Annotated in this window: 56 protein-coding genes, 1 tRNA gene and 1 other annotated feature (2 of these 58 running past the window's edge); of the genes, 37 read left to right on the top strand and 20 right to left on the bottom strand. The window is 44.4% G+C overall.

The window, feature by feature from the left end; genetic code table 11:
- Positions 1 to 70 carry the 3' portion of a hypothetical protein gene (locus ECA1_RS01825; RefSeq protein ID WP_060791574.1) on the top strand. Its footprint begins 518 nt before the window's first position, so only the last 70 of its 588 coding nucleotides appear in the window; its start codon lies off the left edge, out of view; its stop codon occupies positions 68 to 70.
- 63 nt (positions 71 to 133) lie between these two features.
- On the opposite strand, the gene ECA1_RS01820 is transcribed toward ECA1_RS01825, so the two are convergent.
- Positions 134 to 2,026: a M13 family metallopeptidase gene (locus ECA1_RS01820; RefSeq protein WP_060791573.1), complete on the bottom strand. Its 1,893-nt coding sequence runs from the start codon at positions 2,024 to 2,026 to the stop codon at positions 134 to 136.
- Between the two features lie 140 nt (positions 2,027 to 2,166).
- On the opposite strand from ECA1_RS01820, the gene ECA1_RS01815 reads away from it, so the two are divergent.
- On the top strand, positions 2,167 to 2,706 hold the full coding sequence (locus ECA1_RS01815; protein WP_005233534.1) for a C39 family peptidase: 540 nt from the start codon (positions 2,167 to 2,169) through the stop codon (positions 2,704 to 2,706).
- Between the two features lie 71 nt (positions 2,707 to 2,777).
- Positions 2,778 to 3,743: a ribose-phosphate diphosphokinase gene (locus ECA1_RS01810; RefSeq protein WP_060791572.1), complete on the top strand. Its 966-nt coding sequence runs from the start codon at positions 2,778 to 2,780 to the stop codon at positions 3,741 to 3,743.
- 78 nt (positions 3,744 to 3,821) lie between these two features.
- On the opposite strand, the gene ECA1_RS01805 is transcribed toward ECA1_RS01810, so the two are convergent.
- Both ECA1_RS01805 and ECA1_RS01800 read right to left on the bottom strand, forming a co-directional pair.
- Positions 3,822 to 4,841 carry a LacI family DNA-binding transcriptional regulator gene (locus ECA1_RS01805; RefSeq protein ID WP_060791571.1) on the bottom strand — a complete coding sequence of 340 codons (1,020 nt, stop codon included), beginning with the start codon at positions 4,839 to 4,841 and terminating at the stop codon, positions 3,822 to 3,824.
- Positions 4,842 to 4,948: 107 nt separating this feature from the next.
- Positions 4,949 to 7,213 (bottom strand): glycoside hydrolase family 65 protein, encoded by a 2,265-nt coding sequence (locus tag ECA1_RS01800; RefSeq protein ID WP_060791570.1) that lies wholly within the window; start codon positions 7,211 to 7,213, stop codon positions 4,949 to 4,951.
- 250 nt (positions 7,214 to 7,463) lie between these two features.
- On the opposite strand from ECA1_RS01800, the gene ECA1_RS01795 reads away from it, so the two are divergent.
- Positions 7,464 to 9,638, top strand: a complete 2,175-nt coding sequence (locus tag ECA1_RS01795; protein ID WP_060791569.1) for a PTS transporter subunit IIBC — start codon at positions 7,464 to 7,466, stop codon at positions 9,636 to 9,638.
- Between the two features lie 93 nt (positions 9,639 to 9,731).
- Positions 9,732 to 10,562: an endonuclease/exonuclease/phosphatase family protein gene (locus ECA1_RS01790; protein ID WP_060791568.1), complete on the top strand. Its 831-nt coding sequence runs from the start codon at positions 9,732 to 9,734 to the stop codon at positions 10,560 to 10,562.
- Between the two features lie 56 nt (positions 10,563 to 10,618).
- On the opposite strand, the gene ECA1_RS01785 is transcribed toward ECA1_RS01790, so the two are convergent.
- The 7 genes from ECA1_RS01785 to ECA1_RS01755 form a co-directional block, all read right to left on the bottom strand.
- Positions 10,619 to 11,059: a hypothetical protein gene (locus tag ECA1_RS01785; protein WP_005233546.1), complete on the bottom strand. Its 441-nt coding sequence runs from the start codon at positions 11,057 to 11,059 to the stop codon at positions 10,619 to 10,621.
- Positions 11,052 to 11,825: a MurR/RpiR family transcriptional regulator gene (locus ECA1_RS01780; RefSeq protein ID WP_010749064.1), complete on the bottom strand. Its 774-nt coding sequence runs from the start codon at positions 11,823 to 11,825 to the stop codon at positions 11,052 to 11,054. The genes ECA1_RS01785 and ECA1_RS01780 overlap by 8 nt, the downstream gene beginning before the upstream one ends.
- Positions 11,826 to 11,888: 63 nt before the next feature.
- A complete protein-coding gene (locus tag ECA1_RS01775) occupies positions 11,889 to 13,220 on the bottom strand; it encodes a 6-phospho-alpha-glucosidase (protein WP_060791567.1) in 1,332 nt (443 codons plus the stop codon).
- Positions 13,221 to 13,233: 13 nt separating this feature from the next.
- Positions 13,234 to 14,826, bottom strand: coding sequence for an alpha-glucoside-specific PTS transporter subunit IIBC (locus tag ECA1_RS01770; protein ID WP_060791566.1), 1,593 nt, complete (start codon positions 14,824 to 14,826; stop codon positions 13,234 to 13,236).
- Between the two features lie 187 nt (positions 14,827 to 15,013).
- Positions 15,014 to 15,685 carry a type 1 glutamine amidotransferase gene (locus tag ECA1_RS01765; protein WP_005227859.1) on the bottom strand — a complete coding sequence of 224 codons (672 nt, stop codon included), beginning with the start codon at positions 15,683 to 15,685 and terminating at the stop codon, positions 15,014 to 15,016.
- Positions 15,678 to 17,027, bottom strand: coding sequence for a Mur ligase family protein (locus ECA1_RS01760; protein ID WP_060791565.1), 1,350 nt, complete (start codon positions 17,025 to 17,027; stop codon positions 15,678 to 15,680). Before ECA1_RS01760 ends, ECA1_RS01765 begins: the two co-directional genes overlap by 8 nt.
- Before the next feature lie 198 nt (positions 17,028 to 17,225).
- Positions 17,226 to 18,683, bottom strand: a complete 1,458-nt coding sequence (locus tag ECA1_RS01755) for a TrkH family potassium uptake protein (RefSeq protein WP_228074059.1) — start codon at positions 18,681 to 18,683, stop codon at positions 17,226 to 17,228.
- A 312-nt stretch (positions 18,684 to 18,995) separates the two neighbouring features.
- Here ECA1_RS01755 and ECA1_RS01750 point away from each other — a divergent pair, with 312 nt between their 5' ends.
- Positions 18,996 to 19,790 (top strand): HAD family hydrolase, encoded by a 795-nt coding sequence (locus tag ECA1_RS01750; RefSeq protein WP_325167341.1) that lies wholly within the window; start codon positions 18,996 to 18,998, stop codon positions 19,788 to 19,790.
- A gap of 150 nt (positions 19,791 to 19,940) precedes the next feature.
- Here ECA1_RS01750 and ECA1_RS01745 read toward each other — a convergent pair whose 3' ends face one another.
- Both ECA1_RS01745 and msrA read right to left on the bottom strand, forming a co-directional pair.
- Entirely contained in the window at positions 19,941 to 21,005 is a 1,065-nt protein-coding gene (locus ECA1_RS01745) for an iron-containing alcohol dehydrogenase family protein (protein ID WP_060791564.1), read from the bottom strand.
- A 162-nt stretch (positions 21,006 to 21,167) separates the two neighbouring features.
- Positions 21,168 to 21,686, bottom strand: coding sequence for a peptide-methionine (S)-S-oxide reductase MsrA (msrA, locus tag ECA1_RS01740; protein WP_060791563.1), 519 nt, complete (start codon positions 21,684 to 21,686; stop codon positions 21,168 to 21,170).
- A 92-nt stretch (positions 21,687 to 21,778) separates the two neighbouring features.
- Between msrA and ECA1_RS01735 the strand changes: the two genes are divergently transcribed.
- From ECA1_RS01735 to upp, 9 genes are all read left to right on the top strand, one after another.
- Entirely contained in the window at positions 21,779 to 22,300 is a 522-nt protein-coding gene (locus ECA1_RS01735; RefSeq protein WP_060791562.1) for an AAA family ATPase, read from the top strand.
- 2 nt (positions 22,301 to 22,302) lie between these two features.
- Complete coding sequence (locus ECA1_RS01730; protein ID WP_231435895.1) at positions 22,303 to 22,692, top strand: GNAT family N-acetyltransferase; 390 nt, start codon at positions 22,303 to 22,305, stop codon at positions 22,690 to 22,692.
- A 99-nt stretch (positions 22,693 to 22,791) separates the two neighbouring features.
- Complete coding sequence (locus ECA1_RS01725; RefSeq protein ID WP_060791561.1) at positions 22,792 to 23,373, top strand: GNAT family N-acetyltransferase; 582 nt, start codon at positions 22,792 to 22,794, stop codon at positions 23,371 to 23,373.
- A gap of 136 nt (positions 23,374 to 23,509) precedes the next feature.
- Positions 23,510 to 24,094, top strand: coding sequence for a thymidine kinase (locus tag ECA1_RS01720; RefSeq protein ID WP_005227882.1), 585 nt, complete (start codon positions 23,510 to 23,512; stop codon positions 24,092 to 24,094).
- A 3-nt stretch (positions 24,095 to 24,097) separates the two neighbouring features.
- Complete coding sequence (gene prfA, locus ECA1_RS01715) at positions 24,098 to 25,171, top strand: peptide chain release factor 1 (protein ID WP_005227884.1); 1,074 nt, start codon at positions 24,098 to 24,100, stop codon at positions 25,169 to 25,171.
- Positions 25,164 to 26,021, top strand: coding sequence for a peptide chain release factor N(5)-glutamine methyltransferase (gene prmC / locus ECA1_RS01710; protein ID WP_060791560.1), 858 nt, complete (start codon positions 25,164 to 25,166; stop codon positions 26,019 to 26,021). Before prfA ends, prmC begins: the two co-directional genes overlap by 8 nt.
- Positions 26,022 to 26,197: 176 nt before the next feature.
- Complete coding sequence (locus ECA1_RS01705; protein ID WP_060791559.1) at positions 26,198 to 27,226, top strand: L-threonylcarbamoyladenylate synthase; 1,029 nt, start codon at positions 26,198 to 26,200, stop codon at positions 27,224 to 27,226.
- Positions 27,227 to 27,307: 81 nt separating this feature from the next.
- Positions 27,308 to 28,552: a serine hydroxymethyltransferase gene (glyA, locus tag ECA1_RS01700; RefSeq protein ID WP_005227890.1), complete on the top strand. Its 1,245-nt coding sequence runs from the start codon at positions 27,308 to 27,310 to the stop codon at positions 28,550 to 28,552.
- Between the two features lie 248 nt (positions 28,553 to 28,800).
- Positions 28,801 to 29,430: a uracil phosphoribosyltransferase gene (gene upp / locus ECA1_RS01695; protein WP_005227894.1), complete on the top strand. Its 630-nt coding sequence runs from the start codon at positions 28,801 to 28,803 to the stop codon at positions 29,428 to 29,430.
- A gap of 175 nt (positions 29,431 to 29,605) precedes the next feature.
- Here upp and ECA1_RS01690 read toward each other — a convergent pair whose 3' ends face one another.
- On the bottom strand, positions 29,606 to 29,842 hold the full coding sequence (locus ECA1_RS01690) for a hypothetical protein (protein ID WP_005227896.1): 237 nt from the start codon (positions 29,840 to 29,842) through the stop codon (positions 29,606 to 29,608).
- 126 nt (positions 29,843 to 29,968) lie between these two features.
- On the opposite strand from ECA1_RS01690, the gene ECA1_RS01685 reads away from it, so the two are divergent.
- From ECA1_RS01685 to ECA1_RS01655, 7 genes are all read left to right on the top strand, one after another.
- A tRNA-Thr gene (locus ECA1_RS01685) sits at positions 29,969 to 30,041 on the top strand.
- A 326-nt stretch (positions 30,042 to 30,367) separates the two neighbouring features.
- Positions 30,368 to 31,552, top strand: a complete 1,185-nt coding sequence (locus tag ECA1_RS01680; RefSeq protein ID WP_010749084.1) for an FtsW/RodA/SpoVE family cell cycle protein — start codon at positions 30,368 to 30,370, stop codon at positions 31,550 to 31,552.
- A 9-nt stretch (positions 31,553 to 31,561) separates the two neighbouring features.
- Positions 31,562 to 31,939, top strand: coding sequence for an arsenate reductase family protein (locus ECA1_RS01675; RefSeq protein ID WP_010749085.1), 378 nt, complete (start codon positions 31,562 to 31,564; stop codon positions 31,937 to 31,939).
- Positions 31,921 to 32,259 carry a glycine cleavage system H family protein gene (locus tag ECA1_RS01670; RefSeq protein WP_010749086.1) on the top strand — a complete coding sequence of 113 codons (339 nt, stop codon included), beginning with the start codon at positions 31,921 to 31,923 and terminating at the stop codon, positions 32,257 to 32,259. The genes ECA1_RS01675 and ECA1_RS01670 overlap by 19 nt, the downstream gene beginning before the upstream one ends.
- A gap of 77 nt (positions 32,260 to 32,336) precedes the next feature.
- Positions 32,337 to 32,586: a binding site (T-box leader), on the top strand.
- A gap of 71 nt (positions 32,587 to 32,657) precedes the next feature.
- The gene (locus tag ECA1_RS01665; protein WP_005227918.1) at positions 32,658 to 33,692 is read left to right on the top strand and encodes a methionine ABC transporter ATP-binding protein; all 1,035 of its coding nucleotides are present in this window, start codon (positions 32,658 to 32,660) and stop codon (positions 33,690 to 33,692) included.
- A complete protein-coding gene (locus ECA1_RS01660) occupies positions 33,685 to 34,371 on the top strand; it encodes a methionine ABC transporter permease (protein WP_060791558.1) in 687 nt (228 codons plus the stop codon). Before ECA1_RS01665 ends, ECA1_RS01660 begins: the two co-directional genes overlap by 8 nt.
- A gap of 44 nt (positions 34,372 to 34,415) precedes the next feature.
- Entirely contained in the window at positions 34,416 to 35,270 is an 855-nt protein-coding gene (locus ECA1_RS01655; RefSeq protein WP_010749087.1) for a MetQ/NlpA family ABC transporter substrate-binding protein, read from the top strand.
- Positions 35,271 to 35,308: 38 nt separating this feature from the next.
- On the opposite strand, the gene ECA1_RS01650 is transcribed toward ECA1_RS01655, so the two are convergent.
- The 3 genes from ECA1_RS01650 to ECA1_RS01640 all read right to left on the bottom strand — a co-directional run bounded on the left by ECA1_RS01650 (position 35,309) and on the right by ECA1_RS01640 (position 37,855).
- Positions 35,309 to 36,361, bottom strand: coding sequence for a helix-turn-helix domain-containing protein (locus ECA1_RS01650; RefSeq protein ID WP_060791557.1), 1,053 nt, complete (start codon positions 36,359 to 36,361; stop codon positions 35,309 to 35,311).
- A 243-nt stretch (positions 36,362 to 36,604) separates the two neighbouring features.
- Positions 36,605 to 36,922: a DUF960 domain-containing protein gene (locus ECA1_RS01645; RefSeq protein WP_005233624.1), complete on the bottom strand. Its 318-nt coding sequence runs from the start codon at positions 36,920 to 36,922 to the stop codon at positions 36,605 to 36,607.
- Between the two features lie 318 nt (positions 36,923 to 37,240).
- Positions 37,241 to 37,855, bottom strand: coding sequence for a 50S ribosomal protein L25/general stress protein Ctc (locus tag ECA1_RS01640; RefSeq protein ID WP_005227923.1), 615 nt, complete (start codon positions 37,853 to 37,855; stop codon positions 37,241 to 37,243).
- Positions 37,856 to 38,155: 300 nt separating this feature from the next.
- Between ECA1_RS01640 and ECA1_RS01635 the strand changes: the two genes are divergently transcribed.
- The 3 genes from ECA1_RS01635 to udk all read left to right on the top strand — a co-directional run bounded on the left by ECA1_RS01635 (position 38,156) and on the right by udk (position 40,277).
- Positions 38,156 to 38,872: a 16S rRNA pseudouridine(516) synthase gene (locus tag ECA1_RS01635; RefSeq protein WP_060791556.1), complete on the top strand. Its 717-nt coding sequence runs from the start codon at positions 38,156 to 38,158 to the stop codon at positions 38,870 to 38,872.
- Between the two features lie 14 nt (positions 38,873 to 38,886).
- The gene (locus ECA1_RS01630; RefSeq protein ID WP_016612934.1) at positions 38,887 to 39,570 is read left to right on the top strand and encodes a YjjG family noncanonical pyrimidine nucleotidase; all 684 of its coding nucleotides are present in this window, start codon (positions 38,887 to 38,889) and stop codon (positions 39,568 to 39,570) included.
- Positions 39,571 to 39,653: 83 nt separating this feature from the next.
- Complete coding sequence (gene udk, locus ECA1_RS01625) at positions 39,654 to 40,277, top strand: uridine kinase (protein WP_005227927.1); 624 nt, start codon at positions 39,654 to 39,656, stop codon at positions 40,275 to 40,277.
- 352 nt (positions 40,278 to 40,629) lie between these two features.
- Here the strand turns inward: udk and ECA1_RS01615 are convergent, their stop codons facing one another.
- The 3 genes from ECA1_RS01615 to ECA1_RS01605 are packed head-to-tail and all read right to left on the bottom strand — an operon-like array spanning position 40,630 to position 43,111.
- Positions 40,630 to 41,103 carry a GNAT family N-acetyltransferase gene (locus ECA1_RS01615; protein ID WP_060791554.1) on the bottom strand — a complete coding sequence of 158 codons (474 nt, stop codon included), beginning with the start codon at positions 41,101 to 41,103 and terminating at the stop codon, positions 40,630 to 40,632.
- A 13-nt stretch (positions 41,104 to 41,116) separates the two neighbouring features.
- The gene (locus ECA1_RS01610) at positions 41,117 to 42,433 is read right to left on the bottom strand and encodes a sensor histidine kinase (RefSeq protein ID WP_060791553.1); all 1,317 of its coding nucleotides are present in this window, start codon (positions 42,431 to 42,433) and stop codon (positions 41,117 to 41,119) included.
- Between the two features lie 3 nt (positions 42,434 to 42,436).
- Positions 42,437 to 43,111: a response regulator transcription factor gene (locus ECA1_RS01605; RefSeq protein ID WP_005227933.1), complete on the bottom strand. Its 675-nt coding sequence runs from the start codon at positions 43,109 to 43,111 to the stop codon at positions 42,437 to 42,439.
- 132 nt (positions 43,112 to 43,243) lie between these two features.
- Between ECA1_RS01605 and ECA1_RS01600 the strand changes: the two genes are divergently transcribed.
- The 6 genes from ECA1_RS01600 (at position 43,244) to ECA1_RS01575 (ending at position 49,456) form a co-directional block, all read left to right on the top strand.
- A complete protein-coding gene (locus tag ECA1_RS01600; RefSeq protein ID WP_060791552.1) occupies positions 43,244 to 43,966 on the top strand; it encodes a polyphosphate polymerase domain-containing protein in 723 nt (240 codons plus the stop codon).
- Entirely contained in the window at positions 43,956 to 44,633 is a 678-nt protein-coding gene (locus ECA1_RS01595; RefSeq protein WP_060791551.1) for a DUF4956 domain-containing protein, read from the top strand. Before ECA1_RS01600 ends, ECA1_RS01595 begins: the two co-directional genes overlap by 11 nt.
- Positions 44,634 to 44,648: 15 nt before the next feature.
- Positions 44,649 to 46,505: a carbohydrate-binding domain-containing protein gene (locus ECA1_RS01590; protein WP_060791550.1), complete on the top strand. Its 1,857-nt coding sequence runs from the start codon at positions 44,649 to 44,651 to the stop codon at positions 46,503 to 46,505.
- A gap of 170 nt (positions 46,506 to 46,675) precedes the next feature.
- Positions 46,676 to 48,160 carry an ABC transporter permease gene (locus ECA1_RS01585; RefSeq protein WP_060791549.1) on the top strand — a complete coding sequence of 495 codons (1,485 nt, stop codon included), beginning with the start codon at positions 46,676 to 46,678 and terminating at the stop codon, positions 48,158 to 48,160.
- A 10-nt stretch (positions 48,161 to 48,170) separates the two neighbouring features.
- The gene (locus tag ECA1_RS01580; RefSeq protein ID WP_060791548.1) at positions 48,171 to 48,836 is read left to right on the top strand and encodes an ABC transporter ATP-binding protein; all 666 of its coding nucleotides are present in this window, start codon (positions 48,171 to 48,173) and stop codon (positions 48,834 to 48,836) included.
- A gap of 167 nt (positions 48,837 to 49,003) precedes the next feature.
- A complete protein-coding gene (locus ECA1_RS01575; RefSeq protein ID WP_015510428.1) occupies positions 49,004 to 49,456 on the top strand; it encodes a YaiI/YqxD family protein in 453 nt (150 codons plus the stop codon).
- A 52-nt stretch (positions 49,457 to 49,508) separates the two neighbouring features.
- Here ECA1_RS01575 and ECA1_RS01570 read toward each other — a convergent pair whose 3' ends face one another.
- A complete protein-coding gene (locus ECA1_RS01570; RefSeq protein ID WP_016609896.1) occupies positions 49,509 to 51,251 on the bottom strand; it encodes an ABC1 kinase family protein in 1,743 nt (580 codons plus the stop codon).
- Between the two features lie 182 nt (positions 51,252 to 51,433).
- On the opposite strand from ECA1_RS01570, the gene ECA1_RS01565 reads away from it, so the two are divergent.
- From ECA1_RS01565 to ECA1_RS01540, 6 genes are all read left to right on the top strand, one after another.
- The gene (locus ECA1_RS01565) at positions 51,434 to 52,522 is read left to right on the top strand and encodes a D-alanine--D-alanine ligase (protein ID WP_015510426.1); all 1,089 of its coding nucleotides are present in this window, start codon (positions 51,434 to 51,436) and stop codon (positions 52,520 to 52,522) included.
- A gap of 86 nt (positions 52,523 to 52,608) precedes the next feature.
- A complete protein-coding gene (locus tag ECA1_RS01560; protein WP_060791547.1) occupies positions 52,609 to 53,958 on the top strand; it encodes a UDP-N-acetylmuramoyl-tripeptide--D-alanyl-D-alanine ligase in 1,350 nt (449 codons plus the stop codon).
- 290 nt (positions 53,959 to 54,248) lie between these two features.
- On the top strand, positions 54,249 to 55,772 hold the full coding sequence (gene cshA, locus ECA1_RS01555) for a degradosome RNA helicase CshA (protein ID WP_005227956.1): 1,524 nt from the start codon (positions 54,249 to 54,251) through the stop codon (positions 55,770 to 55,772).
- 203 nt (positions 55,773 to 55,975) lie between these two features.
- Complete coding sequence (gene acpS / locus ECA1_RS01550; RefSeq protein ID WP_015510424.1) at positions 55,976 to 56,341, top strand: holo-ACP synthase; 366 nt, start codon at positions 55,976 to 55,978, stop codon at positions 56,339 to 56,341.
- A gap of 122 nt (positions 56,342 to 56,463) precedes the next feature.
- Positions 56,464 to 57,585: an alanine racemase gene (gene alr / locus ECA1_RS01545; protein ID WP_060791546.1), complete on the top strand. Its 1,122-nt coding sequence runs from the start codon at positions 56,464 to 56,466 to the stop codon at positions 57,583 to 57,585.
- A 9-nt stretch (positions 57,586 to 57,594) separates the two neighbouring features.
- A protein-coding gene (locus tag ECA1_RS01540; protein ID WP_005227961.1) for a type II toxin-antitoxin system PemK/MazF family toxin crosses the window boundary here: on the top strand, positions 57,595 to 57,671 show its 5' portion. Its footprint extends 295 nt past the window's final position; only the first 77 of its 372 coding nucleotides appear in the window; its start codon is at positions 57,595 to 57,597; its stop codon lies beyond the right edge, outside the window.

Genomic DNA, 57,671 nt, shown 5'->3' with positions numbered 1-57,671 from the left:
AGGCATAGGTATCATTCGTGTTCTTCTGGGGGTTCTTTCGTTAGTTGTCTCGTTCATCTATCACTTCTAAAAAATCCATAGCAAAAAGACAAACCCTAGCTTGATATGGTTTGTCTTTTTCTTACGCTATTGTTTACCAGATCTGCACACGATCTTCTGGTGCACGATACATAGGGTCACCAGGTTTGATATCAAAGGCTGTATAGAATTCATCGATATTTTGGACTTGGATATTGGCACGTAGTTTCGCTGGTCCGTGGACATCGATCGACAGTAAGAGCTGTTGGTATTGTTCTTTGGCTTTTGTACGCCAGATCTTTGCCCAATTGGTGAAGAAGTCTGCTAAAGAAACATCGCTTTCTTTTTGCGCTGCTTCTAGCGCACAGCTTAGTCCGCCTGCATCGGCGATGTTTTCAGAAACAGTCAACGTTCCATTTACGGTACCGCCGGCAAAGGGCAGGCCATCAAACTCGTCGATCATCGCTTGAGCTAAGCGTTCAAAGTGGGCCAAATCTTCTTCTGTCCACCAATTGTTTAAATTACCATATTCATCAAATTTTGCCCCGTTGTTGTCAAAGGCGTGGGAGATCTCATGAGCAATGACCGCGCCGATCCCCCCATAATTTGCGCTGGTGGATTGCTCCAAACTATAAAAGGGCGCTTGTAAGATTGCCGCTGGGAAAACGATCACGTTTTTAAATGGGTGATAGTAGGCATTCACGGTAGCGGCGGACATTTCCCATTCCTCGCGATCCACGGGCTGCTGCCATTTTTTGAAGGCATCTTCTCGGAACAAACGATTGAAATGCAGGGCATTTGCCAGCAGACTTTTCTCTTCATCGGTATGCAATTGGTCATAAATGGCAGGAACTTGATCAGGGTACCCGACATGGATGCCTAAACGATTCAATTTGATGATCGCTTTTTGGCGAGTTTCTTCACTTAACCACGTGTTGTTGCGCAAACGATCTTGGTAGACAGCAATCATTGTTTCCACCATGTGTTTGACGTCTTTTTTCGCCGTTTCCCCAAAGTACTTGCGTCCATAATAATCACCGATCACTTGACTAAAATGACCCATCGTTAAGTAATAAGCCGCTTTTTGTTGGGGAGCCGCTTCATCGATCCCTGATAAGTAGCGACTGTAGGTTCCGCCTAACTGACGCAATTCTTCACTCAGATAGCTAGTATAGCGCAAGCTTTGGTTGACGATCATCCAGCCTTTCAAGAGTTCAAAATGGCTATCAGAAACAATAATGTCAAAGGCTTCAAAGTAAGCGGGTTCCGTTACGATCAGCTCTTCTGGTGTACCTGGTAAAAGGGCTGTCAAGAGTTGTCTAAAATCGATCTTGCTGGCTTGCTTTGCAAATTCTTCCAAGGAGCGAGGATTGTAATTTTTGCTATAATCCGCACTTTCTTCCGCACTGCGCACATGAGGGGCGATCAATTTATCAAAAGCGATCGCTTGCTCTACCAACGATTCCGCTTCTGCTTGGTCTTTTCCATAAGCAACTAAAACGTTGACGGCCATCTCAAAGTAGACTTGCAGCATTTCGCTTGCTTGGGGATTTTCTGTGTAATAGGTTTTATCCGGCAAAATAGTAGCAGGCGGATAGACAGACAAAGTATTCATTTGCGCATTTTTCATGTCTGCATCGACATCTAGTTGGAAAGGCAAGGCAATGCCATCTAAAACGAAACTTGCCAGTTGCTGATTCAATTCCTCATAAGAACGCAACGCTTCGATTTTTGCTAATAGTGCATTTGCTTCAGTAGCGCCAGCTGCCTCTCGTTGGGCAAAATCGCTGGCTAAGCGGTAAAAAGCCACAGCATCCTTCATGCGGCCTTTTGGCGTAGCATGGGGATCGTGTGCCATATTTTCAAATTCTGCGATCATTAAGGAATCGATTCCGTCAACGAGATCTTGGAATCCACCCGTAGCGGGTTTATCAGCTGGAATAACAGCGGTCTCCAGCCACTCGCCATTTACATAGTCATAAAAATCATCTTTTAACAAGGTTGTCATGTCTTTCGCTCCTCTCGCTTTCTACTATTATGAAACAAAATCTGTAAGGACGCAAAGAAAAGTTTTCTAGACGAAAAAGGGTTTTGATCCAAGTAGGAGGAGAATCTAAGGTATAATAAGAAAAAAGGCAGGTGAACGAGATGGAACAAGTAGAGTGGAAAGGGATCGCCGAAGAGCGGTTTCGTCCGTATAAGCAGTGGGTCACTCCTTCAGGGTATTTATGCGGCACCTATGCGGCAGCCGTCTTTTTGGCCTACTATCAAGATTACATCGATGAAACGATCATCCCGAAAGCGTTTCGTAGAAAAAAACAGCGAGATCTGACAGTAGTGACGGAAATGCTGCGGGTGCTGATTCAGCCTCATGGGTTGCCGACGATCGCTTGGCAAGTCAGTCATGGATTGACTCGGTTTTTCGATCAATTCCAATTGCCTTACCGCGGACGTGCGACTGTTGTTGGCGGCTGGCATCGAGCGTGCAAACGAATCGATGAAGGCAAACCGGTGATCATCGGTATTTTGAAGCCTTTAGGCAGCACGTATGGCAATCATTGGGTCGTGGCTTACGCCTACGCTGAAACCGCCAGCGGAGAACGCTATTTTAAAGTTCATGACAACTGGGGCAACTACAAAAAAGTGATTCCCGCCAGTTGGGTAAACGGTACCGTCACACTTCCTTGAACGAGACGGTTAAAAAAACAGTCACTTTGTGCTAGAATAGAAGAAAACAACCACATTCATTGGAGGCAATCATGGGCGAAAGTTATAAAGATAGTTCGTTGAAAATTTTTAGTTTAAATGGAAATTTACCATTAGCAGAAAACATTGCGAAAGTTTTCGGTACAGAACTAGGGAAGTCAAAAGTGACACAGTTTAGTGATGGAGAGATTGCCATCAATATTGAAGAAAGTGTGCGGGGCGACCATATTTATATCATTCAATCAACGAATGAACCCGTCAATGATCACTATTTAGAGCTGCTGATCATGATCGATGCCATGAAACGGGCTAGTGCGAAGACCATCAATGTCGTTTTGCCTTATTACGCATATGCACGGCAAGACCGAACGGCCAATCCGCATGAGCCGATCACTGCAAAATTGATTGCCAATATGCTGGTGGAAGCAGGGGCTTCTCGAATCTTGACGCTTGATTTGCATGCCGTCCAAGTTCAAGGATTTTTCGACATCCCAGTAGATAATCTCTTTACGATCCCATTGTTTGCCCATTACTATCGCGAACAAAAAATGACGGGTGACGACTATGTCGTGGTTTCACCAAAAAACAGCGGTGTCCAACGGACCCGTAGTTTGGCAGAATACTTAGATACAGCGATCGCGATCGTCGATCAAGATGAAGCCGATGGCGGCTATGTGATTGGTGATGTCGTTGGGAAAAAATGTATTTTGGTTGATGACATTTTAAATACCGGCCATACATTGGCAAAAGCGGCAGACTTGTTGAAGGAAGCTGGTGCCAGCGAAGTGTATGCTTGTGTCTCTCACGCCTTGCTTTCACCGCCTGCTAAAGAAATTTTGGATCAATCAGCGATTGAAAGTATTTGTGTCACCGATTCTTGCTGGACCAGCGAAGAACGCCATCCAGAAAAACTGCACTACATTTCTTGTGCCGAATTGATGGGGGAAGCCGTTCTCCGCATTCACGAAAATACACCAATGAGTCCATTGTTCCGCCTGGAAAGCAAAGAGTATAAATAAAAATATGAAAAGCACCCGCTATCCTTAGGGACAGCGGGTGCTTTTGCATGTAAGGGGAAGTGGACAAGACCCAGCGGATCAGTTCAACTGGTTGCGGTTTAAGACCGTTTCTCGTTTGATCAGCTTATGTGGTACAACCAGCTGTACGCCGTTTGAATCTTCATGATTCAATTGCGCCATCAGCCGTTCGGTAGCGATTTTTCCTAAGGACAACACGTTGATATCGATACTAGTCAAATACGGATGGGTCAAAGTAGCAAAGATCGAATTGTTGAAACTGATGATGGATAAATCGTCGGGGACTTTGTAGCCATACATCGTCGCTAATTGAATGATCCGTACAGCAAACAGATCATCGATCACGACGATGGCCGTTGCTTGGGATTCTTTGATCGTCTCTTCGAACGTGACGTAATCTTCCGCTTTTTCAAAGGTCAATGCTGGATAAAAGGGGAGATTTGCCAGCATCATGGCTTTTTGGTAGCCGAAGAAACGCTCGAAATACAGGTTTTCATGGGTCGTATTGGTAGCAAATAATATCTTCGTATGCCCTTGGGCGATCAGATGCTCGGTTGCTTGCTTGCCTAACAACTGGTTGTCATTATCGACAAAAACGATTTTGTCTTCATTGCTGTATGGTTGACCAATCAAGGTAAAAGGAACTTCTTTTTCGACCAGATAGTCGATGATTGGGTCTTTTTCATCGGAATAGACCAAGATAAAGCCATCTACTTGTTTTTGCAGGTGCATCCGTTCCACGTTTTTTAGCAACGTAGTAAAATCACGGGCGGAGGCGACGGCAACTGTCATTTGATGATGACGGGCCTCTTCGTTGATGGCCTCGATCGTTTCTAAATAAAAGGGGTTTCCTAGTCGTTCTTTCGAATCAAGGGGCGGCAAGATCACGCCGATGGCACTAGATATCTGTTTGCCGAGATTTCGAGCCGCAAGATTGGGGACATAGCCCATTTCTGCCATTACTTTGCGCACTTTCTTCTTGGTATCTTCAGAAATGCTGGGATGATCGTTTACGACACGAGAAACCGTGGATGTAGCGACGCCAGCCTTTTTGGCGACATCTTTGACCGTAATGCTCACTGATTTCCCTCCTTTTTTAGCTTATAGTATCACAAAGTGTCGGCACAAGGGTAGAGCCAATCAAAAGAAAGAAGAAATGCAGACATTTCTTCTTTCAGAAGGCTTGTTTAGTTGATCGCTGTACTGATTTCGTCTTCTAAAACATAGTCTTTGCCATACAACTTGATTGGCAATGCCTCACCGCTGATTTTCTTCAAAGTCACCGTTGACTCATTGACGGAAACAAAGAGCAGACGTCCACGATAGTTGATGTGGAAGGCGTAGCGGCTCCACGTTTTAGGTAAGAATGGCGCAAACCCTAAGTGATCGTGATCAGTTTTCATTTGAGCAAAACCTTGAACGATCGCTAACCAGCTGCCGGTCATAGAAGTGATGTGCAAGCCATCATCGGTATCATTGTTGTAATTGTCCAAATCAAGACGAGCAGTCCGCTCATACATTTCCAACGCTTTTTCTTCCATGCCTAATTCCGCTGCCAAAATCGCATGGATACTTGGAGAAAGGGAAGATTCATGCACTGTCATCGGCTCATAGAAATCAAAGTTCCGTTGTTTTTCTTCTTTGCTGAATTGATCGCCGAAGAAGTAGATACCTTGCAAAACATCGGCTTGCTTGATAAAGCAAGAGCGCAAGATATGATCCCACGACCAATTTTGGTTTAACGGCAAATGTTTTGAATCAAGATCGGAAACGGGCATCAAGTCTTTGTCTAAGAAGGTATCATGCTGGACGAACACACCAAGATCTTGGTCTTCTGGGAAGTACATATTGTCGATGATGTCTTGCCATTTGGCTTGTTCTTCGTCAGAGATCGTGACCGTCGCTTCGTCTTTGAAGGCTTCATAGCTGGCTAAGGTATAAGCTAAGACCCAAGTAGCCATTTTATTGGTGTACCAGTTGTTATTGATATTGTTTTCGTATTCGTTTGGTCCTGTAACGCCATGGATCATGTATTTTTGCTGGCGTTTTGAATAGTGGACACGATCTGCCCAGAAACGTGAGATCGCGCTTAACACTTCTAATCCTTCTTTTTTCAGGTAACTTGTATCGCCAGTATAATTCGTATAGTTGTAGATGGCATAAGCGATGGCACCATTTCGGTGGATTTCCTCGAAAGTGATCTCCCACTCATTGTGGCATTCGATCCCAGTGAAGGTCACCATTGGGTAAAGGGCACCTGCTAAGCCTTGTTTTTGCGCATTGATATGGGCTTGCGGCAATTGGTTGTGACGGTATTTCAACAAGTTACGGGTCACTTCTGGTTTTGCTAATGCCAAATACAATGGAACTGCATAGGCTTCGGTATCCCAGTAAGTCGCACCGCCATATTTTTCACCAGTAAAGCCTTTCGGTCCAATGTTCAAGCGCTCGTCTTCGCCATAATAGGTTGAAAACAATTGGAACAGGTTGAAACGAATCCCTTGTTGCGCCGCAGCATCGCCTTCAATGATCACATCGGCTAAATCCCAGCGGGCTTTCCAAGCAGCGACTTGTTCTGCACGTAACGCATCATAATCTGCTTTGTATAAAGTGCCTAATTCGGTGACTTTTGCTGGATGATCATGAGCGGGAACATCACGACTCGTAACGATCAAGACTTCTTTGATCAATGAGAAGGTGTCACCGGCTGCCCCAGAAAAGGCAAAGGTATCAGCGACGCAAAGTTCGCTTTTCACGGAATCAATCGGTGTTTGGCTATGACGCATAGCAGAAGTGACAGTAAAGCGTTCAATGTCAAAATTATTTTCTACGGTCCGAGTCGTCAAGTAATGGAAGGTTTCGGTTTGGCCATGAGCCAATTCTTCCCAGAAACGTTCGTCGTAGTTGCTGTCTTCGTTATGGACGTTGTTATCTAGTTTAGAAACGATTTTGATCTCAGCGTCGCCTTCAATGATCTCAGCATCCATCTTAATGAGGGCAAGTTCACGTTTTACGATGCTCAAGAAGCGTTCAAAAGAGAATTTAACCGTTGCACCTGCCAAAGTGACAGTAAAGTTGCGGCGTAAAATCCCGGTTTCCATGTCTAGTTCTAAACGGAAATCACTTGGGCTGATTTTTGCTAAGTCGACTAATTGGTCATTGACAAATAGGTCCATTGCAATAAAGTTGACCGCATTGATCACTTTGCCAAAATAATCAGGATAGCCGTTTTTCCACCAGCCAACACGGGTTTTGTCTGGGTACCAGACACCTGCGATATAAGTACCTAAGTGATGGTCGCCGCTGTATTGTTCTTCGAAGTTGCCGCGCATTCCCATGTAGCCATTACCGATGCTTGTTAGCGACTCTTGCAGTCGACGATTTTCTTTATCTAAGGTAGATGTCGCGATTTTCCATGGATCGATCTCGAACAATCGTTGGATTTTTTTCATGAAAGTCCCTCCAGAATCTTTTTGATATCTCTATCATAAGCGCAAACGATTGCATCGTCAAGTGAAAGTTGTTGCGTATAAAGAATTTCCTATTAGGAAACATCGAGAAAGAGAGATTCAGTTATATAAAGGTGAAAAGCGAATAGAATCCCTTTTGATATTTCTGGGTTTACAAAATCTTTTTTCTCCGTTAGAATGAAATCATTAAGAAACCGATTGCGTAAATCGATTCAGGGAAGGAAGAAGGAAGATGAAAAAATTATTGAGCTTCGAATTTTGGCAAAAATTCGGAAAAGCGCTAATGGTGGTTGTCGCTGTTATGCCAGCCGCTGGTTTGATGATCAGTATTGGGAAAACGATCCCAATGATCAATGCCGACTGGGCATTTTTGATCACTACAGGAGGCGTCATTGAAAACATTGGTTGGGCAATTATTGGTAACCTGCATTTATTATTTGCATTAGCTATTGGTGGTAGTTGGGCTAAAGAGCGAGCTGGTGGGGCATTTGCTGCTGGGATCGCCTTTATTTTGATCAATCGGATCACTGGTTCGATCTTTGGCGTGACGAGCGCGATGTTAACCGAAGAAGGCGCCTTTACCCATACGTTGTTTGGGACGAAGATCATGATCGACGGCTTCTTTACTAGTGTATTAGAAGCACCTGCTTTGAACATGGGTGTCTTTGTTGGGATCATCGCTGGTTTTGTGGGAGCAACAGCTTACAACAAATACTATAATTTCCGCAAATTACCGGATGCGCTTTCCTTCTTTAACGGCAAACGCTTCGTACCTTTCGTAGTGATCGCCCGTTCAGTAGTCGTCGCATTAGTGTTATCGATCGTTTGGCCTTACATTCAGGCAGGCATCAACAACTTCGGTTTATGGATCGCACAATCACAAGAAAGTGCGCCCGTTTTAGCACCGTTCTTATTTGGAACCTTGGAGCGGCTGCTCTTACCATTCGGGCTGCATCACATGTTGACGATCCCGATCAATTACACCGAATTAGGTGGAACTTACACGATTCTTTCTGGCGCACAAGCCGGCACCCAAGTCTTTGGACAAGACCCACTATGGCTTGCTTGGGCAACAGATCTAGTGAATATGCGCAATGCTGGCGATACGTCACAATATCAATTTTTATTGGAAAACTTTGTTCCTGCCCGCTTTAAAGTTGGACAAATGATTGGTTCATCTGGGATCTTGATGGGCTTGTCTTATGCCATGTATCGCAATGTCGATGCGGACAAACGGCACAAATATACCTCTATGTATTTATCAGCTGCTATCGCTGTCTTCTTGACAGGGGTAACGGAACCGTTGGAGTTCATGTTTATGTTTGCTGCCGTACCGCTTTACATCGTTTATGCAGTCGTACAAGGGGCTGCGTTTGCGATGGCGGATATCGTCAACTTACGGGTCCACTCTTTTGGGAATATCGAGTTGTTGACCCGTACTCCAATGGCGATCAATGCCGGCTTAGGACAAGATTTGATCAACTTTGTGTTAGTGACCATCGTCTTTGGTGTTGGGATGTATTTCTTGGCCAACTTCTTGATCAAAAAATTCAACTTTGCAACACCAGGTAGAAACGGCAACTACGAAACAGAAGGAGCCAGCGATGCGCCAGCAACAGCTTCGGCGGATGGCAATTTGAACCCAGATTCGCAAGTCGTGAAAATCATTCATTTATTAGGCGGACGTGAAAATATCGCCGACGTTGATGCATGTATGACCCGTTTACGGGTCTCTGTGAAAAATCGAGAAGCGGTCGGCGATGAAAAAGCATGGAAAGCCGCAGGGGCTTTAGGCTTGATCGTAAAAGACAACGGTGTGCAAGCAGTTTATGGACCGAAAGCAGATGTCTTAAAATCAGACATTCAAGATATCTTAGATTCTGGTGTCACGATTCCCGAACCGACGGCTAGTCAAGCACCAGTAGAAACCACTACCCACCAAAGCCAAGGCGTGACAGCTGAACTAGCTGCCGTTGCCACTGGAGAAGTGATGCCGATCACCTCTGTCAAAGACCAAGTATTTGCGGAAAAAATGATGGGTGACGGTTATGGCGTGCGTCCAGAGCAGACGACAGTTGTCGCACCAATCAGCGGGAAAGTCACCAACATCTTCCCAACGAAACATGCGATTGGCTTGCTTTCTGATGAAGGCATCGAAATATTGGTTCACATGGGCTTAGATACTGTTGACTTAAACGGTGCCCCCTTTACGGTAGCTGTCACTGAAGGACAACAAGTGGCGGTGGGTGACAAGTTAGCGGAGATGGATCTCGCTGCAGTAAGTGCTGCTGGCAAAGACACCACCATCGTTGTAGTGTTGACCAACAGCGATCAAATCGATTCCTTTGAATTGACCCAAATCGGCAAGCAACAAGCAGCCGCAGTTGTTGGAATCGTAAAACTATAATAAAATGACAAGCGGGTCGACTCTTTTGTTGACCCGCTCTCTTTTATTTTTTAAAGGAATCGTACAAGCAAACCGAGAGAAGGAGCCTTATTCATGAAGGTATTAACATTGAACACCCATAGCTGGTTAGAAGAAAATCAGCTAGAAAAATGCAAGATGATCGCACAAGAGATTGCAACAGGCGACTATGACATCATCGCCTTGCAAGAAGTCAACCAAACGATCGCTGCTCAAACCATCGTTCCTGATGGGCTATATTGCCCCACAGATACGCTGGTGGAAATCAAGGAGGACAATTTTGCTTTACGCCTAGTGGAAGAACTGCAACTGTTAGACTGTGATTACTACTGGTCATGGACCTACAGTCACGTAGGCTATGACATTTACCACGAAGGCAATGCCTTATTGTCCAAACAGCCCATCATTGCCAAAGAATACCTTGCTTCACAAGCCACGGATGTCTGGGATCATACCACACGCAAAAACCTGAGCGGCGTGACTGAAGCCGATGGACAGATCGTACAAGTCGTTAGCTGTCATTTTTCTTGGTGGCAAGACGGTAAATTTGCCTACGAGTGGCAACAGACAGAAGCATTTTTAGCAGAACGGGCAGATACCTTATTGATCCTAGGAGATTTCAACAACGATGCGGCCAGCTCTGGTCATCAACTCGTCCTTGACAGCTCCTTACAGTTGCAAGACAGCTTTTTAACGGCTACCGAAACGATCGGTGAAGCCTCTGTCGTTAAAGCCATTGATGGTTGGCAAGACAATCGAGAAGCATTGCGGATCGATTATGTTTTTGCATCCAAAGACTTGCAAGCAACGGAATATGAAGTCGTTTTTGACGGAACGCGTACTCCGATCGTCAGCGATCACTTTGGAATCAAAGTGGTTTTTGCTTCAAAAACAGATCCAAACTAGCAGAAGCGACAGCAAAAAAGCAGTGCCAATCGGCACTGCTTTTCTTTTTGGGGAAGTTAAATCGCTGATCGAACAAGGAGGAAAAAGAATAAACTCAATAAAAGAATGAATGCTAATGCCCCGTAGGTAAAACTCTTTTCGCCCCAAGTTGCGTTTTCCTCCTGACTCGAAAGACTTCTTCTTGTAAAAAAGACGAGTCCTGCACCGATTACATTCGCTGTCAGCAACTGCTGGAAGAAGATCAGGAATAAATACTGACCCAAAAGGCCTTTTTTACTCATGGAAAACCGTTGAATAAAGTACAGGCAAGCCCCTTGCAGCAAAAGGAGACTACTTAACAAGACCCCTAAAGCGGCTAACGGTTGCGAGTTGAGGTACTGGGCAAAGGTCATCCCATGGTTGAAGGCAGTCAAGGAAAGATAAAGATAGTAAGCACCGGCGATCAAAAGCCAATAACTCAGTAAAATCAATGGAAACGCCCATTTTCGTTTAGTCATGGTTGCCCTCCTGTAAAGTGAATAGTCCGTAGGAACGGATCAAATAATCAATCAAGCAGCTTAGTCCGATCAAAGACTGGCTAGGGATTTTCTTGCGACCGATTTGAAAAAAATCGCAATAATAGGTCAGGTGAAACGTTGAATGGCGAGCAAAATAATTATCTCCTGGCGCACTCAATGTCAAAACGGGAATCTGACGAATCGCAAACGTCGTCAGATTCTCTTTGACGTTTTCTGTTTCGCCGCTCAGTGAGGCGATGATCACACAGTCTTCGGCAGTGATCATCGGCATGACCATATCAAATTCCGTTTTGTTCGGCAATACGATCACTCGTTTTTCCATAGAAAGCATCATTTTGGAAAACTCCTCCAGTGCTTTCTTTTGGGAAAACCCAGTTGGGTAGCAGTAGATGGTTTTGCTGCGGTCAAACAAGCGGTTGAGGGCAGCTAAGTCTACCGTTTTTACATAGTTGAGGGTGGCGAAAATATCCTCTTGTTGCTTTTCAAAAATCGTTTTTTGTTGCGAAATCGTTGTTGCCTGTTCTTGCTGATGCCGTAGAAAATATTTGAACTCGGAATAGCCAGAAAAACCAAGTTTTTTCGTCAACCGTAAAATAGAAGACTTGGAGACGTGAACCTGCTCGGATAGCTCGACGATCCCCATAGATAGAACGGTGTCGCCGTTGGAAAGAATGTAGTTTAGAATGCCACGATCAAGTTCACTTAACTCTGATTGGTGCTGTTGAATCAAATACTGTAATTTCACAAAAACCCCTCCTTATTGATTAAGTATAGCTGAAAAGCCAGGAGGGGAGGCGAAGAACGCTGGCTAGTGTAATTCTGGCCAAAAGGCTTGATTTGCTTCAATCAATTCATCGAGTAATTCTTTGGCTACACGGGCATTTGGAACCACTTTTGAAAGAATCAGTGCTTGCCATAATTTCTGGTAAGAACCCTCTGCCCAAGCTTCCACGACTAATTTTTCCACGGCGACTTGTTGTTCCATCAATCCTTTTTGGAAGCGAGGGATCTTGCCTTGTGTGATTGGTTCTGCCCCGTTACTGCCGACGATACAAGGCACTTCCACCATTGCCTGTTCATCAAAGTTGACGATCGCTCCTTCGTTAGGCACGATCAACAGCATCCGTTCTTGCGTGTTATAAGCAATCGCTCGTGCAAGGTCAACGATGTAGCTGGCGTGTTCATCCACTTCAAGCGTGGTGTCAGTCGCTGTCTGGTTTTCTACGATGCGTTGGCATTCACCAAAGACGTGTTTTTCGCGGCCAGCCATGACTTCATTTGCCCGTGTAAAAGATGGGTTGGTGTGCGCCACTTCATCTTGAGGGAAAAAGTAATACTTCAAGTAGGTATTTGGCAAAGTGGATGGATCAACTTCGTATACTTCTTTTGCTTTGGCAAAGGTGTGCATCCAGCTGGCATCAGCATGTTGGCTCGCTTCGATTTCTTCTGGCAATGAATAGCCGTATTTTGCCACATGCGCCTGGATCTGTGGCAGCAAATCATTGCCAGCTTTGTCTCGTATATCTGTCCACCAGCCAAAGTGATTCAAGCCATAATAGCGAACCACCAACTCTTTGCGAGAAGCTAAACCGATCGCTTGCGCCATCCGTTCTTCGATTCCCACTGGCATATCACAAATATTAATGATCTTGGCATCAGGGCGCAATTTACGAGTCGCTTCTGCGACGATCGCTGCAGGATTGGAATAATTCAACATCCACGCATCAGGGGAATATTTTTCCATATAATCGACTAACTCCAATACACCGCCGATAGAACGCATCCCATAAGCGATCCCGCCAGGACCACAAGTTTCTTGGCCGACCACACCATATTTCAAAGGGATTTTTTCATCCTTTTCGCGCATCGCATACAAGCCAACTCGGATATGCGCCATCACAAAATCGACATCCTGAAATGCGGTTTCGGGATCAGTGGTTGCTAAAAAGCTGATTTCGGGTGCACGTTCTTTCAATAAAATCTCACAAGCTTGTGCAACTTTTTCTTGTCGTTCTTCCAAATTGTCGTAAAATTTGATTTGGCGAATCGGGAAACGATCCAAGTGTTCCAAAAGCATCAAGACGATTCCTGGGGTAAAGGTACTGCCGCCTCCGGCGATCACGACTGAAAATTTTTTCATTTTTGTTTCCTCCTTAGTCTGATACAGCTAATAATTTTTCGAATTGTTCTCTCACTTGTGGCACATCCAGGCCAACGATCACTTGGAAGGCGTTGCCGTTGCGAACGACACCATGGGCACCAGCGCCTTTAAAGATGTCATCTGGCAGCACTTGGTCTTGATCTTTGACGGTGATTCTTAGGCGAGTGGCACAATTAGTGACTTTATCAATGTTGTCGCGACCGCCAAACCCTTCTAAGTAGACTGCGGCTTGTTCGGTGTAGCGATTGGCACCAGCAATCACTGGCGTTCCAGTGTTGGCTTGTTTTTCTTTGTAATCTTTTTTTGTGTATAGTTTGATTTCGCTATTGTTTTCTTCCCGTCCTGGTGTGGCTAACTTAAATTTGAGGATCAAGAAGCGGAAAACAAGAAAATAAAGGGCAGTAAAGGCTAACCCGATCACCAGCTGCGTGAAGATCATACTGCGATGATTTTGAAATAGCGGAATCCAGACCTTCGCCAACAGATCGATCAAGCCGCCCCCCATATCTCCAACGACCCCGAAGGCAAACATCGTTGCCGCCATGGTCGCTGCTAAAACAGCGTGCACCGCAAAGAGGGGTGGTGAGATAAAGAGGAAGGTGAATTCCAATGGCTCAGTGATACCAGCTAAAACGGCAGTTAAAGTGGCAGGGATCAAAATCGCTAAGACCTTCTTTTTGTTCTCAGGCTTGGCTGTGAAATAAAAAGCAGCAGCGATCCCTGGTGCAGCAAAGATCTTAGAATTGCCATGTAAAGCAAAGCCCCCTTCAGGGAAAAGCTCTTTCAATGGTCTGGTGGATTGGGCAAATTCTTGTAAATGTGCCATCCAGTATTTGGAGATTCCTTCTTCGACGACAGCGGGACCAAAAACAAAGGGGGTATACACGAAATGATGGAGACCTGTGGGAATCAATATTCGCTCTAAGAAAGTATAGAGCCAGACCCCAAAGACCCCAGCACTTGCTAGAAACCCTTGCATGGACCCAATGCCAGCTTGGACTTTCGGCCAAATCAATGCGATCAAGAAAGCAACTGGCAGCATTAAAAAGAAACCGAGGATCACGACAAAGGAAGAGCCTTGGAAGATTCCGAGAAAATCAGGCAGCTTCGTATCGAAAAACTTGTTGTGAAGATAGACGACGATCGCCGAAATAAAAATTGCTCCGATAATACCAGTATCTAATGTTTTGATGCCAGCGATCATTTTCAAGCCACTCTCACCGCCGGGATCAGCTGCAAAGTTGACACCGAAGAAGTTACCGAAGTACTCGATCATGCCAGAAATAAAATAATTACAAGTAATATAGACGACAAAGGCTTCCATTGCCGCTCGCGCATTGGCTTTTTTTGCGAGACCGATCGGTAATCCAATGACAAATAATAATTCCATTTGGTTGAAGACCGTCCACGCTCCGTTTTCAATGATCGTCCAAATGTTGTACCACGTAGAGCCTTCAGTGGCGATGCTCCCCACAAGCATCGGATTTTTAAAGATAATACACAGCGCGACCATGATCCCTGAAAATGAAAACAAGAGGACCGGGGTAAACATCGCACCGCCAAACCGCTGAACTTTTTCCATCATAATTTCTTAACATCTCCTTTCAATTTTTACTACAACCTCAGTATAGAAAAGAAAGATAGCGGTTACAATAAAGCGAGGAAGCATAGGAACGTAGAAGCAAACAAAGAGAAGAAGTTGCAACTGCGGGGAATTTTCCCATAAAAAAACAAACCTGCGAAAAACAGGTTTGTTTGCTACGTACGTGTATTTAAATTTCGACGTTGCCATAACGATTGGCAAGGGCGGTGCGGATCAAGCGCTCTGCCAGATGCTCATTTCTTGCGAGGAGCGGTCCGTGGAAGTAAGAGCCGAACACATTGCGGTAAACTACGCCTTCCGTTTGGTCTTCGCCATTGTTTCCTTGTCCTTGGATGACTTTCCCCAATGGTTTTTCCCCTTTACCTAAGAAAGTACGGCCATTATGGTTTTCAAAGCCATAATAGGTCTCATCGAATTCTTCATTGTGGATCACGATGTCACCGATGAACCGGTTGTTTTCTTGGCTTAAGGTGTAATGATCCAAGGCACCGATCCCATTGATTTTTTCGCCGTTGGCACCGATGTAGTAATGACCCAGTAATTGATAGCCGCCGCAGATCGCCAGCATGACGCCATCATTTTCGATATAGCTGGTCAGGGCTTCTTTTTTTGATTGGATATCTTGTGAAACGATCACTTGTTCAAAATCTTGCCCGCCACCGAAGAAGACGAGATCATATTTTTCAGGATCGAAGGGCTCGTGAATGCTGACGACTTCTGCGTTGAAGGTCACGCCTAGTTTTTCGGCCACGTAGCGCAGCATCAAGAGATTGCCGTTGTCGCCATAAGTATTCAAAAGATTTCCATACAAGTGGGCAACATTCAGTTGATACTTAGTCACGACTCATTCCTCCTTTGATATAGCCTTTTTCCGCAAGCTTTTTGCGTAGCTGCAAGACTGCAGTGTAAGTCGCTAAAATATAGACTTTTTCTGTTGGTAAGTCTGAGATTTGCTTGATGACGTCATCAAGTTCAGGGGTTTCAATGATTTTTTCTTCAGGGATCCCCGCAACTTTTAGCCGCAACGCCATATCTTTGTGACGATCACCACCAGCGATCACTTGAGGAATCCCCATATCGGCAAACGCTTCATGGTCGCCATCCCAAATCCAGCTGACGTCGATCCCATCTGCGTAGTTGGCATTCAACAAGCTGACTAGCGAGAAAGGATAGGGCGACAGGCCGATCATATCGATGACTTGGTTCAAACCAACAGGGTTTTTAACTAAGACTAACGTACATTCTTTGTCCCCGATGCGGATCACTTCTTGGCGACCAAAGACTTTTTCGTCATAGGCCAAACCAGATTTGATTTTTGCAGGTGCTACGCCATAATATTCCGCAACCGCAGTTGCCGCCAGCGCATTGTAGACATTGTACATCCCGCCGACTTCGATGCGATAGTCATTGCCATCGATCACAAAATCAGCAGAGGTGTTGTCCATTGCGGTCATTTCCGTCAGTTTATAATCCAATTCTGGTCGATGGAAGCCGCAATTTGGGCAGTAGTATTTTCCAAGATTGGCATAGGTGATCATTTTATAATGTAAAATGTGATGACACTCAGGACACAACACGCCATCCGTATTGTAATGGGCCATCTGCTCTTCATCTGGCAAATGATCAAATCCATAGTATTTCCGCGGATTGACAGTTGCTACCGAATTGAACAGTGGCGAATCCCCATTGCAGAGGATCGTAGCTTCTGGTGAGTTTGCGGCACCTTCAACGATCATTTTATAGGTCGTATAGATCTCGCCATAACGGTCCATTTGATCGCGGAAAATATTGGTGAAAACGAACAATTCCGGTTTGATGTACTTCGTTACTTTGCTGAGACTGGCTTCATCGATTTCTAAAACCGCAAATTTTTTGCCTTTTTTAGGGCGTGCCGATAGAAAGGTTGAAACGATTCCTTGGACCATATTGGCGCCGGTGGGGTTCGTCAATACTTCATCAAATTCTTGGCGCAAAATATTGACAGTCAAGGCAGTCGTCAATGTTTTGCCGTTGGTGCCTGTGATCACGACGACTTGGTAATCTTTCGCCAAATGATCTAATATATGTGGATCAACTTTTAATGCTAATTTACCAGGCAGGCTTGAGCCGCCTTTGAAAAAGTTCTTTAATACCCATTGAGAGGTCTTACCGACTGAAACAGCCAGATGACTTCGTATTCCCATAATGTAACCCTCCATTAGAGCGAATGCTTTCATTGTGCAAATTCAATTTATCATACCATATACCAAGAAAAAGGTTAAATTGCTTTTGCGATTCTTTAAATTTCTGCAAAGACCATTCTGATAAATAGCTCTTTTACTTGCGATGATCAAAGGCTTGAAAAGCAAAACAGCAAACCTGGCAGAAGGTTTGCTGTTGCTTTAACCGATAATGATTTTTTCCGTTGGGTACTCGTAGCCTAAGTCACGTGTTTCTTTTGGTACGAATAACATCAAGGTGTACAGCATACCGACACGGCCGATAAACATCAAAAGAGCAATCACGAGTTTGCCGATGGTTGATAAATCGCCCGTGATTCCTAAAGAAAGCCCTGTGGTTCCAAAGGCCGAGGAAACTTCAACAATGATGGCGATCAAAGGGATATCCTCGATGGCGGTCAAGAATAAGACACAAAAGAAGCACATGCCCATCGAAAGCATGAAGACTACCACTGATTTGCGGACGTCATCTTGATCGATCCGGCGACCGAAGATATTGATATTGTCCTCACTTTTCAAGAAGGCATAGAGGTACAGCCCAATGATGGCAATGGTCGTCGTCCGAATCCCGCCACCAACAGAGCTGGGACTACAACCAATAAACATCAGCAAGGAGAAAACGATCAACGTCGTGGTTTGAAAGTTGCCTAAGTCATGGATCTGTAGGCCAGCATTCCGCGTTGTCATGGAATAAAACATGCTGTTCATCCACATACCGCTAAAGCTGTAATCTTTGAACAAATAATCTTTCTCAAGGAAAAAGATCGCTAATGTACCGCCGACAAAGAGGATCACAAAAGCCAAAACAGCAATTTTTGTGAATAAAGAAAAGCGAAACGGCAAGCGGCGGCGTTGTTTTTTCATTTTAAAAAGGACCCATTCCCGAAAGTCCATAATTACTGGAAATCCGATCCCCCCGATAAAAATCAAAATCATGATACACGTCAGGAAGAAATAATCATGGGAAAACGGCAAGATGGAATTGCCCGTCACGTCAAACCCTGAGTTGGTCACAGCAGAAATCGCTTGATAAAACCCATAAAAGATCGCGTCTCGCCAATTGTCATAATAGCCGTAAAGATGAAAATAAACAGCGAAGATCGTACCTGCTACCAACTGACAAACTAAAATGATGGTAAACGTCGTTCGGATCATCCGAACGATCCCGCTAAGCTTAGGCTGATTCATATCCGTCATGATCAACTGGCGCTGCTTTAAACTGATTTTGCGCCGTGAGACGATCGCAAAAAAGGTCGAGATCATCATGATCCCTAAACCGCCGACTTGAAAGAGGACTTCCAACAAGATGACCCCGTGGTCGTTAAACACATCATTGATCGGAAAAGTAGTCAGCCCAGTGACACTGACCGTGCTGACCGCCATAAAGAACAGATCGATAAACGCGACATGAGAGCCGGGTTCTCGAAAGAAGGGGAGTGAAAAAAGGCCCAAAGAGACCACTGTCATCACGATATAATAAAAAACAATCACTTGGATTGAAGACACATTCTGGGAAATAAACGTCTTGCTCCTGCGCTGCGTCAAGCGGGCAAAGCGGGTAAAGTTCATTACAAAAAACCCCTCACTAAATAAACTATCCCCAGTATACCAAAGAACCAAGTAGATTTGAAAGAAAGCAGGATAGAATTCATGAGCAGCAGAAATTGTGCAAGGAAAAGCTTTTGGAAAGTGTCGTTGGGTTAGAGGACACGATCAGGCTGTGGTTCTTGCGGCAGCTTGATTGCTTAAGAAACTTAAAAACTCGAAGCAAATCAGTAAGGATTTCACGATTTCAGAAGAAAACGCTGGCAATTTATGAGAAGATAAAAGAAGTAAAAGATAGCAGCGACGATTCGCACGGAACAATAGCGAGAAAGCGGACAAAAAAGCGCATCAAATTTTTTGAAAATCGAGACGGAAATGGGGAGTATCATGAAAGACGTAAAAATTATTTTTTTCGATGTTGATGGCACACTAATCGATATGAGCAAAAAGCAAATCTCTGAAAGAATGTTAGCCACATTAAAAGCCTTGAAGAAGCAAGGGATCCTGTTGTGCATTGCAACTGGCAGAAGTCCCATCGCGTTGCCGCAATTTGAAGGCGTGACCTTCGATGCGTTTTTGACCTTTAACGGATCGTATTGTTTTAATCAAGCCGAGGGGATCCACCAAAACCCCATTCCTAAAAAAGATGTTCAGCAAATCATTGAAAATGCCACGGCCCTCAAGCGTCCAGTAGCGATCGCAACGAAGGATCGAACGGTTGCTAATGGCAAAGATGCTGATTTAGTTGAGTATTTTTCCTTTGCCCACCAAGAAGTGATCGTGGCAAAAGATTTTGATGAGGTGATCCAGCAGCAAGACATTTTCCAAGTGATGCTTGGCTCAGGGAAAGAAGACTACGCCAAAGTGATGGCAAATACCACGGAGGCGAAAATCACTGCCTGGTGGGATCGCGCAGTCGATATTATTCCAGCCAGCAGTGGGAAAGGAAGCGGCATTGCCAAAATGCTGGCTTACTATGGCTTGGATAAGTCTGAAGCCATTGCCTTTGGCGATGGCAACAATGACATTGAGATGCTGGAGGCAGTCGGCTGGGGTCTCGCAATGGCCAATGCTTCGGATGAGTTAAAAGCAATCGCCGATGAATTGATCGGTCACGTAGCCGAGGAAGGCATTTATCATTACTGCTTAGAAAACGGGTTGCTGGGTGAAGTCGTGCAGTGATGGGCAATGCGCCAGTTGCTGTCGACCGCTAAGAATATGCGCAGCCAGGATCGCTACTGCGTGTCTGTTTGATCAAATAAAAAAACTGTTTCCGAAATGTATTAGGGAAACAGTTTTTTTGATATAAAGTTGTTTAGCAATGTGTACGGTTTACAGCGCCTCCACCGCTTCAATCGCCTGATAGACTTTTTCGGGTGTGATCGCAGGATCGATCAAAATAAAGGTTTCTTCTTCTTTGACAGCATAGGTCAGAACCGAGGCGAAGTAATCCCGATCAAGGCGTGTCACGTGGAGATCCTTCAGCTTCATCGGCAAGTGCAAAGCTTCGTAAAATGGCCGTAATTCTTCAATCACATCAAAATCATTGGTATAGGCAAGCTGGACCCAAATGCAGTAGGCGACTTTGTTGCCGTGCAAGACGCTATGGGTCTCACTCAAATAAGACAAGCCGTCATGCAGCGCATGCGCACCAGACGTGCGGCCAAATTCGACTGCAAAACCACCAACCTCGCCTGCCAAAGCAATGATCGCATCGGTGATGCGGGCAAAGGCGGGGGTCAGCTGCCCGACTTCTAGGTCTTTGACAGCTTGGATCGCATCGGCAATCAACAAGTTTTTGATCAAAAGAGCGCTTTGGAAACCTAGCCGTACTAAGGCAGTCTTGTCGTCTTCTGCCATGTTGCGGACGATGGCTTCCATTTCATAATATTTAGCTAACGTATCAGCGATCCCAGCGATAAAGTAATCAACGGGTGTGGCTAGTAAAAAACGGGTGTCGACGATCGTCATGTAGGCACCTTTTTTGGCATAGTCGATTTTACAAATCGTATGATCGGGGTAATAGGCGACGATCACCGGGGTAAAGGGTGCACAGTTAGAAACCAATGTAGGGATCACGATCAATTCTGCGCCAAGGGTTTGGGCGGTGATTTTTGCTGTATCAGCGACTTTGCCGCCGCCGATTGCCACTACGGCATCCGCTTGCTGGATCGCTTCAGCTAAGGCTTGCGCATTTTCAAAACTCGATGATCCATCGTAGCGGTAGATCGGGTAGTCAAATGAATGGGGGTAATAGGCTGAAAACACATCGAATGACTGCTCCCCAGTGATCACGGCAACTTCTTGGAACTCACTTAAATACTCTGGCAAATCAGCTAAGACCCCATCGCCAGTAATATACCGATTAGGACCTGGACGGACTTCATTGGCTAACATCAAACAAACACTCCTTTATAATCGTCAGAATTTTCTAATCAGTGTATCGCGAAAATGCCCTGACTGTCAATTTCCTTTTGGCAAAAGAAACAGAAAACAGCCGATCTGCCTTGAGAGCAAATCGGCTGTTAATGATGAATCGGGAGGCATGCTCCAAAAATGTTAGGCCCAGTTTTGGCGAATAAAGCCAGCTCGACCGGAGCCTTCGCTATAAGCATTGTAATGGGCTGCATTTTTCTTGTAAAAATCTTGATGGTAGTCTTCTGCAGGATAAAAAGGTTCTGCTGGTTCGATCTTCGTTACGATCGGAAGGTCAAAGCGGCCGCTAGCTTGCAACTGCGCCTTTGATTTTTCCGCAATCGCTTTTTGTTCTTCACTATTGTAAAAAATTACTGGACGATAGGAATCACCACGGTCAGCAAACTGACCAAACGCATCCGTGGGGTCTGTCTGCTGCCAATAGATGGCAACCAATTCTTCATAAGAGATGACCTCAGGATCAAAGGTGATCTCAACTGCTTCGGTGTGACCGGTGGTTCCTGTCGTTACTTGTTGGTAGGTTGGGTTAGGCACATGGCCGCCAGTAAAGCCAGAAACCACTTTGAGGATGCCTGGCTGCGAGTCAAAAGGTTTCACCATGCACCAAAAACAACCGCCAGCAAAAATTGCCGTATCTTTCATAGGTATTCCTCCTTTGCTTCTATGGTATGCTTCTAGTAGAGAAAAACAAGAGATATGCTTAAAAAACAGGGCAATGAAGAAAGGAAGTTTGCATGGAAAGTATTTTGATTTTACTTCGAGGTAATTCTGGCAGCGGCAAAACCACTATTGCCAGAGCTGTTCAACACGTTTTTGGGGAAGAGGCAGTGCTGATTTCACAAGATGTTTTTCGGCGAGAAATTTTTTGTGTCAAAGATACCCCTAATAATTTAGCCAGCGGTTTGATGAAAGAAGCTGTCCTATATGCGAAGGGGAAAGTGCCGATGATACTTGTTGAGGGGATTTATTCTCGTGAAAAATACCAAGACTTTCTCGACTTTCTAATGAAACTCTTTCCCCAAAAAAAGCTAGTTTATTATTTTGATCTTTCTTTCGAGGAAACGGTCAAAAGACATCAGACCCGAATGCAGAGAGACCATTTTTCCGAGGAGAACATGCGTGAATGGTGGCTTGAGCGTGACTTGCTTTTCCCGCAGGAGTCCTTAAAGGAAAGGCTGATTAAAGAAGGGCAAACGATAGCAGAAACGGTCAATCAGATCATGGCTGACTATGAAGAAATAAGAAGGCGGGATTGACTGTGGCGCTAGTCATTGAACAAGGAAACGAGCAAGAATTGGCTGCTTTAGAATCAGCGTTAACAGCGTATACAAAGCACCAAAAACCATTTACGCAAACAGAAACCTATCAGAGCTTCAGTTGTGTAATCAAAAAAGAGGGGATGGTTATTGCTGGTGGCATTGGCTATGCCTCGATGTATCACATCGGTTATCTTGACATCCTGTGGGTCAAAGCATCCGAGCGGGGGAAAGGGTATGGTAAGCAGATTCTTACTGCTTTTGAACAGCAGTTGAAAGCATTAGCTGTGAAAATTGTCAGACGGCAACCTTTGATTTTCAAGCGCCTGATTTTTATCAGCGATTGGGCTATGATGAAATTGGGAGAATCGCCCATACGCAAAATCAGCTAACAGAAATTTTTCTAGTAAAGAAATTACATGATTGATTCCAAATTGATTCTCAAATAAACCTTTGAACAAGGAAAAACCAATGAAAGAGAGGCACAACCAATGTTAGATAAATCAATTCTATATGCAGAAATCTGGATGAAGCGAGCACACAAAAGCACACCGATCCAGCCCATTCAATCCGATAACTATTCGCTACGCAGCTACCAAGCAGGAGACGAAAGGCACTGGGCACGGATTGAAACATCCGTCGGAGAGTTTGACAATGAGGCAGAGGCATTGGCGTATTTTGAAAAGGAATTTATGCCCGAGCAAGCACAGCTAGGCCAACGAATGTTTTTTGCCCTTGATCAATCAGGTACACCGGTCGGTACGGCTACCGCTTGGAAAAAAGCCAAGCAAGACGGCACACCGGTTCCACTAGTCCATTGGGTAGCAGTAATGCCGCAAGCTCAACGTCAAGGAATCGCTCGCGGCTTGGTCACGCAAGTCGTTTCTGTCTTGGAGGCAGCCAACGAGCCGATGTATCTTCATACGCAAACCTGGAGCCATGTAGCAATCACGCTGTATCAGCAGCTCGGATTTGTGATCATTGCAACGGATATCAATGGGAATGAAAATCCAGAATATCCGCTGGCTTGTCGAGTATTGGCAGAAGTTGCTCAAAAAGCCAGAAACGAGTAAGAGATGGCGGCGGCAAAAAATCCGTTAATTTTTCGTAAAACTCTTGCGTAAAAGGCGGCAGGTGTCGAATTTAAGTCTGTAAAAATTCTCCTTTTTCAAGTATAATACCAAAGGAGTATGAGGAAGGATGGGCGAGATGGCACAGCTTTTTTTTAAATATGGCGCAATGAATAGTGGGAAAACGATCGAGATACTGAAAGTTGCTCACAACTATGAAGAACAAGACAAACCAGTCGTGATCATGACAAGTGGATTGGACACCAGAAGCGGCGTGGGAAATGTTTCGAGTCGCATCGGCTTAGAACGAGACGCGATCCCGATTTTTGATGAAACGGATCTGTTCCATTTGATCAAAGACCTCGGTTACAAACCTTATTGTATTTTGATCGACGAAGCACAGTTCCTAAAGAAGCATCACGTGTTGGCTTTCACCAAAATCGTGGACGAGCTAGGTATCCCTGTGATGGCCTTTGGTTTGAAAAATGATTTCCGCAATGAATTATTTGAAGGCTCAAAATACTTGCTGCTTTACGCAGATAAAATCGAAGAGATGAAAACCATCTGCTGGTTCTGTCATAAAAAAGCAACCATGAACTTGCACTATATCGACGGAAAACCCGTTTACGAGGGCGATCAAGTACAAATCGGCGGCAATGAAGCGTATTATCCAGTTTGCCGCAAGCATTACTTTCACCCGGGAATGAAAAAAGAAGGAGAATAATCAATGTACGATCAGTTACAAGCAATCGAAGACCGTTACGAAGAATTAGGCGAATTACTAAGTGATCCAGCCGTGATCTCTGACACCAAACGCTTCATGCAGCTTTCAAAAGAAGAAGCCAATACACGGGAAACGGTGGAAGTCTACCGCCGTTACAAAGAAGTCGTTGAAGGAATCAAGGACACTGAAGAAATGCTTGGGGAAAACCTAGATGCAGAAATGGCTGAGATGGCCAAAGAAGAACTCTCTGACTTGAAAAAAGAAAAAGACGTTTTAGAAGAACGCATCAAAATCTTGTTATTGCCAAAAGACCCGAATGATGACAAAAACATCATCATGGAGATCCGTGGTGCAGCAGGCGGCGATGAAGCAGCCTTATTTGCTGGCGATCTTTTCAATATGTATCAAAAATATGCGGAAAACCAAGGCTGGAAAGTCGAAGTCATGGATGCCAACGTCACTGGGATCGGCGGCTACAAAGAAGTCATCATGATGATCACTGGCGACAACGTCTTTTCAAAATTGAAATATGAGAGTGGCGCCCACCGAGTGCAAAGGGTACCGTCTACCGAATCACAAGGCCGAATCCATACGTCTACGGCAACGGTCGTGGTTATGCCTGAAGCTGAAGAAGTCGAAATCGATATCGCAGACAAAGATATTCGGACCGATATTTACCATGCCTCTGGTGCTGGTGGTCAGCACGTCAACAAAACAGCTTCTGCTGTTCGTCTGACTCACTTGCCAACAGGGATCGCTGTTGCGATGCAAGATGAGCGTTCACAGCTGAAAAACCGTGAGAAAGCGATGAAAGTCTTGCGAGCACGGGTCTATGACCAAATGCAGCAAGAAGCACAAAGCGAATACGACGCAAACCGTAAATCAGCAGTGGGTACCGGCGATCGTTCTGAACGGATTCGCACCTATAACTTCCCGCAAAACCGCGTAACAGATCACCGTATCGGGTTGACTATTCAAAAATTGGATCAAATTTTAGCTGGAAAACTCGATGAAATTGTTGATGCACTGATCGTTTACGATCAAACATCAAAATTAGATGAGATGCAAAATGGCTAAAACCTATCGAGAAGTCCTTTCACGGGCTTCTTCTTTTTTAGAAACGAAAGGGCTGGACGGGTATGCGATCCAATACCTGTTTTTACAGCGAAAAAACTGGCAGCAACTCGATTGGCTGCTGCAGATGGACCAACCCATCTTAAGGGAAGATGAGGCACAGATCGCAGCAGATCTTGAACAGCTGTTGCAGCATGAACCACCGCAATATTTATTAGGGTATGAAGAATTTTATGGGCATCGCTTAAAAGTGACCCCTGCAACCTTGATCCCGCGTCCAGAAACCGAAGAGCTGGTGGAAAAGTGTTTGGCAAAATTACCAGCAGATCAGCCGCTGCGAGTCGTAGATATCGGCACAGGTACTGGAGCGATCGCCATTGCCTTAAAATTGGCACGTCCGCAGTGGGCCGTAAGTGCCGTGGATCTTTCAGCAGAGGCATTAGCCGTTGCTAAAGAAAATGCGGCAGCCTTAGGCGCGGAGATTCGCTTTTTCCAAGGAGATACCTTAGAACCCGTGGCAGATCAGCAATGGGATCTGATCGTTTCCAACCCGCCGTATATCAGCGCTGAAGAGTGGCCGCTGATGGATATCAGCGTAAGAGAAAAAGAGCCTAAAATGGCGCTTTTTGCACAAGAACAAGGATTGGCGATCTATAAGCAATTGGCACAGCAAGCACCGAATTGTTTGGCGCCTAACGGGCAAATGGCGCTAGAAATCGGCTTTCAGCAAGGATTAGCTGTTCAACAGCTTTTTGCAGCCGCTTTTCCCAACAAAGAAGTCACTGTAGTAAAAGATCTTGCGGGTCAAGACCGGATGGTGTTCGTCAGTCATCCACAAGATGTGGATAAATAAATTTTTTTTGCTACAGAAAAATTGCAAAAACCTTATGAAATGAACGACTTCTAAATAAACCGAGTTATAAACAGGGTTATCCACACTTGACAAACGACTTATCCACAAAATGTGGAAAAGAAACGAGAAAATGTTGATAAGTGTGGAAACTTCTCAAAAAAGGATGTGGATAAATTGTGGAAACAAAAATTTTTGATCAAACACAGTTGAACGAAGCAGCAGCTATTTTAGCTGAGGGGGGATTGGTGGCGTTCCCGACGGAAACCGTCTATGGACTAGGGGCTAGCGCGCTTTTGCCCACGGCTGTTGCGCAAGTATATCAAGTCAAAGGGCGACCTAGTGACAACCCTTTGATCGTTCATATTGCCGAGCCAGAGCAGTTGGAACCGTTTGTGGATAACAAGCATCCTTTTGCTGATAAATTGATGGAAACTTTCTGGCCTGGGCCCTTAACCTTGATCTTTTCGATCAAAAAAGACAGTTTACCTAGCATTGTTACTGGCGGCTTATCCACAGCGGCTTTTCGGATGCCAAACAACACCAAGACGTTAGCGTTGATCAAACAAGCCCAACAGCCATTGGTTGGCCCTAGCGCTAATACTTCTGGTAAACCAAGCCCAACATCAGCTGCGCATGTTCAGCATGATCTGGCAGGCAAAATCGCTGGCATCTTGGATGATGGGGTGACGCAGATCGGTGTCGAATCAACGGTCTTAGATTTGAGTGACCCAACGGCGCCGCCGATCATCTTACGTCCTGGTGCGATCTCTAAAGAACAGCTTGAAGCAGTTTTACAAACAAAAGTCCTCGTCGATCAGCACTTAGTAACAGAAAGTGAAGCACCCAAAGCGCCGGGCATGAAATACAAGCACTATGCACCGAATACCAACGTCATGATGGTCAATGACCAAGATTGGCCGGCAGCCATGGCTTGGTCAAAAGAACAGCAGTTTAAGGTAGGGGTTTTAGCTGGACCAACGATCGCCGAGCAAGTCCGCTTTGAAGCTGCAGCCATCTATTTATTTTTTGATGACAGTGTGGAAGCCGCGACAAAAGGGCTGTTTGCTGGTTTACGGGCGTTAGATGAATCGATTGCTGAGTTAGATGTCTTATTTGCACCCACGTTTCCAGAAAGCGGCTTAGGGGTTGCTTATATGAATCGGTTGAAAAAAGCTGCAAATCAAAGTTTCTTTCAAGAAAATTAGCAAAAAACCAGAATTCATTATAGGTAGCTTATGAAGAAATGTGATACAATGCTACCATTAAGGTAAAGGGGTGTTGTAAGCATGGATTATCAAACGTTTGATCCCGAATTGTGGCAAGCGATCGAAAAAGAAACGAATCGTCAACAAAACAATTTGGAATTGATTGCGTCTGAAAATATCGTTTCAGAAGGTGTAATGGCTGCGCAAGGTAGTATTTTGACAAATAAATACGCTGAGGGTTATCCAGGTCGTCGTTACTATGGCGGTTGTGAATTTGTTGATGTGGTAGAAAACTTAGCAATTGAACGGGCGAAAAGTATTTTCGGTGCGGCATATGCCAATGTTCAACCGCATTCTGGTTCTCAAGCCAACACAGCAGCTTATTTAGCGTTGATCGAAACAGGCGATACAGTATTAGGGATGGATCTTTCCGCAGGCGGTCATTTGACTCATGGCTCACCAGTGAATTTCAGCGGCAAGACCTATAATTTTGTTAGTTATGGTGTTGATCCTGCAACAGAAGTCATCGACTACAATGTCGTTCGTATTTTGGCGCGTAAGCATCAACCGAAACTGATCGTTGCTGGTGCCAGTGCTTACTCACGTACAATCGATTTTGCGAAGTTCCGTGAAATCGCTGATGAAGTTGGCGCAAAATTGATGGTGGATATGGCGCATATCGCTGGTTTAGTAGCGGCTGGTCTTCATCCAAACCCAGTTCCTTATGCGGACATCACGACTTCTACGACCCATAAAACATTACGCGGCCCTCGAGGCGGCTTGATTTTAACAAATGATGAAGACTTAGCGAAAAAAATCAATAGTGCCGTTTTCCCTGGTATCCAAGGTGGCCCATTAGAGCACGTGATCGCAGCGAAAGCTGTTGCTTTTAAAGAAGCACAAGATGAGTCGTTCAAAGAGTACTCTGAGCAAGTCATCCGCAATGCACAAGCAATGGCGAAAGTCTTCAACCAAGCACCACAAGCCCGCTTGGTCTCTGGTGCAACAGACAATCACCTATTATTGATCGATGTGCGCGGCTTTGATTTGAACGGCAAAGAAGCAGAAGCTTTGCTGGATCAAGTCAATATCACCGTCAATAAAAACTCGATTCCTTTCGAATCATTAAGTCCTTTCAAAACGAGTGGAATTCGCGTGGGGACACCAGCGATCACTAGTCGTGGTTTTAAAGAAGAAGATTGTGTCGAAGTGGCGAAATTGATCGTCAAAGTTTTAGAAAAACCAAATGATGAAGCCGTTTTGGCAGAAGTCACGGCGCAAGTCAAAGAATTGACGGACAACTATCCACTTTATAAAAATAAATAAAAGGGGACTGTGACAGAAGTTAAGGTCAGACAAGACGTCTCAAGCGTTTTTCCTGCGCTACAGCTCTTTGATCACCGAAAGTGAAAAAGGGGCTAGAATGAACGCAGAGGCGCTTTTCATGCCGTCTTGTCTCCTTCCTTCTAACACAATCCTTTTTTTGAGGAAAAGCAGTATTGCCTGTGGCAGATGGTTGTAACAAGAGCCGATTTGCTTTAAAATAAGAGAAAAACCAAAGGAGATTTTTTTAAATGGGTAAATTTCAAGTAATCGATCACCCGCTGATCCAACACAAATTAACAATGATCCGCGACAAGAACTGTGGAACAAAGGTTTTCCGTGAAGTTGTTAATGAAATCGCAATGTTGATGGCGTATGAAGTGTCTCGCGACATGCCGCTTGAAGATCTAGTGATTGAAACACCAATTGAAGAATCAACACAAAAAACACTATCTGGTAAAAAGGTAGCGATCATTCCGATCCTGCGCGCAGGTCTAGGCATGGTTGATGGTATCCTTGAATTGATCCCAGCCGCAAAAGTTGGTCATATCGGGATGTACCGTGATGAAGAAACGCTAGAACCACACGAATACTTCGTAAAATTACCTGAAGACATCGATGAACGTCAATTATTTATCGTTGACCCAATGTTAGCTACGGGCGGTTCAGCGATCATGGCGATCGACGCACTGAAAAAACGCGGCGCTTCAAACATGAAATTCGTCTGCTTAGTTGCTGCACCAGAAGGCGTGAAAGCATTGCAAGATGCCCATCCAGATGTTGACATCTACACTGCAAATCTTGATGAACGCCTAAATGAACACGGCTATATCGTTCCTGGTTTGGGCGATGCCGGTGACCGTCTATTCGGTACAAAATAAATCAATACAAATAAGACAAAGGCAACTGAAGTTTTGCCTCGTCAATGATGCCATGGAAGAAGATCGACAGCCAAAACGGTTCGATCGGTTATCCATGGCTTTTTTTGAGCTTTTCATAAAGTCAGACAATGAAAAAAGGAGAAAATCAACTGATTTTCTCCTTGCATTAAACGGATTATAGTTTGGTTAACTGTTTGTAATTGATGATCAATACACCATTACTTTGCGAAACTAATTTCTGGTTTTCTGGGGTTTCGTTCAGCTCGACCACCGCAGAGTTTTTCAACTGCTTTGTGATGGTACCAGTTTGTTTCTTCCCATGGAACGTGAACATGACAGGAGTAGCGACCTCAAACGTTGAACCTTCTTGTGACGGGACAATTGTTGTTTCGAATTTACCAAATGTTGCCATGTAAAAACCTCCTTGATACTTCTATTATATCACAATTTTCGGAAAATTTCAGTAAGTAGATTTTTTTCAGCAGACCTCTTTACAAAACAACCGTTTTTGCATATAATTTTCTTTGTGCCATACAACGCCAGCTTAGCTCAGTTGGTAGAGCAACGCACTCGTAACGCGTAGGTCACAGGTTCGAATCCTGCAGCTGGCATAACCAAAACCATCACCTCATAGACAACCTATGACGTGGTGGTTTTTTGTTTTGTTTGAAAACAGAGAGTGTGTTTTTAACGAGAAAAATCAATCAAAAGTATATGGTTCTAAAAGATAGCCAGATATTATTATGACACAATGTTCTATGGCATTTATTTCATAATTTTTAAGAAGCAGAAAAACGAACTTCACTTCATTTTTAACCCTCTTTTCCCGAAAATCATTAAAGTTTCTAAATTTTTTGTGAATGCTCATGGACAATCCTTTCTTTTCTCCTCAATTATCACTATAATGGATAAAGATTCTACAGAAGAGAGTGTGGACATGGAAAATTCACGAATAAAAACGAACGATAATCGAATTGACTACGGTGTGATTCTACCCGTATTTTTATTATGTCTGATTGGTTTGGCGTCCCTGTATGTGGCGCTGACGCACGATCCAAATAATCCGAATATGCTGCGAATGTTAGGGTTTCAAGCTTTATGGTATGTGTTAGGCGTTGTTGCCGTGATCATTATCATGCAGATCAAATCAAAATGGCTTTGGAAATTGACGCCCTATATTTATGGAGCTGGGCTAGCCGTTATGTTGGCGCTGCTGAAATTTTACAACCGGACGATGGCTGCCTCGACAGGGTCGAAAAACTGGTTTAGTTTTGGTCCTTTTACCTTGCAGCCTTCAGAATTGATGAAGATCGCCTATATCATGATGTTGGCGTTAGTCGTCACGCAGCACAATGTCAAGCATCGGGAACGGGATCTGAAAACAGATGGGTTACTGATTGCAAAAATGTTAGCCGTCACGATCCCAGTCCTGATCCTGATCACCTTGCAAAACGACTTTGGTACGATGTTGGTCTTTCTGGCGATTTTCGGTGGGGTCTTCTTGATGTCAGGAATCTCATGGCGAATCATCGTGCCAGTGATTGCGGCGTTTGTGATTCTCGGCGGTGGAACGATTTTCTTAGTGACTACCGATGTTGGTCGCGAGTTTCTGTACAATACAGGAATCTTTAAAGAATACCAATTCGCCCGTATCGATTCGTGGCTAGATCCTTTTCATGATACCCAAGGGCAATCCTTCCAATTGGCGTATGCTCTGATGGCGATCGCTTCTGGCGGGATGTTCGGGAAAGGATTTAATGTCAGCGATGTGTATGTACCGGTCCGAGAATCCGATATGATTTTTTCGGTGATCGGTGAGAATTTTGGGTTTATTGGCAGCGCGTTTGTCATTTTATTGTATTTTATTTTGATCTATCGGATGATCCGCGTATGTTTCGATACCAACAATGAATTTTATGCCTACTTGGCAACTGGGATCATTATGATGATTCTCTTCCATGTGTTTGAAAACATTGGCGCAAACATCGGTCTCTTACCGTTGACGGGGATTCCACTGCCGTTTATCAGCCAAGGAGGATCTGCCCTATTAAGCAATATGATTGGGATCGGTTTGATTTTATCGATGCGCTATCAAGCTGAGACCGCACCAAAAACACTTTAAGGAGTTCACATGATTACATTTTATTGGTACCCAAAATGCAGTACATGCCGAAATGCGAAGCGTTGGTTAGAAGAGCACGAGATTCCCTTTGAAGCGATCGATATGGTAGCTACACCGCCGCAGCCGGAACAATTGCTGGCTTGGATCCAATCAAGCGAAGCACCGTTAACCCGTTTCTTTAACACAAGCGGCATGAAATACCGTGAATTGCAATTAAAAGAAAAAGTGCCGACCATGACTGCCCAAGACGCAGCCGATGTGCTGGCAACCGATGGTATGTTGATCAAGCGCCCACTGCTGGTTAGCGGCGACCGCTTTTTGATTAATGGATTTAAAGAAAATGAATATGAAGGAGTCTTACTAGAATCATGGAAAAGAAATGCTTAAGAAAAAAAGATAATTTGTGGGTTTTGTTTAACGGGAAAGAATATTGTGTCGGTTTAACAAAAGAAGCGCAAGAAGAACTTGGTGCGGTCACGTTTGCTTCGATTCAAAAAGCAGGAACTGCTTTAAAACAAGGAGAGACCCTTGTTGAGCTGGAAGCGGAAAAAGCAGTCAGTGAATTTCCAAGTCCATTGACGGGCGTGATTTCTTCCGTAAATGAAAAAATCGATCAATCCATTGATACCTTAAATGATGAAGACGAAATGAACGCTTGGCTGGTCAGCTTCAAAGAGGTTGACCCAAGTCAATTTGAAGCTTTGTAAGTCAAAGCTGTAAAAACGACTATTTTTTCAAAAAGAATTGACAGTCGGATAAGACGTTGCTATAATTTGCTCAATAAATGAATGCTTTGAAAAGAAGAGTACATGTTCTTAACGTACACAGAGAGCCCTGTTTGGTGCAAATGGGCAACGGAGAGAGGATGGAAGATGGTCTTTGAGCATGATAGGTGAGTGGAAACAAGCCTATCACGGGAGGCACCCGTTACAGTGCAGCAGTATGCGAAGCAATTCAAGTACTGAGCGAGGCTGTTGATGCGAATCGACAGTAAATCAAGGTGGTAACGCGGAAGTTGTGCTTTCGTCCTTTGTAACAGTATAATGTACAGAGGATGAAAGCTTTTTTTGTGTTTAACCAACCAAAGAGGAAAGATGGGAATAACATGGCATTAATCGAATTGTCGCATGTAAAAAAGTCATTCGGCAAAAAGCAAACGGCTGTTCACGCCGTCAATGATGTTTCACTGCAAGTGGAAAAAGGCGATATCTACGGAATCGTCGGTTACTCTGGTGCTGGGAAAAGTACATTAGTACGTTTGTTGAACGGCTTAGAATTGCCGACAGCAGGAGATGTAGTCATTAACGGTCAAAACATTTTGGCGTTGAAAAACAAAGAATTGAGAAACTTCCGCAAAAAAATCGGCATGATTTTTCAGCACTTTAATCTTTTATGGTCTCGAACGGTGGCGGAAAACATCGAATTGCCATTGGAGTTGGCTGGCGTTGAAAAAGCAAAACGCCGTCAACGAGCGCAAGAGCTGATTAAATTAGTTGGGTTGGAAGGACGGGAAAATGCCTATCCGGCACAATTGTCTGGCGGACAAAAGCAAAGAGTCGGGATTGCTCGTGCACTAGCGAATGAACCAGAAATTTTGCTGTGTGATGAAGCAACGAGTGCGTTAGATCCACAAACAACAGAAGAAGTGTTGGATCTCTTGCTTTCCATCAATAAAAAATTGCATTTGACGATCGTGCTGATTACCCATGAAATGAACGTCATTCGTAAAATCTGCAACAAGGTCGCGGTGATGGAGCATGGGCAGATCGTGGAAGAAGGGTCAGTACAATCGGTTTTCCGTAACCCACAGCAGGAAGTGACCAAACGTTTTGTTCAGCAAGATTTGGAGCCAGAAGAAGATGCTGAAGAATTACGGCAAGCCTTCTTACGAGAAAATCCGCAAGGGCATTTAGTGACCTTGACTTTTACACAAGACAACGCCAATGAACCAGTGATTTCACAAGCGATCCGTCGCTTCCAGATCGATGTCAATGTCGTTTACGGAAAGATCCAACAAACCAATGAAGGATCCTTTGGCGGCTTGACGGTTTTATTGACAGGTGAAGCAAGTGAGATCGAAAAAGCGATCGCCTTTTTCAAAGAGCAGCAAGTAGGCGTGGAGGTGATTGAACGTGGATAAGTCATTTGTAGAAACCTATTTTAATTTTGAAAAGGTCGACTGGGCCAATATGCAGCAAGCCACTCTGGACACTTTGTTTATGACTTTTTTCTCAATGGTTTTAGTGGTTGTGATCGGTTTGCTTCTAGGATTGGCGCTTTATTCACTAGGGCGTAAACAAACGGCGGGAGCCAACATTTTCTATAATGTGGTTTCCATCATCAGTAACGCCTTTCGCTCAACGCCATTCATGATTTTGATGGTCTTGATCATTCCGTTTACAACATTATTAGTCGGTTCGTTCCTAGGGGCAAAAGCAGCGATCCCAGCATTAGTTTTATCGGCTGCGCCGTTTTATGCTCGGATGGTGGAAATTGCTTTTCGTGAAGTCAATCCTGGTGTGATTGAAGCCGCCGAAGCGATGGGCGCCAGTTACTGGGAGATCATTTATAAGATCGTGATTCCAGAAAGTGTTCCGGCATTGATTTCAGGACTGACGGTCACAACGATCTCAATGATTGGTTATACCGCCATGGCAGGTGCGATTGGTGCCGGTGGGCTAGGCGCTTTGGCTTGGCAAGAAGGATTTCAACGTGGAAATTACACTGTTACGCTTGTTGCAACAGTGATTATTTTAATTATCGTTTTCATTATCCAAGGGGTCGGCGATTTCCTTGCGAAGGCCACCGATAAACGGTAAATGAAACGAAGAACAAAAAGTGGAAAATATGGGAGGAAATGGATATGAAAAAGATTTTTGGTATTGCAACAACCTTATTGTTAACTGCCGCTTTAGCTGCTTGTGGAACGGGCTCAAATTCAGGAAGCTCTGATTCATCTGCGGCTGAGGGAGAATCAACAAAATTAGTTATCGGTGCATCGGTTACGCCTCATGCGGAAATTTTAGAACAAGCCAAACCTTTACTAGCAGAAGAAGGCATTGATCTTGAAATCAAGACCTTCGATGATTATGTGTTGCCAAACAAAGCATTGGAAAATGGCGATATCGATGCCAATTACTTCCAACACATTCCTTACTTGAACAAACAAATCGCAGACAATGGCTATGACTTTGTTAATGCCGGTGCGATCCATATCGAGCCAATGGGTCTTTACTCAAAACGAATCTCTGATATTTCAGAACTAGAAGATGGTGCAACGGTTCTTACTTCCACTTCTGAATCTGACTGGGGTCGTATCCTAACGATTTTACAAGATGCTGACTTGATCACCTTAAAAGACGGCGTTGATACAGAAACGGCAACCTTTGATGATATTGCTGAAAATCCGAAAAACTTAGAATTTAAACATGACGTCGATCCATCTCTTTTGGCGACTGCTTATCAAAACGACGAAGCAGACCTAATTGCCATCAATGCGAACTTCGCATTCGGGATCGATTTGAACCCAGCGGATGATTCTGTTTTATTAGAAGCGGATAATTCTCCTTATGTCAACGTGATCGCTGTCCGCAGTGGTGACGAAGATAGCGACAAAATCAAGAAATTGATCGAAGTGCTTCATTCAGACGAAATCAAAGATTTTGTTGAAGAACAATGGCAAGGTTCAGTGAAAATCGTTGATGCTGACGCAAAATAATTCACTGATAGTAAAATGATTTTAAAAAGAGCGTACCGCTATTCAAGTGGGCGCTCTTTTTGTTGCGGAAAGGCAATGATGGGTTGGAAGAAAGAGACGTCTTGCCAAATGCATTCATAGAGTAAGGGCAACTCGGGATGCTTCTTTAAAAGTTTTTCGTAGTGGGGAAGCTGTGTCAAGAAAGCACGGACCAAGCGTTGTGAACGTTCAGATAAGCGAGGATTTAATGGCGGGTAGACAAATAAGTTGCCCTCCAATAATGCCCCCAGCAGATGGGCTTGGAAAATTTTCGGCAAAAGAACCTCTAACGGCTGCTCGATTGGATACTGCCTCAAAACTGGGGTGATGATTTGGCATAAGAGGCCAGATTCTTCTGCAGGTACATAGAAAGGCTCCAGTGTTAGAAGCTGTTTCCATAAAAACAAATAGCTGCGTTCACCGACTAAGTAGAAACTTGGAACAAAGTGTTTGGGAAAAACTTGTTGAGTAAACGTGATTGATGTGTTGGGATAAAAAGCAGTTTTCCGTAACTGATGGATTTGTGTCAGCTCCTGAAACGCTTGATTGGGGGAGATAAGCGCTGGGTTTGCTAAGAGGGTAAGGCGAAAAAGCACATAGCGCAATTGTCGTTCGTTGCCAGTGATTAAAGGATAACTGCGGCGATCGATAGCTAGTTGATAAGGTGCTAAAAAGTTAGAAAAGGATGAAAAGCGCCGATGCAAACTGGATGGGCTGAGATAATAGCGTTTGTAGAGATCTGCAAAGGAAATAGTCGGCATTTTTAACAAGAGCAAGAGTAGCTGATAATTTGCACTTTTATTGAATAATGCAGCAATCATTTCCATATGGGGGAGGGAGCAACTGGCTGATTGCTGCAAATGACGGTCTGCACGAATGTGCCCTTGTTGTACATCATAGTGGAAGAATGGGTCCTCGTTTAAATAGCTTGACAGCAGCCGACGGATCGTTTTGACAGAGATTTTTTGGGCGGCAGCAGCTTTATTCAAAGGCAGGGGATTTTCGGCTAAAAGTGTTGTGGAGAGTCGCAGCATTTGCATAATATCTTTTTCAAGGATATTTTTCAACATCATGCACCTCTTTCAGCTAAATTTTGCAACTGTCCTTATTATAAGGGAACTTCATTCGTTATTTTCACTCGCAAAAAATAGTCAATAAAACGTAATAAAAAACGATGTTTTTGTCGAGTATTTATTTGAAATTGCTGCTAGACAGAATTAAATGAAAGGAGGTATGCAAAAAAAAACCACCTTCTAAAATAAAAAGGGTGGTTTTTTATATAGGTGTCGTTATAAAAAGAGAATGGCGAATGGGCGTTAACGAGTCTCGCTAGGCAATAAAATCGTTTGCCGCTGCCCATCATCATACACATAGACTTTTTGGGGATACAGGTCGGAATACCGGTAAGGTAGATCAACACCAAGTTCGATTTGACTTTGTGCTTGAGAAAAAAGCAGTGTGACACGACCATGATTGTTTTGGACTTCAAAGGTGAGCAGATTTGTCAACGGAATAAACCCTTTTAAATCAAGATCGATGATCAACCAGATACTATCGATCAATTCGCTAGGTAGTGTTTGAACAATACCGCCAGAAGCGTAACGACTGCGGTGATCATCAAATGTTTCAAACATAATAAACCCCTCCTTCAAGTAGGCTTGCCATTAACATCAAATTTGTCTATTTATCATAATGAAGAACCGTCAAAAATGCAACTACTTCTGCTTTTCTTTTTGGTCAGCGACGCATTTTAACTATTTTCTTAAAAATTTGTTGGGTTGGCTGGACCAAGCTTTCCCAAAGACGTCTTTCAATGGGAAATAGTCAGTTGCAGCATACCAGCTCTTCGTAAGAATGAAAAGGACTCTTGAAGGGAAATCCCTTCAAGAGTCCTACATTTCTTAGAAGTGTCTGTTGATTGAAGACGTGGTCTTAAGAACGGTGTTCTATGATTACTCTTCGTCTTCACCGATAACTGCTGGTTCAGCAGCTTCGCCGGCTTCTTCATCTTCAGAGATTTCTTGTGGTTCAGTAACCGCAACGATTTGTTCTTCTGGATCGGTCACGATCGTGTACTCGTCGTTCTTAGGCAGATCAGCCACTGTTAATGAATCGCCGATCTCTAATGACGTCACATCGATCTCAACACGTTCAGGCAATTTGTCTGGTGTTGCTGATACAACGACTGTATACAAGTTTTGTGCTAGAACACCACCAGCTTTGACACCAGCAGATTCACCAATTAAGGTTACTTCTGCTTCTACTTCTGTTTCTTCATTCATATCGACAGATAGGAATTCAACGTGGGTTAAATTGCGTGTGAAGGTATCTGATTGATACTCTTTGATCAGTGTATTGACTTTTTTGCCTTCTAAACTGATCGTGATTACGGTATTCAATCCATTTTCACGCAAGATTTTTTCTAATTCTGCTGCATTGACAGCAATCGGTGTGCTTTCTACTTTGTACCCATTGACAATTGCAGGTACTTTTCCTTCGTGACGCAACTTGTTCCGTAAAGAACGTGGGCGAACTTCTCTTTTCGTAACTTCTAATGATACTGACATAACTCAATTCCTCCTAAAATTTTCTCGTTAGTAACGAGATTTTTTAAGCAAATTTTGTTAACTCTGCACATTAAGTGGTACGTGAGTGAAAACACGCAAAAGGGCAGTTGTGTACACAACTGCCCCAGAAAGTTTTGGTTCAACTTTTCTCCACCAGGTCATAACGCTGTGTATGAGAAACTATATTTACTTTACTCTTTAACCTTACGCAAAAAGACAAAGAAAGTCAAATCATTTGAAATCCTGGCAGTTTCCTTTCGCTAGATCCTAAGCTATAATAGCCACTATGGAGAAAAATTTATGCGTTTAGATAAAGTGATCGAGCAACAATTGAATACATCTCGGAAAGAGATGAAACGGTTGTTTCAGCAAGGAAAAGTCTTTGTGGATCATAGGATTGAACGAAGGCCCGAGCGCAACGTCGATAGCAGCTTGCATCAAATCATGGTTGCGGGGCGGCAGTTGGAAACACAGGAACGCTATTATATCGTCAACAAGCCCAAGGGTGTCGTTACAGCCAATCTGGATCAACAGCACCAGACAGTGATCGCTTTGATTGCACCCGAAGATCAACATCCTGATCTTTATGCCGTCGGTCGATTGGATCGGGACACGGAAGGGTTGGTATTAGTTACGACGAATGGTCAGTTAGGCTATGACTTGCTGCATCCCACCAAAAAGGTGACCAAGCGATATGAAGTGGTGGTCAATGACTTGGTGCCTCCTGAGGATGTGGCGGCATTTGCTGCAGGGATCACCTTTCATGGTGGTGTCACTTGCAAACCAGCTGCCCTAACGATCATCGATGCCCGAGCGGATCATTCCTTTGTTTCGTTAGAAATTGCTGAAGGCAAGTTCCATCAAGTGAAAAAGATGTTTTTAGCCCGAGGGAAAAAAGTCATTCAGCTGAAACGAACAGCGATGGGTTCGCTGGTTCTACCAGATGATTTAGCAGTGGGCAGTTATCGCTCGCTGACGCAAGAAGAATTAAAAGGACTGGCGGCGCATTTCCGCTGAGAAAGAGGGAGAAAATGAAGTATAAAACATTATTATTTGATGTCGATGACACGATCCTCGACTTTCAAGATACCGAAGATCAAGCCTTAAAAGCACTGTTTGAAGCTCATGGCTTGGAAATGACTCCAGAGCGCAAACAAAGCTATCAAACGATCAATCATGATTTGTGGCAGCAGTTTGAGCAAGGGAAAATCACGAGAGACCAAGTCATCAATGAGCGTTTCGGCTTGTTTTTTGAAACGCAAGGCATTCAGGTCGATAGTCCAGCAGTTGAATTGGCGTACCGAGAATTTCTAAATGAAGGACATAAACTGTTAGACAACAGTGATGAGATCTTAGCGGAGTTGGCGCAGCATTTTGACCTATACGTGGTTACGAACGGGGTTTCTGAAACCCAGTACCGTCGCTTGGAAGATGCCAAATTGAAACCCTATTTCCGTGATATTTTTGTTTCAGAAGACACGGGTTATCAAAAACCAATGAAAGAATATTTTGACTACGTGTTTGCCCGCATACCAAACGTTAAAAAACAAGAAACAGTCATTATTGGCGATTCACTGACTTCAGATATCTTAGGAGGACAATTGGCAGGGATCGACACGATTTGGTTTAATCCAAAGAAAAAAAACAGTGGTGAGATTCAGCCTACCTTTGAGATCGAACGTTTGCAGCAATTACTTCCTTTATTGCAGCACTGATTCTACAGAAACAGTAGTAATTTGCCGAATTTTCGCTATAATAGAACCAGTGTGAATTTTTTAAGATGAAAGAGGTTAATTGAATGACGAATGGCAAGCCCATTATTATTGGTGTGACAGGTGGATCAGGTAGTGGAAAAACAAGCGTGAGTCGGGCGATCTTTAATCATTTCCCCAACCATTCTATTATGATGCTTGAACAAGACTCCTACTATAAAGACCAAAGTGATCTGAGCTTTGAAGAACGGTTGAACACCAACTATGACCATCCTTTTGCATTTGATACTGATTTGTTGATCGATCACTTGCAGCAGCTGCTTGCATATCAAACGATCGAAAAACCTGTCTATGATTATGTCGCTCATACTCGCAGCGAAGCAACGATCATTCAAGAACCCAAAGAAGTCATTATCTTGGAAGGGATCTTGATTTTAGAAGATGAGCGATTACGTAATTTAATGGATATTAAACTTTATGTTGATACAGACGATGATATTCGGATTATTCGCCGAATCAAACGTGATATGGAAGAACGTGGCCGGACGTTGGATTCTGTAATCGAACAATACTTGACGGTCGTAAAACCGATGTATCATCAATTTATCGAACCGACAAAACGGTATGCTGATGTCATCGTACCAGAAGGCGGCGAAAACCACGTAGCCATTGATTTGATTACGACCAAAGTGGCAACCTTCTTATCCTAAGGTTTCTTGAATCCATCGATTTGAACGTTTCTTTTGAGAAGAAACAACTGGTTCATGTAAAACTGCTGATAAGTGCTCTTTCTTGAAAGATGTTTATCCGCAGTTTTTGATTTTATAAAAAAAAACAGTAGTATTCCGACTAATTTTATGGTAAAGTAATCCTCATGCGACGAGTCGAGAAGGTCTAGCATTAGCTGACCAGATTGATAGCAGAGGCACACCGCGTAAGCAACCTACCGGATTTGTAGGGTGTCGGAATATTCCTTTTGTGGAGATAGGGTATTCTACTAGCAATAGTACTGTGAGTGAAAAAAGCTGTGAACAATTTTGTTCACAGCTTTTTTTTGTTTATTTACGTGAGAGAACAGCGATAGATGGTGGAAGGCTCTCCCCAAGGGTGGTAGCCAGTGCCGATCGGTTCGAAAGCAAACTGCTCATAAAAAGTAGAAAGATCCGTACATAGATACAGAGAATCAAAACCAGCTCCAGCAGCGCGCTGTTTAGCTGTTTCGATCAAAAGGCGGGCACCGCCTTGGCCACGCCACAAAGGGTCCACATACAAGGCGCAAAGCCAAGGGGTCAAATCCATCCGACTGATGAAGTCGTTGGGGATCAAGCCGCCACAGCCGATGATTTGATAACGTCCGTCTGCTGCAATTTCTTCATTGACCAGCAGCAGCCATTGCGGCAAAGGATTTGCTGAAAAACTATGGGTCAGGCTATCCTCATAAACCATGAGGGAATCGGGGCTAGCCCACTGATTTTGGAAGTAACGAATGGCTTCTGCTAAGTATTCAGGGTGTTCTTTAAGGGTGATGACCTGCATTTGTTTTTCTCCTTTATCCTTCTTTAGGTAAGCGAATCTGAAAAATAACCCCTCGTGGCTGCAAATCTTTGACCTGGATTTGTCCTTTGTGCTCTTCGACGATTTGCTTGGCGATTGCTAAGCCTAAACCATAGCCGCCGGTCTCTTTGGAGCGGGAACGATCCTCGCGGTAGAAGCGGTCAAAGATACGGGCTTTTTCTTCATCGGAAATGGCTGGTCCTGTGTTTTTGACCTCGATCAGCCATTGCTTGTTAGAAATCTCCGATAAGAGGGTGATTTTATCACTGCTGCTGGTATATTTTAAGGCATTATCTAGGAGAATCACGAGGACTTGATGAATTTTCTTTTGGTCAAAGCAAGCGGTCGTTTTGGCAAAGTTTTCGACAACAAAATGTTTTTGATCCAATTCGGCAATTTCTTTGAAAGGTTTGACTAAGTCATCGATAAACGGAGCTAATTCGACGGTTTCTTTCGTTAACAGCAGTTGATTGGAATCACTGCGGGCGATCGTCAGCAGGTCCGCCGTTAAACCAGTCAGCCGCCGGGTTTCCGCTAACGCTTGGGCAATGCTTTCAGATTCTTCAATGATCGTATGATTGGGCTTGGTAAACAGGCGCTCCAGACTGTTTTGAATGATCGTCAATGGTGTGCGCAGCTCGTGAGAAGCATTTTCGACAAATTCTTGTTGTTTCTTCCACGAGGCTAAAATCGGGCGCATGTTCAAGCTGGAAAGCAAGTAGCTGATCCCGATCGAAAGAATCCAGAAAAAGATCATCGATAAAATCAAAATCGTTTGGAAATTGTTCATCGCATTTTTGATTTGGTTAGTGTTCGCCAAGACTTGGATATAGCCGACACCAGCATCATTTGTTGGCGCTTTGGTGGTGATCGAACGAAACAAAAGGGTCTCTTCTTCCTCTGACAAGGACTGATCCACCACTGAAAAAGATATGATACTGTCTAAGTGGCTTGTATCTAAAGATAAACTCGCCAGTTGTGAAAAGCGGCCGCCCAAGGTCTGCTTGTTTAATATCTCACCGTCTTCAGACCAGAGAATCAACTGGGTATTGAAGCGATTGGTCCCAGGGATCTTTGGCATGGCACTATCTGGTGGCAATACCTCTAGATTGGATTGCGAAGCGCTGATCTCTGCTTGGATCAAGCGGGTATCTTTGACTGCTTGTTCCAAAGAAATGTCGGTTTGCCGATAAGCCGATTGGTTGAACAATTGGAGGACGATCGTTCCTAAAAGTAAGAAAACCAACGCAAAGGCACTGACATTTAGGAGAAAGGAGTGCAGCCGTTGTCTCTTAGAGCGTTCTTTATTCATAGACTAGGCTCCTTGCATAATATAGCCGACATTTCGCAACGTACGGATCTCTTTGTCGATTCCTGTCTGGCGCAAGTGTTTCCGCAGATTGCTCATATAGACTTCGACGACAGTCAAGGTCGTTTCTGAATCAAATCCCCAGATGCGATCAAAAATCTGTTCCTTGGTCAAAATAATGTTTCTATTTTGTAGAAAATAAAGCAGCAGCTCAAATTCTTTCCCTTGGATCGGCAAAAGCTGCCCTTGGTAACTGACCTCATTGGTGCCAAGGTTGCACAGCAATCCGTTATATTCCAGGGTATTTTCATTGAACAAACCTAAGGAGCGTTTTAGCAACGCTTTGATCCGCATCAATAATTCTTCCCGATAAAAAGGCTTGGTCAAATAATCATCTGCCCCTTTTTGAAAACCGGTCACTTTGTCTTCTAAGCCGTCTTTGGCTGTTAAAATCAGGACGGGTGTTTGGAGTCCTTTTTTTCTTAGGGCAGAAAGCACCTCATAACCGTTCATCTCTGGCATCATCAAGTCGAGAATAATCAAATCATAGATCCCCGTTTCTGCCTCGTATAAGCCTTCACTGCCATCATAGGCTTGTGTGACGTCACCGATCTCGCTGACGATTTCTTTCATATTATCAGATAATGTTTTGTCATCTTCGATCACTAATAGTTTAATCATGTTCCCACCTCTTTAAGGATAAGAATAGCACGAATAGCATAAAAAATGCTTAAAAAAACTGTTTTGTCTTAAGCTGCATTTAAGATAGCTGCCGTAAATTCAGTGCATGGATTTCAAGGGAGGAACATTTTTATGAAATTAAAAAAAGTCTTTCAAAGAAAAGAGACAAAATATTTAATAGCCAAGGAGCAATTTCCAGCATTTCTTGGCGAGTTGCAGCAAAAAATGGCGATCGATGAATATGGGCAACACACGATTATGTCCTTGTATTACGATACCCACGATTACCGCTTTATTCGTCATTCGATGGACAAACCGAAATACAAAGAAAAATTTCGGGTCCGCAGCTATGGCATACCGACAGAGCAGCAGTTGATTTTTTTAGAGATCAAAAAGAAAGTCAATGGCGTGGTCTACAAACGCCGAATCCCGCTGCCCTATGCTGACTATTGCCGCTGGTTGCAAACAGGGGTCTTGCCATCAATGGTAGAAGCACCGCAAATCGCTGCAGAGATCCACTGGCTATTTAAGCAAAACCCAGACTTGCTGCCAAAAGTCTTGATTGCCTATGATCGCTTGTCGCTGTTTATTGATGATGATAGTGAATTTCGCGTGACATTCGACCAAAACATTCGCTTTCGCACCTATGATCTTATGTTCGGTTCTGGCAGTGAGGGGGCGCTGGTAGCACCTGAAATCGGGGTGTTGATGGAAGTGAAAGCCCTCGGCGCTTATCCGTTATGGTTTGTGGAGTTGTTGAACAAATACAGCGTGCGCAAAGGTAGCTTTTCGAAATATGCCCAAACGTATCAACGGCATTTGTTCAAGAAGGAGGAATGGTTACATGTTATCTAGTCTGTTTTCTGGCGATACGAGCACCCTTGAATGGCGTAGCCTATTGATCTGTATCGCCGCCTCATTGCTTTTAGGAATATTGGTAGCGGCGATCCATATGATCCGCAATGTCTACACAAAAAACTTCGTCATTACCTTGGCGGTCTTACCGATCCTCGTTCAATCCGTGATCATGCTAGTCAACGGCAATCTTGGCACAGGTGTGGCGATCTTAGGCGCCTTCAGTTTGATTCGTTTCCGCTCGGTTCCAGGAGGGTCTAGAGAGATCACCAGCGTCTTTTGGTCGATGGGGATCGGTCTGGCAACTGGGATGGGCTACGTCGGCTATGTCGTGATTTTTTCCATCATCGTGGCGCTTTTCTTGACCCTTTTATACACGGTACCCTTTGGCGATCGACAAGCCACGAGTGAACGAGAACTGAAAGTCACGATTCCAGAAGATTTGGATTATCCGCAACTATTCGATGATCTCTTTGAAAAATATACGTATTCTGCCAAACTGACATCGGTTCGAACGACCACGATGGGGAGCTTATATGAGTTGCGTTATCAGTTGCTGTTAAAAGACCAAGCGCAAGAAAAACAAATCATTGATGAAGTTCGGGTTCGTAATGGCAATTTACCCGTTGTTTTAGGCAAGCTCACCGCTAACCGCGATGAGCTGTAGAAGGAGGAACCTCTTATGAAAAAACTCATTTATCCGCTCTTACTCTCATCGCTGCTCTTAGGCGCTTGTGGGCAAACCGATAGTAGTAGCACGAGCAGCAGCTCCAGTTCTGCAGCGGCTGTATCAGGTTCTGCCGCAGTGACCAACGTTGCAACGACTCTTGATGATGCTACGGACTATTATGGCAGTTACGAAGAAGAAGACGTGGATGCCTCCTACGATGAGGCGACCGCCACGCAACTTGAATTGAATGACGGCGATACGACGGCTGTTGATGGCGTTGCAGTGGAAGACCAAACGGTGACGATCACGCAAGCTGGTACCTATGTCGTCAGCGGTTCCTTAAGTAATGGTCAACTGGTTGTCAACGTCAATAAAGAAGAAAAAGTCCATCTGATCTTTGCGGGTGTCACGATCACCAATGAAGACGGGGCGGCAGTCGTCATCGAACAAGCAGAAAAAGTCATCACGACCTTAGCCAGTGATACGACAAATACTCTGATAGATGGCAGCAGCTACACCTTGGCGGAAGGTGAGACGGAACCAGATGCCGCTTTTTATAGTAAAGAAGATTTGTCCATCAACGGTGATGGAACGTTGGTGATCACAGGAAATTACAGCAACGGGCTGCGCAGCAAAGATGATTTGGTTTTAGCTGGTGGCACGATTGAGATCACAGCGAAAAACAATGCCATCAAAGGAAAAGATTCCGTGTCGATCTTGGCAGGGAACTACACACTGAACACCACTGAAGGAGATGGCATCCAAGCGAATAATTCGGAAGATGCGGAAAAAGGCTACGTTGCGATCGATGGCGGTACCTTTACGATCCAAAGTGGGCGTGATGGCATCCAAGCAGAAACAAATTTAAGCATCCAATCAGCCGATCTCACGATCAAAACGGCTGACGGGGCACAAAGTCAGTCGCTAGTGACGGATGAAAGCTACAAAGGATTGAAAGCTGGCGGTGTGATGACCATCAGCAGCGGTACCTTTGCGATCGATAGTGCAGATGATAGCCTGCATGCCAACGATACCATCAACATCACAGGTGGTACGATCACTGCCAACAGTGGTGACGACGGCATACATGCGGACAATGAATTGACGATCTCCGATGGGACGATTGCTATCGAAGAATCCTATGAAGGACTAGAAGCAAGTGTGATCACGATTGCTGGTGGTACGACACATGTCGTGGCTAGCGATGACGGGATCAATGCCGGTGGCGGCAGTGATACAGAGGAAACCACTGGCCAATTTGGGCAAGACAGCTTTGGTGGCGGTCCTGGCGGTGGCGATACCGCAGATGACAGCAAACAAATCACAATCACTGGTGGGACGTTGGTGGTCGATGCCGAAGGGGATGGCCTGGACAGTAACGGCAATGTCACTATGAGTGATGGGGTCGTCATCGTAAATGGTCCAACGACCGGTGGCAATGGCGCTTTGGATTATAACGGGACGTTTGAAATCACTGGCGGTGTCTTGTTAGCTGCTGGTACGACCGATATGGCCATGAATGTCAGTGGGGGAAGTCAACAGTCGATCGGGATCAGTTTCGATCAAACCCAAGCAACAGAGACCCTTGTGACCTTAAAGGATAGTCAAGGACAGACGATCTTGTCCTATGCACCAAGTAAAAGCTACCAACATGTGGTTCTTTCTAGCCCAGATTTGACGGATAGCAGCTATACATTGGTCAGTGGGGGAACGAATGATGCGCAAGCTGTTTCTGGTTATTATGCTGGTGGGACCCTTAGTGATGGGACGGAATTAGGAACGTTGCCCGTCACGGAAACGATCGCCAACTTGACCCAATCAGGAGCGACAGCGACAACCAATCAAATGGGCGGCGGCTTTGGCCGTTAGTTGAAGGTTCCTCGATCATTCCCTTGGGGTCATCAATAAAACGTGCAGATCGCAGAAGACAGCTGCGGTCTGTTCCAACGTTTTGAAAAATCAGGGGAAGATTTAAGTTCAATTTAAGCTAAGGTTCTTATAGTCGAAATACAATAATTTGCCATTCAGGAGGAACAAAGATGAATTTTTTGAAACGAGGTCTCCAAAGTTTATGGGCGAAAAAAGGCCGGAGCCTGTTGCTGATCGCCGTGTTTTCTGCAATCTTGATTTTTGTATTGGTGGGTCTGACGATTCGCAGTGCGGCACTAGTAGCGACTGAAAATGCCCAGAAAAGTGTTGGCGCAACTGTGACGTTGCAAGCAAACCGCGAGCAGGCTTTTCAGCAAAGGAGCTCTTCTTCTGACAGCGATGACCAAAGCACCCGACCAGATCCAGGGAGTTTTCAATCGACACCAGTAGCGATTACTGATGCCCAAGCGATCGCCGATTTGGACGGGGTTGCCTCATATAGTTTTGAAGTCAGCACCTCTGCTGATGCCGTCAGCGGGATCGAACCGATCTCCAGCAGTGACTCATCGACAGAGTCAGAAGCAACCGATAGCAGCGAGACGGGGCAAATGGACGGTATGCCAGGAGGAATGCCTGGCGGGAATATGAGTACGGGTGATTTCCAAATCACTGGTGTATCAAGCAGTGCGGCGTATACGACTTTTTCGGAAGGAACAGCGACAATCACGGATGGAGAAGGCATTACTTCTGAGGATGAAGGTACGAACCAAGTCCTGATCGAATCCTCACTAGCCGAAGCAAATGATTTGGCAGTCGGAGATACGTTTTCGATTACTGATGCAGAGTACAATGAAGTCGAAGTGACGATCAAGGGAATCTATGAAACGAGTGAAGTAGGCAACAGCATGAGCCAAATGTTCAACTTTCTCAATCCAGCCAACACGATCTTTGCTTCTTATACCCTTGCCAATACGTTGAGCGGCAATGAGGACACCATTGACTCGGCAACCTATACCTTGAGTGATCCGTCTGAGATGACAGCATTCGTGGAAGAAGCGGAAGGGTTGATCGATACAGAAACCTACAGCATTCAAACCAACGATCAAATGTATCAGTCGATGCTGACACCATTAAATAATGTCGCTAGCTTTGCAAAAAATATTATTGTGTTAGTTGCTGCTGCCGGTATCATTATTTTGACGTTGATCGTGATGATGTCGATTCGGGAACGTCGTTATGAGATTGGTGTATTGCTCTCTTTAGGCGAGTCACGGGCTAAAGTGATCCTACAGTTTTTCACAGAGATTTTTGTCTGTATGGTATTTGCTTTAGGGATCGCGGCCGCTAGCGGCAATCTTGTCGGGAATGCCGTCGGAGAGCAATTATTGGCACAACAAACAGAGACAACGACTGATCAAGCAGCCACTGAAAACGCTGGTCCTGGAGGCGGGGAGATGCCGCAAATGGGCGGAAATCGTGGTGGTTCTTTCCCATCCTTCACCCAATCAGCAGAAGTGGAGTCCTTAGAAATCACCGTTTCCCCTCAACAAATTGGTTTATTGGCATTACTCGGTCTAGGGATCAGTTTTGGCTCGATCTTACTCTCTTCCGCGGGCATTTTGCGGTTGAATCCGAAAAAAATCTTGGTTTCTTAGGAGGAACGACATGACATTACGAACAGAACAATTAGGATATTGGTATCAAAGCGAAGCAGAAGCGCTGTTTCGTGACGTTGATTTGACCTTTGAACCTGGCAAGATGTATGCGATCTTAGGTTCTAGCGGATCGGGGAAAACAACTTTCCTGTCACTGATCACGGGCCTAGATACACCGAAAGAAGGAAAGATTTTCTACAATGAAGAAACGTTAGCAAAAATCGGATTGCGAGAATACCGCCGCAAAGATGTTTCCATCGTGTTCCAAGCGTATAATCTATTGCCTTATATGTCGGCACTGGACAATGTGATCACAGCGATGGCGATCGCGAAGTCGCAGCAAGCCGATAAAAAGGCCTATGCTTTAGCCAACTTAGCCAAAGTTGGCATCACGGAAGAGCTGGCACTGAAAAAAGTGACCCAATTATCGGGTGGGCAACAGCAGCGGGTCGCTATCGTTCGCGCGTTGTGCTGTGAACATGAGCTGATCGTAGCCGATGAACCGACTGGAAACTTGGATGAAACGACATCTAAAGAAATCGTCAAACTATTTCAAGAAATTGCTCATGAGCAAAAAAAATGTATTATCTTAGTGACCCATGAACAAGAAGTAGCCAAGGCTTGCGATGTCGTTTATGAGCTAAAAGAGCGAGCATTTGCTAAAGTTGAGGGATAAGCCTTGCTTAGGGTAGCTGCTAGTTATTAGGGCGGAGGCAGTTGCTCTTCCTGAAGCTTTAAATACATCCTCAAGGAAACGGTTGTAAAGTCTGCTTGCATCTTCGCCTTGCTCCTCTTACAATAGAAGTAATTGTAAACGAAGAAACTTGTGAGGGGAGTGTGGAGATGCGACTTTTTATTGACGGCGATGGATCGCCAGTGAAAAACGAAGTGATTGAGCTGGCCCAGCAATATCAGCTGCCGGTGGTGATCGTCACCAGTGTCGATCATTACACGACCAAAGATTATCCTGCCCATGTTCACTTTGTCTATGTCGACAAAGGCTCGGATCGTGCGGATTATGAAATCGTGAAGGAAATAGAGCCCGGTGATTTTCTCGTTACCCAAGATTATGGGTTAGCCTCTTTGGTCTTGCCGAAAAAAGCGCGGGTTTTTCACCATAACGGCACAGAGTATTTGCCAGAAACGATCGATTTTTTACTTGGACAACGCTACTTAGGTGCGCAGATGCGTAAAGCAGGCAAGCGTACAAAAGGACCGAAGCCCTTTACGAAAGAGGATCGGGAAGCCTTCAAACGAATCTTTGAAAACGAATTGCGACAGACCCTTGCAAAATAAGCACCCTCAAGACCCAGCTTCTGCATGAACCACGGGAATTGAAGGTGCTTATTTATTTCTTGCGAAAACGATCATAGAAGTATTTGCCGACTAAAGCCACGATCGCGAAAAATGCTAAGGTATATCCGAAGATCCCCATCTGATGGACGAAGGCTCCTTGTTGCGGGCTGGCGACCACCAATAAGGAAGAGCCAAGGATGACCGCAGCTAGAATAATACCGATCACCAGTCGATTGACCATCTGATCAAAGCGGTCCAATAGCTGTTTTTGTTCGCGGATCTCTAGATTCAATCGGTGTTTACCAGTCGCAAAAGTGTCTAAGACAGCCAAGGTCCGATCGGGAAGATGGCTAAGTGCCCGCAAGCTTTTTGCGGTTGCCAAGGCGCTTTTTTTCACCTCGTCTTCAATACTCAGCTGCTGCAGGAAATATTTTTGTGCAAAAGGCTGAGTGACTTCCATCATTGATAATTCGGGATCTAAGGCTTTGATCACACCTTCCAAGGTACCAAAAGCCTTGATCAGCAAGGTGATGTCTCGATGCATCTGCAGTTGGTTATCATGGCAGATCGTGATGACTTCAGCCATCACTTTTTGCAAGTCGATATCCTTTAGCGGCATATTATAGTAGTTTTCAACAAATTTTTGAAGATCCTGATAGAAGGCGACTTCGTCAAAGGAACTGCCGCTGCTGTTGCACAACCGCAAGACGGCTTTACCGACTTCTTGGGTGTCTTGGGTATAAAGAGCAATCAACGCATCGGCTAAACGGCTGCGTAAAGACTGATCCAAATGACCCATCATCCCAAAGTCCAAGAAAATCACTTGGTAAGGCGGCATGACAGCTTCTTCTTGCCATTTCAACGAATAATCGACCCCGCCGAGGACACCGACGCGCTGCTTGACTTGAAATGGTTGTGGGCGGTTGGCTTGATCCGTGAAGACATGCAAGAAAAGATTGCCAGGATGTGGATCAGCGTGAAAGAAGCCATCTTCAAAGACTTGTTTCATAAAGTTTTCGACTAATAGCGTCCCCACTTGTTTTTTCACTGCTTTAACGGACTGATTGTCATAAACGATGTCTTGATTTTTGCGGGTCAGTAAGCAATTCAAGCTTTCACCTGCCATGTAATCCATGACTAATACTTTTTGGGTACACCATTCGGGATAAACTTTTGGCAATGCCAACTGCGGGTCTTGGTGATTGTTGCGGTAGAATTCCTGTGCATTTTTCATCTCTTGTAAAAAATTTGTTTCATTGGCAAGGGATCGTCGGACTTCGCTTAGCACGCTTTTTAAATCCACCACATTGGCTTCTGGAATTGCGCGAACCAACGGCAGGGCTTTTTCAAAAAGATCGAGATCCACTTGAATTGCCGCAATGATCCCTGGATGCTGCACTTTGACGATCACTTCTTTGCCGCTGATCAAGTTTGCTCGATGGGCTTGTCCGATGGAAGCTGAGGCGACTGGAATTTCATCAAAAGCGGAAAAAACTTCCGTTAGCGGTTGCTGCAGTTCTGTTTCCAGCAGTGCTTTGACCTTGGGAAATGGATCGCTTTTGACATTGTCCTGCAGCTGCTTGAATTCATCGACAAAGGTGCTGGAAAGCAGATCATTGCGGACCGAAAGCATCTGCCCGATTTTGATAAATGTTGGTCCTAATTCTTCAAACGCTTGACGCACCATTTCGGGGTGCTGCTGTTTGCTGATATTTTGAACGACTTTGTATTTCAAAAAGACTTGAACGATTTGTTTTAATCGTCCTTTTCTAGAAGGAGCGGTTTGTTCTGTCATAGGTCCCACCTCTTTAAACGTGCCGTGATATATTCATAGTACTGACAAAATGAAAAACATTCAACTAACGACTGTGTAAGCTTAAAGAAATTTCTGCAAGATTTAATGCCGGTTGGTCGATTTTGTGCTAAAATGTGGAAGACTTAGTTTGGTAGAATCAATGAATACAGGAGGAAATTCTTTTGAAAATCATTTTATTATACGGGGGACGCAGTGCAGAACATGAGGTATCACTGTTATCCGCTTTTTCAGTTGTTAATGCTGTATATTATAATTACTACCAAGTTCAATTAGTAATGATCACCAAAGAAGGACGCTGGTTAAAAGGCCCATTATTGACTGAGGCGCCAACGTCTCCAGATACTTTGGCATTGACCAATGAAGAAACCAAAGGGGAAGAAATTTCACCTGGGGCAATCTACGAAGAAGACGCGATCGTCTTTCCTTTACTTCACGGACCAAACGGCGAAGACGGCACGATCCAAGGATTTTTAGAAACCATCGGAATGCCTTATGTCGGAGCCGGTGTCTTGACTAGTGCCTGTGGGATGGACAAAATCATGACCAAGTATATCTTGCAAGCTGCAGGGATTCCACAAGTTCCCTATGTACCAGTCTTGAAAAATGCGTGGAAAGAAAATCCGAAAAAGATTTTCGATCAATGTGAAGGCAGTCTGCTTTATCCGATGTTTGTCAAACCTGCCAACATGGGCTCAAGTGTCGGTATCTCGAAAGCCGAGAACCGAGAAGAACTACAAAATGCGCTACAAGAAGCGTATCGCTACGATACCCGAGCGATCGTTGAACAAGGAATCGAAGCCCGTGAGATCGAAGTAGCCGTTCTTGGAAACGAAGACGTTCGGACCACAATGCCGGGAGAAATCGTAAAAGATGTTGCCTTTTATGATTACAATTCCAAATACATTGACAACCGAATCGAGATGCAGATTCCTGCACAAATTCCAGAAGAAACACAAGCCAAAGCTCAAGAGTTTGCGAAAAAAGCCTATACGATGTTAGGCGGCAGTGGATTGAGCCGTTGTGATTTCTTTTTGACCAATAAAAATGAGCTCTTTTTAAATGAGCTGAACACGATGCCAGGGTTCACTGAATTCAGCATGTACCCACTGCTATGGGAGAAGACCGGCTTGCCTTATGGGGATTTGATCGAAGAATTGATCCAATTAGGGATGAATCGTTTCAATCAAAGACGTTCGTTCTTGACCAATGTAGAAGCAACAGAAAAAGAAGCAGAAAACGAAGCAGAATAAATAGCAGGAAGAAAGCCAGCTCAACTCAAGGAAAATACTTGAAGCGATCTTGTGCTTTCTTTTTTTAGGAAAAAGGAGCGAACCTGATGAATTTTACTGTAAAAGAAGCCGCTGCCGTATTTGGTCAGCAAATTGAAAATGAAACACCACTTGCCTCTGTGGAATTCGACAGCCGTCTGATCAAAGAAAACAGTCTTTTTGTTCCCTTAGCGGGGACCCGTGACGGCCATGAATTTGCCCAACAAGCCAAAGACAATGGGGCGATCGCCACACTGTGGAGCCACCCTACGATCGAACCGCCGCAAGACATCCTTGTGATTCCTGTCACGGATACCGTCAAAGCGTTTCAACAATTGGCACGAGCGTATAAAGAAAAGCTTGCACCGAAAATCATCGGTATTACTGGAAGTAACGGGAAAACGACCACCAAAGATATGGTGGAAGCGGTCATGGCCCAAAAGTACCAGACCTATAAAACCCAAGGCAACCACAACAATGAACTAGGCGTGCCTTTGACTATCTTGCATGCGCCAGAAGATACCCAAGTATTGATTTTAGAAATGGGAATGGATCATGCAGGTGAAATCGAAGTCCTTTCACGCTTAGCAGAACCTGACGCTGCCGCTATCACGTTGATTGGCGAAGCACACATTGAAAACTTAGGGTCCAGAGAAGGGATCGCCAAAGCCAAAATGGAGATCACCGCAGGATTGAAAAAAGACGGCTTCTTTATGATGCCAGCTGATGAACCATTGTTAGAGCCCTTTGTTCCCAATTTAACGCAGACCATTGAAACTTTTGGCTTAACTGAGGGAGATCTACAAGGAGACATCGTGGAGGAATCGCAAGATCAGACGATTTTTACGGTTGCAGGTACGACCTTTACCTTACCGGTCTTAGGCGGCTATAATGTCAAAAATGCCTTGATCGCGATTGGGATAGGACGTCATTTTGGTGTAGCAGATGAAGCGATCAAGGAAGGCTTGGCGCATTTTCAATTGACGAAAAATCGGACCCAATGGGTGACTGCCGGTAATGGGGCAGCGATTTTGAGCGATATTTACAATGCCAATCCGACGGCCATGGGTCTTGTATTGGATAGCTTCCGCAAACTGCCCTTAGCAGGACGACGGATCGCCGTATTGGCAGATATGCTTGAATTAGGACCGGATTCTGCACAAATGCATGAGCAGATGACCGCACACTTAGACGACTCGTTCCAGCTAGTTTTCCTTTATGGCAAAGAAATGCAGGCATTGCAAAAACGACTAGCGAACACTGCCCTTGCTGACAAGGTGCGCTATTTTGCGATCGATGAAAAACCACAGCTGATCGCCTCCTTAATAGAAACTTTAGAACCTTCCGATAGCCTAGTGATCAAAGGCAGCAATGGCATGGGCCTGAGTGAAGTCGTTGATGCACTAAAAGGAATGTAAAAGGGAGTTGAAATCTTGCTGAAACTTTCAAAGCGTGTTATACTTATCTAACGCCGAAAGATGAAGCACAGAATGATTACTGTAAAAAACATTGACGTTTTGAGATAAAATGATGGCTGAGACAAACAACACTTGTTTTAGCCTTTTATAATGCCTTCGTGAAGCGGTTTTTCGGTACCGAGAGAAAGATAAGAGTAAATGGGACTACTCTTGTGTTTCTGAAGAACTAACCTACGCTTCGATGATAGAAAAACAGGCATCGAAAAGATGACCAGCCTAGGAGGATCCATTTGAAATTTAAAGATCTAGAATTATCCAACGAATTATTGACTTCTGTTGAGCGTGCCGGCTTTGAAGAAGCAACACCCATCCAAGAAGCAACGATTCCATTAGCCTTAGCAGGCAAAGACGTGATCGGTCAAGCACAGACCGGTACTGGTAAAACCGCCGCATTTGGTTTGCCAATGTTAGAAAAAATTGACCCAACGAACCATCAACTACAAGGATTAGTGATTGCCCCAACCCGTGAATTAGCGATCCAAACCCAAGAAGAATTGTACCGTCTTGGAAAAGACAAAAAAATTCGTGTACAAGCAGTTTACGGTGGAGCCGATATCGGCCGTCAAATCCGTCAACTAAAAGATCGTCCCCATATCGTAGTTGGTACGCCAGGACGTATGTTAGACCATATCAACCGCCACACCTTGAAATTAGGCACCGTTGAAACGCTTGTATTAGATGAAGCGGATGAAATGTTGAACATGGGCTTCTTGGAAGATATTGAAAAAATCATCAGCCAAGTACCAGATGTTCGTCAAACATTGCTATTTTCAGCAACAATGCCGCCAGCAATCAAAAACATCGGTGTGAAATTCATGAAAGAGCCTGAACATGTACAGATCAAAGCCAAAGAAATGACTGCTGATTTGATTGATCAATACTATGTTCGTTCAAAAGATTACGAAAAATTTGATATCATGACTCGCTTATTGGATGTGCAAACGCCAGAATTGACCATCGTTTTTGGTCGTACGAAACGTCGTGTCGATGAATTGGCGCGCGGCTTAGAAGCCCGCGGCTATAAAGCAGAAGGCATTCATGGAGACCTTTCTCAACAAAAACGGATGAGCGTTTTGCGTTCATTCAAGAGTGGTCAACTAGATATCTTAGTTGCCACAGACGTTGCAGCTCGTGGATTGGATATCTCTGGCGTTACACACGTATATAACTACGATATTCCTCAAGATCCTGAAAGCTATGTTCACCGGATCGGACGTACTGGCCGTGCTGGAAAAGGCGGAATGTCTGTGACTTTCGTTACACCAAACGAAATGAGCTATCTGCACGTCATTGAAAACTTAACGAAAAAACGGATGACACCAATGCGCCCACCGACCGAAAAAGAAGCGTTCAAAGGTCAATTAGGTGCCGCAATCGAATCTGTTGAAACCAAATTGGATGAAAATGGTTTGGATAAATACTTGCAAGCAGCCGACGATCTATTAGAACGTTATTCTGCACAAGATTTAGCAGCATTGCTTCTAAAAACTATGGCAAAAGATCCTGCTGATTTAGCACCAGTCAAGATCACACCAGAGCGTCCATTGCCTCAAGGGAAAAAATCATTCAACAAAAATGGTCGTCGCAGCAACAATAGCAACGGCAATCGTAACCGCAAAGAAAACGGTGGGAACCGTGGCGGCGGCAACGGCAATAAAGCCCGCGGCAACTATTCAAAAGATGGTGCCCGTAAAAACAATCGCCGCAGCAACGACAAAAAACGCGGTTTCGTAATCAGAAATAACCAAGACTAATTAAGTTTGTGGACCTTGTAAGGAAACTTGCAAGGTCTTTTTTTATATAAAAAACAAATATGAACGATTGAAAATCTTAATCTCCGTATAAACTCGTCAGATTTGAATGGTAATTCGCCATTTTTTTGGTAGAATGGTAACTAGCTGAACAAGGGGTATTTCCAATTTGGAAAACCCTATCTTAGGTGAAGGTAGAGAAAAGAATGATCAAAGGAATCGGGATCGATGCAGTCGAGCTGCCTCGAATGAAAGAATTAATTGAAAAAAAACCTCAGTTTATAACGCGTATTTTAACAGAGAAGGAAGCAAAATTATTTGCACGCTTGCCGCTGAAACGTCAGGTAGAGTTCCTTGGCGGGCGCTATGCCTGCAAAGAAGCGTTCTCGAAAGCTTGGGGGACAGGGATCGGCAAAGTTTCTTTTCATGATATTGAAGTCTTGACCAATGAATTCGGTGCACCGATCGTTACTAAAGCACCGCATCCTTTAGAAAAAACGTTTGTCAGTATCACCCATACAAATGATACTGCTTTTGCACAAATTATTTTAGAAGTACTAGATAGTGAATAAACCAAGTTGAAGTAGTCTGTCAGTCAAGAAGACGTTGATACTTCATGGACGAACAGCCGACTACATAAAACCAACTTAATTTGTTCGTCTGATCAAGCATTAGTAGAAAGAAGGAACTGGAAATGGTGGTTGCTTACCATAGACCAACGAAAGCGATAATTGATACAACTGCGATTACCGAAAACATCAAACATGAGATTGCTCACTTACCAAGCGAGACATTTCTTTTTGCGGTGGTCAAAGCGAATGGTTACGGACACGGAGCGGTTCAAACCGCTCTTGCAGCCAAAGAAGGCGGCGCAGATGGTTTTTGCGTTGCGACGATCGATGAAGCGATCGAATTGAGAGAAGTAGGGATCACTGACCCGATTTTGATCTTAGGTGTCGTGAACGTGTGTGATATTGCCTTGCTGACGACCTATGATTTGTCATTTCCAGTCGCTTCGATGGACTGGCTGATAGAAGCAGGCGCTTATTTAGAGGAGAACCCTCTAAATAAGCCGCTTAAAGTGCATATCAAGGTGGATACTGGTATGGGGAGAATCGGCTTTTTGACTGTCGAAGAAGTGCGCCAAGCCGTTCTTTGGTTAGAAGATCACCCCTCTTTTGAGTGGGAAGGGATCTTTACCCATTTCTCCACAGCGGATCAAGCAGACACGAGCTATTGGGAAACCCAGCACCAACGTTTTAAAGAAGTCTTAACTGTTTTGCCCTATTTGCCGACATATATACATACAGGCAATAGCGCAACCTCTTTATGGCACAAAGAAGCAGTAGGAAATATGGTCCGTTTTGGGATCGCAATGTATGGGTTGAACCCATCAGGTCATGCGCTGAGCGAACCATTTTCCTTAAAACCTGCGCTTTCGCTCGTTTCTGAACTGATACAAGTGAAATTACTTGAAAAAGGAGCGGGGATTGGCTATGGTGAAACATATATCACTCCACGTCAGGAATGGATCGGCACCGTGCCTATCGGTTATGCTGACGGCTGGTTACGAAAAATGCAAGGCTTCTCGATCTTAGTAGAAGGCGAGCGTTGTGAGATCGTCGGTCGAGTGTGTATGGATCAATTGATGATTCGTTTGCCGCGGGCATTTGCTGTCGGTACACCAGTCACCTTGATCGGTGAGAATCATGGGGAACAAATTACGATGCAGGATGTTGCAGACCAGTTAGAAACGATTCACTATGAAGTAGCGTGTACCCTTTCAGCAAGGGTTCCGCGAGAATATAAAAGTTAGGGTGGTCCTATGGTAAAAAGGGGAGATATTTATTTTGCCGATCTTTCACCAGTGGTTGGATCGGAGCAAGGCGGGATACGTCCGGT

Origin of the sequence: Enterococcus casseliflavus NBRC 100478 (assembly GCF_001544095.1) — a bacterium.
Taxonomy (GTDB): domain Bacteria; phylum Bacillota; class Bacilli; order Lactobacillales; family Enterococcaceae; genus Enterococcus_D; species Enterococcus_D casseliflavus.
The sequence above is the reverse complement of the archived record's forward strand: the minus strand, read 5'-3'. Positions and strand labels throughout refer to the sequence as shown.

What these genes read in the sequence shown, in the direction of transcription:
- ECA1_RS01635 (WP_060791556.1), top strand. Translation starts at nt 38,156, where the DNA reads ATGCGTTTAGATAAAGTGATCGAGCAACAATTGAATACATCTCGGAAA.
- ECA1_RS01725 (WP_060791561.1), top strand. Translation starts at nt 22,792, where the DNA reads ATGTTAGATAAATCAATTCTATATGCAGAAATCTGGATGAAGCGAGCA.
- acpS (WP_015510424.1), top strand. Translation starts at nt 55,976, where the DNA reads ATGATCAAAGGAATCGGGATCGATGCAGTCGAGCTGCCTCGAATGAAA.
- ECA1_RS01760 (WP_060791565.1), bottom strand. Translation starts at nt 17,027, where the DNA reads ATGGGAATACGAAGTCATCTGGCTGTTTCAGTCGGTAAGACCTCTCAA.
- ECA1_RS01770 (WP_060791566.1), bottom strand. Translation starts at nt 14,826, where the DNA reads ATGATGGAAAAAGTTCAGCGGTTTGGCGGTGCGATGTTTACCCCGGTC.
- ECA1_RS01605 (WP_005227933.1), bottom strand. Translation starts at nt 43,111, where the DNA reads ATGATTAAACTATTAGTGATCGAAGATGACAAAACATTATCTGATAAT.
- ECA1_RS01580 (WP_060791548.1), top strand. Translation starts at nt 48,171, where the DNA reads ATGACATTACGAACAGAACAATTAGGATATTGGTATCAAAGCGAAGCA.
- prmC (WP_060791560.1), top strand. Translation starts at nt 25,164, where the DNA reads ATGGCTAAAACCTATCGAGAAGTCCTTTCACGGGCTTCTTCTTTTTTA.
- upp (WP_005227894.1), top strand. Translation starts at nt 28,801, where the DNA reads ATGGGTAAATTTCAAGTAATCGATCACCCGCTGATCCAACACAAATTA.
- ECA1_RS01790 (WP_060791568.1), top strand. Translation starts at nt 9,732, where the DNA reads ATGAAGGTATTAACATTGAACACCCATAGCTGGTTAGAAGAAAATCAG.
- ECA1_RS01590 (WP_060791550.1), top strand. Translation starts at nt 44,649, where the DNA reads ATGAAAAAACTCATTTATCCGCTCTTACTCTCATCGCTGCTCTTAGGC.
- udk (WP_005227927.1), top strand. Translation starts at nt 39,654, where the DNA reads ATGACGAATGGCAAGCCCATTATTATTGGTGTGACAGGTGGATCAGGT.
- ECA1_RS01800 (WP_060791570.1), bottom strand. Translation starts at nt 7,213, where the DNA reads ATGAAAAAAATCCAACGATTGTTCGAGATCGATCCATGGAAAATCGCG.
- ECA1_RS01650 (WP_060791557.1), bottom strand. Translation starts at nt 36,361, where the DNA reads ATGATGTTGAAAAATATCCTTGAAAAAGATATTATGCAAATGCTGCGA.
- ECA1_RS01570 (WP_016609896.1), bottom strand. Translation starts at nt 51,251, where the DNA reads ATGACAGAACAAACCGCTCCTTCTAGAAAAGGACGATTAAAACAAATC.
- ECA1_RS01610 (WP_060791553.1), bottom strand. Translation starts at nt 42,433, where the DNA reads ATGAATAAAGAACGCTCTAAGAGACAACGGCTGCACTCCTTTCTCCTA.
- ECA1_RS01820 (WP_060791573.1), bottom strand. Translation starts at nt 2,026, where the DNA reads ATGACAACCTTGTTAAAAGATGATTTTTATGACTATGTAAATGGCGAG.
- ECA1_RS01735 (WP_060791562.1), top strand. Translation starts at nt 21,779, where the DNA reads ATGGAAAGTATTTTGATTTTACTTCGAGGTAATTCTGGCAGCGGCAAA.
- ECA1_RS01810 (WP_060791572.1), top strand. Translation starts at nt 2,778, where the DNA reads ATGGGCGAAAGTTATAAAGATAGTTCGTTGAAAATTTTTAGTTTAAAT.
- ECA1_RS01630 (WP_016612934.1), top strand. Translation starts at nt 38,887, where the DNA reads ATGAAGTATAAAACATTATTATTTGATGTCGATGACACGATCCTCGAC.
- ECA1_RS01750 (WP_325167341.1), top strand. Translation starts at nt 18,996, where the DNA reads ATGAAAGACGTAAAAATTATTTTTTTCGATGTTGATGGCACACTAATC.
- ECA1_RS01615 (WP_060791554.1), bottom strand. Translation starts at nt 41,103, where the DNA reads ATGCAGGTCATCACCCTTAAAGAACACCCTGAATACTTAGCAGAAGCC.
- ECA1_RS01745 (WP_060791564.1), bottom strand. Translation starts at nt 21,005, where the DNA reads ATGTTAGCCAATGAAGTCCGTCCAGGTCCTAATCGGTATATTACTGGC.
- ECA1_RS01665 (WP_005227918.1), top strand. Translation starts at nt 32,658, where the DNA reads ATGGCATTAATCGAATTGTCGCATGTAAAAAAGTCATTCGGCAAAAAG.
- ECA1_RS01655 (WP_010749087.1), top strand. Translation starts at nt 34,416, where the DNA reads ATGAAAAAGATTTTTGGTATTGCAACAACCTTATTGTTAACTGCCGCT.
- msrA (WP_060791563.1), bottom strand. Translation starts at nt 21,686, where the DNA reads ATGAAAGATACGGCAATTTTTGCTGGCGGTTGTTTTTGGTGCATGGTG.
- ECA1_RS01690 (WP_005227896.1), bottom strand. Translation starts at nt 29,842, where the DNA reads ATGGCAACATTTGGTAAATTCGAAACAACAATTGTCCCGTCACAAGAA.
- ECA1_RS01595 (WP_060791551.1), top strand. Translation starts at nt 43,956, where the DNA reads ATGTTATCTAGTCTGTTTTCTGGCGATACGAGCACCCTTGAATGGCGT.
- ECA1_RS01645 (WP_005233624.1), bottom strand. Translation starts at nt 36,922, where the DNA reads ATGTTTGAAACATTTGATGATCACCGCAGTCGTTACGCTTCTGGCGGT.
- alr (WP_060791546.1), top strand. Translation starts at nt 56,464, where the DNA reads ATGGTGGTTGCTTACCATAGACCAACGAAAGCGATAATTGATACAACT.
- ECA1_RS01720 (WP_005227882.1), top strand. Translation starts at nt 23,510, where the DNA reads ATGGCACAGCTTTTTTTTAAATATGGCGCAATGAATAGTGGGAAAACG.
- ECA1_RS01600 (WP_060791552.1), top strand. Translation starts at nt 43,244, where the DNA reads ATGAAATTAAAAAAAGTCTTTCAAAGAAAAGAGACAAAATATTTAATA.
- ECA1_RS01680 (WP_010749084.1), top strand. Translation starts at nt 30,368, where the DNA reads ATGGAAAATTCACGAATAAAAACGAACGATAATCGAATTGACTACGGT.
- ECA1_RS01585 (WP_060791549.1), top strand. Translation starts at nt 46,676, where the DNA reads ATGAATTTTTTGAAACGAGGTCTCCAAAGTTTATGGGCGAAAAAAGGC.
- glyA (WP_005227890.1), top strand. Translation starts at nt 27,308, where the DNA reads ATGGATTATCAAACGTTTGATCCCGAATTGTGGCAAGCGATCGAAAAA.
- ECA1_RS01785 (WP_005233546.1), bottom strand. Translation starts at nt 11,059, where the DNA reads ATGACTAAACGAAAATGGGCGTTTCCATTGATTTTACTGAGTTATTGG.
- ECA1_RS01675 (WP_010749085.1), top strand. Translation starts at nt 31,562, where the DNA reads ATGATTACATTTTATTGGTACCCAAAATGCAGTACATGCCGAAATGCG.
- ECA1_RS01575 (WP_015510428.1), top strand. Translation starts at nt 49,004, where the DNA reads ATGCGACTTTTTATTGACGGCGATGGATCGCCAGTGAAAAACGAAGTG.
- ECA1_RS01795 (WP_060791569.1), top strand. Translation starts at nt 7,464, where the DNA reads ATGAAAAAATTATTGAGCTTCGAATTTTGGCAAAAATTCGGAAAAGCG.
- ECA1_RS01560 (WP_060791547.1), top strand. Translation starts at nt 52,609, where the DNA reads ATGAATTTTACTGTAAAAGAAGCCGCTGCCGTATTTGGTCAGCAAATT.
- ECA1_RS01775 (WP_060791567.1), bottom strand. Translation starts at nt 13,220, where the DNA reads ATGAAAAAATTTTCAGTCGTGATCGCCGGAGGCGGCAGTACCTTTACC.
- ECA1_RS01670 (WP_010749086.1), top strand. Translation starts at nt 31,921, where the DNA reads ATGGAAAAGAAATGCTTAAGAAAAAAAGATAATTTGTGGGTTTTGTTT.
- prfA (WP_005227884.1), top strand. Translation starts at nt 24,098, where the DNA reads ATGTACGATCAGTTACAAGCAATCGAAGACCGTTACGAAGAATTAGGC.
- ECA1_RS01815 (WP_005233534.1), top strand. Translation starts at nt 2,167, where the DNA reads ATGGAACAAGTAGAGTGGAAAGGGATCGCCGAAGAGCGGTTTCGTCCG.
- ECA1_RS01640 (WP_005227923.1), bottom strand. Translation starts at nt 37,855, where the DNA reads ATGTCAGTATCATTAGAAGTTACGAAAAGAGAAGTTCGCCCACGTTCT.